Origin of the sequence: Neisseria sp. P0013.S005 (assembly GCF_051958425.1) — a bacterium.
Lineage (GTDB): Bacteria > Pseudomonadota > Gammaproteobacteria > Burkholderiales > Neisseriaceae > Neisseria > Neisseria subflava.
Genome location: NZ_JBQCVL010000005.1, coordinates 1 through 57,671, shown reverse-complemented (window position 1 = coordinate 57,671; position 57,671 = coordinate 1). Strand labels below are relative to the sequence as shown.

The 57,671-nt window shown below is 49.0% G+C and carries 50 protein-coding genes and 2 pseudogenes (1 of these 52 running past the window's edge); 41 read left to right on the top strand and 11 right to left on the bottom strand.

What is annotated here, in order from left to right:
* The 3 genes from gmk to ACTHTA_RS06485 all read left to right on the top strand — a co-directional run.
* On the top strand, nt 1–482 hold the 3' portion of the coding sequence (gmk, locus tag ACTHTA_RS06495) for a guanylate kinase (protein ID WP_308887715.1). 136 nt of this gene lie to the left of the window's left edge; the window shows 482 of its 618 coding nt (coding positions 137–618); its start codon lies beyond the left edge, outside the window; the stop codon is at nt 480–482.
* 53 nt (nt 483–535) lie between these two features.
* Nucleotides 536–742 carry a DNA-directed RNA polymerase subunit omega gene (gene rpoZ, locus ACTHTA_RS06490; protein ID WP_003682294.1) on the top strand — a complete coding sequence of 69 codons (207 nt, stop codon included), beginning with the start codon at nt 536–538 and terminating at the stop codon, nt 740–742.
* A 106-nt stretch (nt 743–848) separates the two neighbouring features.
* Nucleotides 849–3,005: a RelA/SpoT family protein gene (locus tag ACTHTA_RS06485; protein ID WP_440364442.1), complete on the top strand. Its 2,157-nt coding sequence runs from the start codon at nt 849–851 to the stop codon at nt 3,003–3,005.
* A gap of 119 nt (nt 3,006–3,124) precedes the next feature.
* On the opposite strand, the gene ACTHTA_RS06480 is transcribed toward ACTHTA_RS06485, so the two are convergent.
* The 3 genes from ACTHTA_RS06480 to ACTHTA_RS06470 all read right to left on the bottom strand — a co-directional run bounded on the left by ACTHTA_RS06480 (nt 3,125) and on the right by ACTHTA_RS06470 (nt 4,637).
* Nucleotides 3,125–3,286, bottom strand: a complete 162-nt coding sequence (locus ACTHTA_RS06480) for a hypothetical protein (RefSeq protein WP_003686014.1) — start codon at nt 3,284–3,286, stop codon at nt 3,125–3,127.
* A gap of 75 nt (nt 3,287–3,361) precedes the next feature.
* Nucleotides 3,362–3,823 carry a recombination regulator RecX gene (gene recX / locus ACTHTA_RS06475; protein WP_308887718.1) on the bottom strand — a complete coding sequence of 154 codons (462 nt, stop codon included), beginning with the start codon at nt 3,821–3,823 and terminating at the stop codon, nt 3,362–3,364.
* A 100-nt stretch (nt 3,824–3,923) separates the two neighbouring features.
* Nucleotides 3,924–4,637, bottom strand: coding sequence for a phosphoglycolate phosphatase (locus ACTHTA_RS06470; protein WP_308887719.1), 714 nt, complete (start codon nt 4,635–4,637; stop codon nt 3,924–3,926).
* Nucleotides 4,638–5,057: 420 nt separating this feature from the next.
* Here ACTHTA_RS06470 and ACTHTA_RS06465 point away from each other — a divergent pair, with 420 nt between their 5' ends.
* The 4 genes from ACTHTA_RS06465 to ACTHTA_RS06450 all read left to right on the top strand — a co-directional run bounded on the left by ACTHTA_RS06465 (nt 5,058) and on the right by ACTHTA_RS06450 (nt 8,721).
* Entirely contained in the window at nt 5,058–6,323 is a 1,266-nt protein-coding gene (locus tag ACTHTA_RS06465) for a Glu/Leu/Phe/Val family dehydrogenase (protein WP_063076015.1), read from the top strand.
* Nucleotides 6,324–6,483: 160 nt separating this feature from the next.
* Nucleotides 6,484–7,299, top strand: coding sequence for an FKBP-type peptidyl-prolyl cis-trans isomerase (locus tag ACTHTA_RS06460; protein WP_250590313.1), 816 nt, complete (start codon nt 6,484–6,486; stop codon nt 7,297–7,299).
* A gap of 96 nt (nt 7,300–7,395) precedes the next feature.
* Complete coding sequence (gene purN / locus ACTHTA_RS06455) at nt 7,396–8,022, top strand: phosphoribosylglycinamide formyltransferase (RefSeq protein ID WP_070749076.1); 627 nt, start codon at nt 7,396–7,398, stop codon at nt 8,020–8,022.
* A gap of 30 nt (nt 8,023–8,052) precedes the next feature.
* Nucleotides 8,053–8,721, top strand: a complete 669-nt coding sequence (locus tag ACTHTA_RS06450) for a DUF3108 domain-containing protein (protein ID WP_440364443.1) — start codon at nt 8,053–8,055, stop codon at nt 8,719–8,721.
* A 57-nt stretch (nt 8,722–8,778) separates the two neighbouring features.
* Here ACTHTA_RS06450 and rng read toward each other — a convergent pair whose 3' ends face one another.
* Nucleotides 8,779–10,272 (bottom strand): ribonuclease G, encoded by a 1,494-nt coding sequence (gene rng / locus ACTHTA_RS06445; RefSeq protein ID WP_308887722.1) that lies wholly within the window; start codon nt 10,270–10,272, stop codon nt 8,779–8,781.
* A gap of 237 nt (nt 10,273–10,509) precedes the next feature.
* Between rng and grxC the strand changes: the two genes are divergently transcribed.
* From grxC to recG, 3 genes are all read left to right on the top strand, one after another.
* Nucleotides 10,510–10,767, top strand: coding sequence for a glutaredoxin 3 (grxC, locus tag ACTHTA_RS06440; RefSeq protein WP_003684090.1), 258 nt, complete (start codon nt 10,510–10,512; stop codon nt 10,765–10,767).
* A gap of 21 nt (nt 10,768–10,788) precedes the next feature.
* Nucleotides 10,789–11,223 (top strand): protein-export chaperone SecB, encoded by a 435-nt coding sequence (gene secB, locus ACTHTA_RS06435; protein ID WP_003684095.1) that lies wholly within the window; start codon nt 10,789–10,791, stop codon nt 11,221–11,223.
* Between the two features lie 101 nt (nt 11,224–11,324).
* Nucleotides 11,325–13,364, top strand: a complete 2,040-nt coding sequence (gene recG, locus ACTHTA_RS06430; protein WP_440364444.1) for an ATP-dependent DNA helicase RecG — start codon at nt 11,325–11,327, stop codon at nt 13,362–13,364.
* A 70-nt stretch (nt 13,365–13,434) separates the two neighbouring features.
* On the opposite strand, the gene gdhA is transcribed toward recG, so the two are convergent.
* Complete coding sequence (gene gdhA / locus ACTHTA_RS06425; protein ID WP_308887724.1) at nt 13,435–14,769, bottom strand: NADP-specific glutamate dehydrogenase; 1,335 nt, start codon at nt 14,767–14,769, stop codon at nt 13,435–13,437.
* A 415-nt stretch (nt 14,770–15,184) separates the two neighbouring features.
* Between gdhA and ACTHTA_RS06420 the strand changes: the two genes are divergently transcribed.
* The 4 genes and pseudogenes from ACTHTA_RS06420 to smc all read left to right on the top strand — a co-directional run bounded on the left by ACTHTA_RS06420 (nt 15,185) and on the right by smc (nt 23,631).
* Nucleotides 15,185–15,979, top strand: a complete 795-nt coding sequence (locus ACTHTA_RS06420) for a thymidylate synthase (RefSeq protein WP_440364242.1) — start codon at nt 15,185–15,187, stop codon at nt 15,977–15,979.
* 133 nt (nt 15,980–16,112) lie between these two features.
* Nucleotides 16,113–16,487 (top strand): annotated as a pseudogene (locus ACTHTA_RS06415) (AAA family ATPase); the annotation flags it as partial.
* A gap of 554 nt (nt 16,488–17,041) precedes the next feature.
* Entirely contained in the window at nt 17,042–19,768 is a 2,727-nt protein-coding gene (locus ACTHTA_RS06410) for an autotransporter domain-containing protein (RefSeq protein ID WP_440364241.1), read from the top strand.
* Between the two features lie 377 nt (nt 19,769–20,145).
* Complete coding sequence (gene smc, locus ACTHTA_RS06405) at nt 20,146–23,631, top strand: chromosome segregation protein SMC (protein WP_440364240.1); 3,486 nt, start codon at nt 20,146–20,148, stop codon at nt 23,629–23,631.
* Between the two features lie 93 nt (nt 23,632–23,724).
* Here smc and ACTHTA_RS06400 read toward each other — a convergent pair whose 3' ends face one another.
* From ACTHTA_RS06400 to pmbA, 3 genes are all read right to left on the bottom strand, one after another.
* On the bottom strand, nt 23,725–24,234 hold the full coding sequence (locus ACTHTA_RS06400; protein ID WP_070631351.1) for a cold-shock protein: 510 nt from the start codon (nt 24,232–24,234) through the stop codon (nt 23,725–23,727).
* 154 nt (nt 24,235–24,388) lie between these two features.
* Complete coding sequence (locus ACTHTA_RS06395) at nt 24,389–25,558, bottom strand: glycosyltransferase (RefSeq protein ID WP_308887727.1); 1,170 nt, start codon at nt 25,556–25,558, stop codon at nt 24,389–24,391.
* Nucleotides 25,559–25,645: 87 nt separating this feature from the next.
* Entirely contained in the window at nt 25,646–26,977 is a 1,332-nt protein-coding gene (gene pmbA / locus ACTHTA_RS06390; RefSeq protein WP_440364239.1) for a metalloprotease PmbA, read from the bottom strand.
* A gap of 124 nt (nt 26,978–27,101) precedes the next feature.
* On the opposite strand from pmbA, the gene yjgA reads away from it, so the two are divergent.
* From yjgA to ACTHTA_RS06375, 3 genes are all read left to right on the top strand, one after another.
* Nucleotides 27,102–27,635: a ribosome biogenesis factor YjgA gene (gene yjgA, locus ACTHTA_RS06385; RefSeq protein ID WP_137040466.1), complete on the top strand. Its 534-nt coding sequence runs from the start codon at nt 27,102–27,104 to the stop codon at nt 27,633–27,635.
* 102 nt (nt 27,636–27,737) lie between these two features.
* A complete protein-coding gene (gene recJ / locus ACTHTA_RS06380) occupies nt 27,738–29,438 on the top strand; it encodes a single-stranded-DNA-specific exonuclease RecJ (protein WP_440364238.1) in 1,701 nt (566 codons plus the stop codon).
* An 18-nt stretch (nt 29,439–29,456) separates the two neighbouring features.
* Nucleotides 29,457–30,392, top strand: a complete 936-nt coding sequence (locus ACTHTA_RS06375) for a DMT family transporter (RefSeq protein ID WP_308887730.1) — start codon at nt 29,457–29,459, stop codon at nt 30,390–30,392.
* A 95-nt stretch (nt 30,393–30,487) separates the two neighbouring features.
* Here the strand turns inward: ACTHTA_RS06375 and ACTHTA_RS06370 are convergent, their stop codons facing one another.
* On the bottom strand, nt 30,488–31,969 hold the full coding sequence (locus ACTHTA_RS06370; RefSeq protein ID WP_308887732.1) for an aldehyde dehydrogenase family protein: 1,482 nt from the start codon (nt 31,967–31,969) through the stop codon (nt 30,488–30,490).
* 339 nt (nt 31,970–32,308) lie between these two features.
* Between ACTHTA_RS06370 and adhP the strand changes: the two genes are divergently transcribed.
* Nucleotides 32,309–33,352: an alcohol dehydrogenase AdhP gene (adhP, locus tag ACTHTA_RS06365; RefSeq protein ID WP_191620679.1), complete on the top strand. Its 1,044-nt coding sequence runs from the start codon at nt 32,309–32,311 to the stop codon at nt 33,350–33,352.
* A gap of 70 nt (nt 33,353–33,422) precedes the next feature.
* On the opposite strand, the gene ACTHTA_RS06360 is transcribed toward adhP, so the two are convergent.
* Nucleotides 33,423–34,346 (bottom strand): RluA family pseudouridine synthase, encoded by a 924-nt coding sequence (locus ACTHTA_RS06360; RefSeq protein ID WP_440364237.1) that lies wholly within the window; start codon nt 34,344–34,346, stop codon nt 33,423–33,425.
* A gap of 342 nt (nt 34,347–34,688) precedes the next feature.
* On the opposite strand from ACTHTA_RS06360, the gene ACTHTA_RS06355 reads away from it, so the two are divergent.
* The 23 genes and pseudogenes from ACTHTA_RS06355 (at nt 34,689) to ACTHTA_RS06245 (ending at nt 56,485) form a co-directional block, all read left to right on the top strand.
* Nucleotides 34,689–36,749, top strand: a complete 2,061-nt coding sequence (locus ACTHTA_RS06355) for an HsdM family class I SAM-dependent methyltransferase (protein WP_440364236.1) — start codon at nt 34,689–34,691, stop codon at nt 36,747–36,749.
* A gap of 17 nt (nt 36,750–36,766) precedes the next feature.
* Nucleotides 36,767–37,903 (top strand): restriction endonuclease subunit S, encoded by a 1,137-nt coding sequence (locus ACTHTA_RS06350; RefSeq protein ID WP_440375744.1) that lies wholly within the window; start codon nt 36,767–36,769, stop codon nt 37,901–37,903.
* A 136-nt stretch (nt 37,904–38,039) separates the two neighbouring features.
* Entirely contained in the window at nt 38,040–39,335 is a 1,296-nt protein-coding gene (gene hisS, locus ACTHTA_RS06345; RefSeq protein ID WP_440364235.1) for a histidine--tRNA ligase, read from the top strand.
* Nucleotides 39,336–39,965, top strand: a complete 630-nt coding sequence (locus ACTHTA_RS06340) for a YfgM family protein (protein ID WP_440364234.1) — start codon at nt 39,336–39,338, stop codon at nt 39,963–39,965.
* A 141-nt stretch (nt 39,966–40,106) separates the two neighbouring features.
* On the top strand, nt 40,107–41,564 hold the full coding sequence (gene der / locus ACTHTA_RS06335; protein ID WP_049331367.1) for a ribosome biogenesis GTPase Der: 1,458 nt from the start codon (nt 40,107–40,109) through the stop codon (nt 41,562–41,564).
* A gap of 298 nt (nt 41,565–41,862) precedes the next feature.
* Entirely contained in the window at nt 41,863–42,159 is a 297-nt protein-coding gene (hfq, locus tag ACTHTA_RS06330) for an RNA chaperone Hfq (RefSeq protein ID WP_036493792.1), read from the top strand.
* A 78-nt stretch (nt 42,160–42,237) separates the two neighbouring features.
* Nucleotides 42,238–42,807, top strand: a complete 570-nt coding sequence (locus ACTHTA_RS06325; protein WP_440364233.1) for a tRNA (mnm(5)s(2)U34)-methyltransferase — start codon at nt 42,238–42,240, stop codon at nt 42,805–42,807.
* Nucleotides 42,808–42,862: 55 nt separating this feature from the next.
* A complete protein-coding gene (locus ACTHTA_RS06320) occupies nt 42,863–43,237 on the top strand; it encodes a SirB2 family protein (protein ID WP_313971638.1) in 375 nt (124 codons plus the stop codon).
* Between the two features lie 15 nt (nt 43,238–43,252).
* Nucleotides 43,253–43,741 carry a 2-amino-4-hydroxy-6-hydroxymethyldihydropteridine diphosphokinase gene (folK, locus tag ACTHTA_RS06315; protein ID WP_313971637.1) on the top strand — a complete coding sequence of 163 codons (489 nt, stop codon included), beginning with the start codon at nt 43,253–43,255 and terminating at the stop codon, nt 43,739–43,741.
* 96 nt (nt 43,742–43,837) lie between these two features.
* Complete coding sequence (locus ACTHTA_RS06310) at nt 43,838–44,473, top strand: deoxynucleoside kinase (protein ID WP_070590983.1); 636 nt, start codon at nt 43,838–43,840, stop codon at nt 44,471–44,473.
* Nucleotides 44,474–44,509: 36 nt separating this feature from the next.
* Nucleotides 44,510–44,953, top strand: a complete 444-nt coding sequence (locus ACTHTA_RS06305; protein ID WP_003683206.1) for a peroxiredoxin — start codon at nt 44,510–44,512, stop codon at nt 44,951–44,953.
* A 76-nt stretch (nt 44,954–45,029) separates the two neighbouring features.
* The gene (xerD, locus tag ACTHTA_RS06300) at nt 45,030–45,908 is read left to right on the top strand and encodes a site-specific tyrosine recombinase XerD (protein ID WP_440364232.1); all 879 of its coding nucleotides are present in this window, start codon (nt 45,030–45,032) and stop codon (nt 45,906–45,908) included.
* A 227-nt stretch (nt 45,909–46,135) separates the two neighbouring features.
* Entirely contained in the window at nt 46,136–46,336 is a 201-nt protein-coding gene (locus tag ACTHTA_RS06295; protein ID WP_003681978.1) for a (2Fe-2S)-binding protein, read from the top strand.
* A 149-nt stretch (nt 46,337–46,485) separates the two neighbouring features.
* A complete protein-coding gene (locus ACTHTA_RS06290; protein WP_308887750.1) occupies nt 46,486–46,719 on the top strand; it encodes a glutaredoxin family protein in 234 nt (77 codons plus the stop codon).
* A 69-nt stretch (nt 46,720–46,788) separates the two neighbouring features.
* Nucleotides 46,789–47,397, top strand: coding sequence for an SMC-Scp complex subunit ScpB (scpB, locus tag ACTHTA_RS06285; RefSeq protein WP_308887742.1), 609 nt, complete (start codon nt 46,789–46,791; stop codon nt 47,395–47,397).
* A 45-nt stretch (nt 47,398–47,442) separates the two neighbouring features.
* Nucleotides 47,443–47,754, top strand: a pseudogene (locus ACTHTA_RS06280) (BCCT family transporter); the annotation flags it as partial.
* 199 nt (nt 47,755–47,953) lie between these two features.
* Nucleotides 47,954–49,615 (top strand): DNA repair protein RecN, encoded by a 1,662-nt coding sequence (recN, locus tag ACTHTA_RS06275; protein WP_440364231.1) that lies wholly within the window; start codon nt 47,954–47,956, stop codon nt 49,613–49,615.
* Between the two features lie 115 nt (nt 49,616–49,730).
* Nucleotides 49,731–50,687, top strand: a complete 957-nt coding sequence (gene gshB / locus ACTHTA_RS06270) for a glutathione synthase (RefSeq protein ID WP_308887745.1) — start codon at nt 49,731–49,733, stop codon at nt 50,685–50,687.
* Between the two features lie 67 nt (nt 50,688–50,754).
* Nucleotides 50,755–51,138: a diacylglycerol kinase gene (locus tag ACTHTA_RS06265; protein WP_440364243.1), complete on the top strand. Its 384-nt coding sequence runs from the start codon at nt 50,755–50,757 to the stop codon at nt 51,136–51,138.
* 131 nt (nt 51,139–51,269) lie between these two features.
* Nucleotides 51,270–51,746, top strand: coding sequence for a copper chaperone PCu(A)C (locus ACTHTA_RS06260; RefSeq protein ID WP_003745926.1), 477 nt, complete (start codon nt 51,270–51,272; stop codon nt 51,744–51,746).
* A 126-nt stretch (nt 51,747–51,872) separates the two neighbouring features.
* Nucleotides 51,873–52,976 (top strand): tRNA 2-thiouridine(34) synthase MnmA, encoded by a 1,104-nt coding sequence (gene mnmA, locus ACTHTA_RS06255; protein WP_440364230.1) that lies wholly within the window; start codon nt 51,873–51,875, stop codon nt 52,974–52,976.
* A gap of 94 nt (nt 52,977–53,070) precedes the next feature.
* Nucleotides 53,071–54,726: an AMP-binding protein gene (locus tag ACTHTA_RS06250; protein ID WP_308887747.1), complete on the top strand. Its 1,656-nt coding sequence runs from the start codon at nt 53,071–53,073 to the stop codon at nt 54,724–54,726.
* 124 nt (nt 54,727–54,850) lie between these two features.
* Entirely contained in the window at nt 54,851–56,485 is a 1,635-nt protein-coding gene (locus ACTHTA_RS06245) for a CTP synthase (protein ID WP_308887748.1), read from the top strand.
* 62 nt (nt 56,486–56,547) lie between these two features.
* Here the strand turns inward: ACTHTA_RS06245 and ACTHTA_RS06240 are convergent, their stop codons facing one another.
* Nucleotides 56,548–57,294, bottom strand: coding sequence for a carbonic anhydrase (locus ACTHTA_RS06240; protein ID WP_308111446.1), 747 nt, complete (start codon nt 57,292–57,294; stop codon nt 56,548–56,550).
* Nucleotides 57,295–57,671: the final 377 nt, after the last annotated feature.

Genomic DNA, 57,671 nt, shown 5'->3' with positions numbered 1-57,671 from the left:
GAGAGGGTGAGGCACATGGTGTGCATTACCACTTTGTTCCCAAAGAGGAATTTGAATCGCTGATTGAGCAAAGAGCCTTTTTGGAACACGCCAATGTGTTCGGTAATTATTACGGCACCAGCATCGCCGGCGTAAATTCGCTGAGCGAAGAGGGCTATGACGTAATTTTGGAAATTGATGTGCAAGGTGCGGCGCAAGTGCGTAAATCGTTGCCTGAAGCCAGCAGCATTTTTATTCTGCCGCCTTCCTTTGAAGTATTGGCGCAACGTTTGATCGGCCGTGGTACAGACAGCGAAGAAATTATTCAAACACGCCTTTCAAAAGCCCGTCATGAGATTGAGCAATCCGTTTTGTTCGATTACGTCGTTGTGAATGACGATTTGGATCGTGCCGAAGCCGATTTGTTCCACATTATTAAAGCAGGCCGTCTGAAAAAATCCTCTCAACAGGGATTTATCTCAAACCTGTTGGAAAATTCGTAAAAAACAGCGAAAATAACCGTTTTATTTGAAACATAGAAAGAAAGCAAGCAAACATGGCCCGTATTACTACTGAAGATTGCACAGGTAAAATCCCTAACCACTTTGACCTTACCCTCGTTGCCGCCCGTCGCGCACGCCAGCTCGAAAACGGCAACACGCCATTGGTTGACGACATCCGTAACAACAAACCAACCGTAACCGCCCTGCGCGAAATCGCAGCCGGACAAATCGGAACCGAGCTGCTGACCCGCAACAAATAAACCAACCGGCAAACCGATAAAACCGCCGTGCGGACTGTATCGGTGCAATATAACAACCGATACAGTCTGACGGCTTAAAAAAATAGCCATAAAAGGCCGTCTGAAAATGCCAGCCCCACTGCCTACCGCTCCTTATGACCCGTTGACAGCAGAAGCGCGCGATCTTCTGTTTCGCACCGCATCCTATCTCAATGAGAATGAACAGGCCGAGCTTGAAAAAGCCATTGCCTACGCTTTTCACGCCCATGACGGACAAACCCGTAAGAGCGGCGAACCCTACATCACCCATCCCCTTGCCGTTGCCACGCAGCTTGCGATTTGGCACATGGATGTTCAAGGCCTCTGCGCGGGCGTTATGCATGATGTATTGGAAGATACGGGCGTAACCAAAGTCGAAATGGCGGCAGAATTCGGCGATACCATTGCCGAAATGGTAGACGGCCTCTCCAAACTGGAAAAACTCAAATTTGAAGATCATGCCGAGCATCAGGCGGAAAGTTTCCGCAAGCTTATCCTCGCCATGACTAAAGACGTGCGCGTCATCGTCGTCAAACTTGCCGACCGATTGCACAATATGCGCACCCTTGGCTCTATGCGTCCGGAAAAACGCCGCCGCATCGCCAAAGAAACCCTCGAAATCTATGCTCAAATCGCCAACCGCATTGGCCTGAACAATGCGTATCAAGAGCTTCAAGACTTATCGTTCCAAAACCTCCACCCAAGACGCTACGAAACCCTGAAAAAAGCCATGGACAACAGCCGCAAAAATCGCCGCGATGTTGTCGGCAAAGTGTTGCGTGCATTCGGTCAGCGTTTGGTCGGTGTCAATATTGAAGCCAAAATCAAAGGCCGCGAGAAAAACTTATACAGCATCCATCAAAAAATGTTGGCTAAAAAACTGCGTTTTGCCGAAGTGATGGATATTTACGGCTTTCGTGTCATCGTAAACAACATTCCTGCCTGTTATGCCGCGTTGGGCGCATTACATAATTTATACCACCCCAAGCCCGGCCGTTTTAAAGACTATATCGCCATTCCGAAAAGCAACGGTTATCAAAGCCTGCACACAACCTTGGTCGGTCCTTACGGTTTGCCTATCGAAGTGCAAATCCGTACGCGTGAAATGGATGCTGTGGCTGAGGGCGGTATTGCCGGACATTGGATTTACAAATCCGGTGAAAACACTCCGGATCAAGCCGTCCTCCATATGAACCGATGGATGAAAAATATTCTCGACCTGCAGGCCAGCAGCTCAAATGCCATCGAGTTTCTAGAGCATGTCAAAGTCGATTTGTTCCCCAACGAAGTCTATATCGTTACCCCGAAAGGCGATATCCTTACCTTGCCTAAAGGTGCGACGCCGATTGACTTTGCCTATGCCGTACACACCAATATCGGTCATAAAACCGTTGCCGCGCGTATCAATAACGTCATGATGCCGTTGCGCACCAAGCTGAAAACCGGCGATACGGTAGAAATCATTACTTCCGAGCATGCCAAGCCTAATGTAGCATGGCTGAACTTTACCGTTTCCAGTCGTGCGCGCAGCGCCATCCGCCAATACATTAAAAATCTGAATCGTCACGATGCCGTTGTTTTGGGTGAGAACCTACTGCAAAAAGCTTTATCCAGCCTGTTGCCGAAAGACGTCCTGCTTTCAGACGACCTCAAAGAAAAATACCTTGCCGATTTGAATACCAAACAAACATCGTTTGAAGAGGTTCTTTATAATGTCGGTATGGGGCATACTTTGCCGGTACACGTTGCCATGCACATTGCCGAGTTGGCAGGCCAACATTTTGGCAGCACGGTCAAACTCAGTCCGATCAAAGTCAACGATCAGGAAACCGGCCGGATTCATTTTGCCGAATGTTGCCATCCGATTCCCGGCGATGCGATCCGCGCCTTATTGGTTAAAGACAAGGGCATGATTATCCACCGTGATACCTGTCAAACTTTGGTCAAAGCCGATCCGGAAGAGCAACTGGATGCGGGTTGGGACAGTTTGCGCAATCAAACGTACCGCACTATCCTCAACGTCAAATCCGAAGATGCGCATGGTTTGTTGGCCTCAATGGCACAAGCGATTTCTAATTCCGGTGCGGATATCGAATCTGTCGATACGCCAACCAAAGCGCAAGCAGGAACGGAAGGTTTTGTAGAATTTAAATTCACAATTAAAGTCAAAGACTTGGAGCAGGTTAATCAGATTATTCATGCAATGCATGCCAATCCGAATATCCGCAAAGTAATTCGAGGATAATCTCGTTATAAACAAAGGCCGTCTGAAAGTGTTTTCAGACGGCCTTTTTGATGCTTACAAATAAAAGCTGTTTGCTTTTTTATAAGAGGGTTTATGGCTTTTTTGTAATTAGATTGGGTTTAACTCAACCAAAAACGGAAAACCAAAAAGAAAACTAAGGCCAAAACGCCGGCCCAAACCAGCAGCATGAATCCGGCTACTGCCTGACCCAAGCGGTAAACAGGATTTTTGCGTTCGTCTTCGATTAGGGGATTAGGTGTATCGTGCGGTTTGTCGGACATGATGAAGCTCTGATTGAATTATTGAATAAAAGCGTAAGGGTACGCCGATAGAAGCAAAGATTCAAGTGGGAATGATTATTGATAGAAGTCTTCGTCTTCATTCCACGCGGTTTTTAAGGCCGTCTGAATGGTGTCGGAGCCAAAGCCGCGATAGGCAAGGAAACACGCTTGTTTTTGTTTTTCTTTCAAATCTTGAGCTTCTTGCTTGAATTTTTTACGCAAGACGGAAATGGCGGTTTGCAGCTCGTCTTCCCTATCGGGTAAGAACTCCCGACAGTCGTCTGCATTGATACCTTGTTGCGCCAAGGCTTGCTTGAGGCGGAGCGTGCCATAACGGTTGCTCTTGCTGTGAATATAGGCTTCTGCGTAACGTTGGTCGGATTGCCAATTTCGTTCGGCGAATTCGTCCAAAACCTTTTCCAATTCTTCTTCACTTTCAGCGTGTGGGGCCAGTTTGCGTTTCAATCCAACACGGCTGACTTCCTGACGGGAAAGAATATCCAAGGCGCGGGCGCGTAAGGTTTTGGGAGGTTTCATGGGGATATGGAGGGGGAGGGATTTTAACTACATTGAATTACATTTAAGACGGCCTGATTGGGTGAAAGCACCGAAAAGGCCGTCTGAAAATAAAGCCGAATTATTCTTCGTCTTTGTTTTTTTGCGGTTGCAGATTTTCGTAGATTTCAGGCAGGGCGCGAATCAACAAATCAGGTTTGGTCGCTTTGTCTTGAGAGAGCAAGGTCATGTCGCCGTAGCCGAATGTTACGCCGACGCTGAAGCAACCGGCCGCTTTGGCGGCAATAATGTCATTTTTAGAGTCGCCCACCATCAGCATATTGGCAACGTCGATGCCCAAAACTTCGGCCGCATGTTGAAGTGGCAATGGACTGGGTTTTTTCTCGGTCAGGCTGTCGCCGCCAAGAACCAGGCTGAAGTAGCCATCGAGATTAAGCTGTTTCAGCAACTCGGCAGCCAGAATTTCATTTTTGTTGGTAATGACAACCAGAGGAATACCCAAGGACTTGAGCAGGCCGAGGCCGGCTTCGGTTTCAGGGTAGGGGCGGGTAAAGTCGCTCAAGTGCTCGCGATAATATTGCATAAAGAACACAAAACCTTTTTCCCAGATTTCATGATCGGCTTCTTTTTCACGATCATTGGTAATGACGCGATGAACCAACTTGCTGATGCCGTCGCCGACATAAATTTCAACCGTTTGGGTAGGTAAAACAGGTAAATCCAAGTGTGCGCACATGGCTTGGGCTGCTGCGGCCAAATCAGGAACGGAATCACATAAGGTACCGTCCAAATCAAAAGCAACGGCTTGAACGTGTTCTAAAGCAGCAGTGGTCATTGAGTAACTTTCTGTCATATTATTTAAGCGGTTATTCTAACATTATTTGCCTGATTTGCCGATGTTTTGCTGATTCTTTAAGGGATATTTGGTTAAATTGTTAACAATTTTTGCTGGTGTAAGTCTGTCAACCTGTTTGTAATATGGCAAGAATTTTGTCAACAAAAAGGGTGGTTTGGTAGGCATTAAAAAACAAAGGGTTTGTGTGTGTTTTTGAATGATTTGATGAGCATTTATACTAGGCCGTCTGAAAAATTTCCGGCTAGTGTGCCGATATTTTCAGACGGCCTCAAACTAAATTCATATATAAATGAATAGATTTGCTTTTTATCGACTACATGCTATTACATTTTTGTCCGTTTTTGTATATAGTAACGGGTATGGCTCTCGTCTAATCATATGTATGAAAAGGAAAAATACATGTCCGCATCTGCTGTAAAAGAAACGCTGAATCCGTTTGAAATTGCGCAAAAACAAGTGAAAACTGCCTGCGACCGTCTGAATGCCGATCCAGCAGTATTTGAAATCTTGAAAAAGCCGCAACGTGTTTTGGAAGTCAACTTCCCTGTCAAACTCGACAACGGTACAGTAGAAAACTTCACCGGCTACCGTTCACAACACAATAATGCCGTCGGCCCTTACAAAGGCGGCGTGCGTTTCCATCCCAATGTGAATATGGACGAGGTTAAAGCCCTGTCTATCTGGATGACCATCAAATGCTGCGTGGCAGGTATTCCTTATGGCGGCGGTAAAGGCGGTATTACTTTGGATCCGCGTAACTATTCTGAAGCGGAATTGGAACGTATCGCCCGCGCTTATTCCGAAGCTATTTCTCCGCTGATCGGCGAGAAAATCGATATTCCTGCCCCTGACGTGAACACCAACGGCAAAATCATGTCTTGGATGGTTGATGCCTATGAAAACATAGTGAAACATTCTGCACCAGGCGTGTTTACCGGCAAACCGGTTGAGTTTGGCGGCTCCTTGGCGCGTACCGAAGCTACCGGTTACGGCGTAAACTTCGCCGCCGTCCAAGCTTTGGAAAAACTGGGCAAAGACGTGAAGGGTGCTACTTACGCTATTCAAGGTTTCGGTAACGTGGGCTACCACACCGGTTACTATGCACACAAAGCCGGTGCGAAAATCGTTGCCGTATCTACTGTTGACGTTGCCATCTACAACGAAAACGGCTTGGATATGGAAGCAATCATCAAAGAATTCCAAACCAAAGGTTTCATCACCAACGAAGCCGGCTACGGCAAAGAAATCAGCAATGCCGAACTTTTGGCTCTGGAAGTGGACGTACTCGCCCCTTGCGCTCTGGAAAACCAACTGACTTCTGAAAACGCCGGTAAAGTCCGCGCGAAAATCGTGGTTGAAGGCGCAAACGGTCCGACTACTCCAGAGGCAGACGTTATCCTGCGTCAAAACGGCGTATTGGTTGTTCCTGATATTTTGGCAAACTGCGGCGGCGTGGTTGTATCCTATTTCGAATGGGTACAAAACCTGCAAGGCTACTACTGGGAGTTTGATGAAGTTCAAGAGAAAGAAACCGTTGTCCTACGCCGTGCGTTCCGCGATATTTGGAACTTGGCTCAAGAATACGATGTCGATCTGCGTACAGCTTCCTACATGATGAGTATCCGTCGTGTTGAAAAAGCAATGAAACTGCGCGGCTGGTATTAATCATTTGACCGATAGCTAAGAGTAGGCCGTCTGAAACCTGTTTTCAGACGGCCTTAATGTTTTTGATAAGAGCCTTTACAAATTTTAATCCACCTTGATTCCATTTCATTCAAACTCAGCTATAATCCCCTTTTTTGACCTTTCCGGAAAAGACATAATCATGAACAAAACTTTCAAATTCAGCGCATTGGCTTTGTCTGCTTTGTTGGCACTGACTGCTTGCAACCAAAAAGACACTGCCGCTAAAGACGCCCCTGCTGCTTCCGCAGCTTCAAATGCGGCTGCAGATGCTTCTGCCATCGGTTCTACTGCCCAACAAGCCAGCTACGCGATGGGTGTGGACATCGGCCGTTCATTGAAACAAATGAAAGACCAAGGTACGGAAATCGATTTGAAAGTCTTCACCGAAGCCATGGAAGCCATGTTTGAAGGTAAAGAAGTCAAAATGACTGAAGCCCAAGCTCAGGAAGTGATGATGAAATTCCTGCAAGAGCAACAAGAAAAAGCCACTGCCAAACGTGCTGAAGATGCCAAAGTAAACTTGGAAAAAGGCGAAGCGTTCTTGAAAGAAAACGCGACTAAAGAAGGCGTGAAAACCAGCGCTTCCGGTCTGCAATACAAAATCATCAAAGAAGGCGAAGGCAAAAAACCGACTAAAGACGACATCGTTACCGTTGAATACGAAGGCCGTCTGATTGATGGTACTGTATTTGACAGCAGCAAAAACAGCGGCGAACCTGTAAGCTTCCCTGTAAGCCAAGTGATTCCAGGTTGGACTGAAGGTATCCAGCTCTTGAAAGAAGGCGGCGAAGCAACATTCTACATCCCTGCCAAATTGGCATATCGTGAAGTTGGTGCCGGCGATAAAATCGGCCCGAACGCTACTTTGGTATTCGACGTGAAACTGGTTAAAGTCGGCGCGCCTGATGCCGCTGCACAACAACCTGTACAAGTTGACGTACAAAAAGTTCAATAATCCGAATCAAGGCTTACGCCCTTAAACAACGGATAAAAGGCCGTCTGAAAAATTCCGTTTCAGACGGCCTTTGTTCCAAACAAGCAAGGAATTATGATGAAAAATATCGTCATCCTTATTTCCGGACGCGGCAGCAATATGCAGGCGATTGTGAATGCCAATATTCCTGATGCTAACATTGCAGCCGTATTGAGCAACAGCGAAACCGCAGCCGGATTGGCATGGGCGGCAGAGCGCGGTATTGCCACCGACAGTTTGAACCATAAAAACTTCGACTCGCGTCTGGCATTTGATCAGGCCATGATGGAAAAAATCGATGCCTATCAGCCGGATTTGGTTGTATTGGCGGGCTTTATGCGTATTTTGACTCCGGAATTCTGCGCACATTATGAAAACCGCCTGATAAACATCCATCCGTCCATCCTGCCTTCTTTCACCGGTTTGCATACCCACGAACGCGCATTGGAAGCAGGTTGCCGAGTGGCAGGCTGCACCATCCATTTCGTGACGCCCGAGCTGGATTGCGGCCCAATTATTTCACAAGGCATTGTTCCTATTTTGGACGGCGATACCGCTGACGATGTTGCCGCACGCGTGCTGACGGTTGAACACCAGCTTTTCCCGCAAGCCGTTGCCGACTTTGTTGCAGGCCGTCTGAAAATCGAAGGCAACCGCGTTTTGAATGCACAACGCAATGCCGCCGGTCAAAGCCTGTTGGCTTAATTAAAACACCATACACACAAGGAAAACATCATGAATCCGATTAAAACAACCCTGCTGACACTTTCCCTGCTCACTGCCTCTATCGGCGCACAAGCCGCTGAATTGCCGCAATCTGCCGTTTTGCAATACTCAGGCAGCTACGGTATTCCTGCGACCATGACCTTCACACGTAGCGGCAACCAATACAAAATCGTCTCTACCATTAAAGTACCGCTTTACAATATCCGCTTTGAATCCGGCGGCAGCATCAACGGCACGACCTTGCATCCGTCTTACTACAAAGATGTACGCGGCGGCAAAGTGTATGCCGAGGCCAAATTCTCCAGCGGCAATATCACTTATGGCAAAGCCGGTGATTTGAAAACCGAAAAATCCGGCCCGGCCATGGACTTGTTCACTTTGGCATGGCAACTGGCCGCCAATGACGTGCGCCTGCCGTCAGGTTTGAAAATTACCAACGGTAAAAAACTGTACACCGTCGGCAGCATGAACAAAATCGGTAGCGAAAGCTATAAACTGAACGGTGGTACAACGCCTGTGAGCAAATATCGCGTCCGCCGTGGCGATGATACCGTTACTTACTCTTTTGCTTCCGATATCGACAATATCCCTGCGCAAATCAGCTATACCGATGACGGCAAAACCTACAACCTGAAACTGACCTCTGTTAAAATCAACGGTAAAGTAGTGAAACCGTAATCTTTATTTGCTCAAACAAGAAGGCCGTCTGAAAAGTTTTCAGACGGCCTTTTATCTTTACAGTAACACAATATCGTATTGTTCCTGCGTGTAGGCGGTTTCTACTGCCAGCGAAATCGGCTTGCCGATAAAGTCTATCAACATTGCCAGCGATTGCGATTCTTCGTCTAGGAACAAGTCGATGACATTCGGAGCGGCTAAAATACGGAAGGCTTGGACATCGTAGCGGCGCGCTTCGCGGACGATTTCGCGTTGGATTTCGTAGCACACGGTTTGTGGCGTTTTCAGACGGCCCCGACCTTGGCAGGAAGGGCAGGGTTCACAGAGGATTTGGTTTAAGTTTTCACGCGAGCGTTTACGGGTCAGTTCGACAAGGCCAAGACTGGTAAAGCCGTTGAGGGTGACGCGGGTGCGGTCGAAACTGAGTGCCTTGGCAAGTTCTTGCAGGACGGCTTCACGGTGGACTTCCTGCGCCATATCGATGAAGTCGATGATGATGATGCCGCCGAGATTGCGCAGGCGAAGCTCGCGGGCAATGGTGTGGCAGGCTTCGAGGTTGGTGCGGAAGATGGTTTCATCAAAATTGCGCGCGCCGACAAAGCCGCCGGTGTTGACATCAATGGTGGTCATGGCTTCGGTGGACTCGATGATGAGGTAGCTGCCGAAGTTGAGGTTGACGCGCGGTTGCAGGGCGCGGGCGATTTCCTGCTCGATGTTGTGGGTTTCAAATAAGGGGCGTTCGCCTTTGAACAGCTCGATTTTGCCCAATGCACCTTGAACGTATTGTTCGGCAAACTGGGTCATGCGGCGGTGGTTTTCGGTGGAATCGACCAGGATTTTGTGCGTATCGAGGCTGAACATATCTCGCAAAACGCGTAGGCTCAAAGGCAAATCTTGATAGAGCAGGGTTTCAGGTGGTTGGATTTTCGCTTGTTTTTGAATGTGTTCCCACACTTTGGTCAGGTAGTTGATGTCTGATTGCAGTTGGGCATCGGAGGCGTTTTCAGCGTTGGTGCGGATGATGTAGCCGTGGCAGGCATTTTCGGGCAGCAGGTTGTTGAGGCGCTCCCTCAAACTGCTGCGTTCGGCATCGTCTTCAATGCGTTGAGAAATGCCGATGTGGTCTTCTTGCGGAAGATGGACGAGGAAACGGCCGGCCAGTGAGATTTGGGTGGACAGGCGCGCACCTTTGGTATTGATGGGGTCTTTGATGACCTGAACCAAGACGGACTGGCCTTCAAAGAGCATGTGTTCGATGCGTTGGGTTTCGTCCGGATTGCGGCGTTGTTCGAGGACATCGACGATATGTAAAAACGCGGCACGTTCCAAGCCGATATCGATGAATGCGCTTTGCATGCCGGGAAGGACGCGTTTGACAACGCCCAAATAAATATTGCCGACCAAGCTGTGGCCGCTGTTGCGCTCGATGTGCAGTTCGCAGATATTGTTCTCTTCTAAAACGGCTACACGCGTTTCTTGCGGCGTAATATTGACGAGGACGGTTTCGGATGGACGCACGGCGTCCTTGGGGATGGGAATTCCTGAAAGCATGGGGATACCTGATTTTGAATAGAAAAACTTTTGCGATGTGTTCTTCTCCACAAAACAAATGGCAAAAGTCATTCTGCGAAAGCGCTTATCATACTTTAATTATGGTTTTTCCGCATCTGCACAAATGTTTATGGCCAAGAGGCCGTCTGAATGTTTTTTACGACCGTACGGCGGGAATACTTGTAAAATAGCACCTATGCCCATATAGTCATGAACATTGGTATTTTGGAAGAAATCATGCAAACCGTTACTGTTTATACCGGTCCATATTGCCCGTACTGCACCATGGCGAAAAGGCTGTTGCAGGCGGTGGGTGTGAAAGAAATCAACGAAATCCGCATCGACGGCAATCCGGAAGTTTTTGCCGAAATGCAGCAGCTTTCCGGCCAGCGCAGCGTGCCGCAGATTTTTATCGGCGACACCCATGTCGGTGGCTTTACCGATTTGTACCGCTTGCAGCAGGAAGGCAAGTTGGACGAATTACTGAATCCTTAACCCTTAACTTAGGAAAATAAAATGAGCGAAGAATTGCAACCCGTATTCAGCGTTGAGCGTCTGTATGTAAAAGACTTGTCTTTGGAAGTGCCTCACGCACCACAAATCTTCTTGGAACAAGGCGAGCCTGAAGTGGATATGCGCGTTTCTACCGGCAGCACCAAACTGGAAGACGGCTTCTACAGCGTTGACGTTACCGTGACCGTGACTGCCAAACTGAACGAAGAGCGCACCATGTTCTTGAACGAAGTAACCCAAAGCGGCATCTTCCGTCTGGAAAACATTCCTGAAGAAGACGTACAACTGCTGCTGGGCGTTGCTTGTCCAAACATCCTGTTCCCTTACGCACGCGAAGCCATTTCCAACAGCGTAACCCGCGCCGGCTTCCCACCTGTACTGCTTGCTCCGATCAACTTCGAAGCAATCTACGAAGAACAACAGGGAGCTAACGCTTAATCGCGTTATACCTAAATTAAGGCCGTCTGAAACATTACGTTCAGACGGCCTTTTTGTTTTCGGATAAAATACAGCAAACTTTCAATCAGCTGCCTTTTAAGATGACGCCCGAAACCCAAAAACAGCTCAAAATTACCGATGTTTCCGCCAAGAAACTCGACAAACTCAACATCCATACCGCATGGGATTTGGTGTTGCACCTGCCGTTGCGTTACGAGGATGAGACGCACATCATGCCGATTAAGGATGCGCCGATCGGCGTGCCGTGTCAGGTCGAGGGCGAAGTCATCCATCAGGAAGTAACGTTCAAACCGCGCAAGCAGCTGATTGTCCAAATCGCCGACGGTTCCGGCAGCGTCCTTTTTCTGCGCTTTATCCACTTTTACGCCAGCCATCAGAAACAGATGGCGGCCGGCAAACGCATCCGCGCCGTGGGCGAAATCAAACACGGGTTTTACGGCGACGAGATGATTCATCCCAAAATCCGCGATGCCGAGAGCAGCGGTTTGGCGGAAAACCTCACGCCGATTTATCCGACCGTAAACGGCTTGAACCAGCCCACTTTGCGCCGCATCATTCAGACGGCGTTGGACGTTACGCCGCTGCATGACACGCTGCCCGATGCCTTATTGGGTCGTCTGAAACTGCCGCACCTCGCCGAAAGCCTGCGCCTTTTGCATTCGCCGCCACCGAGTTTCACCATCCACCAGCTTTCCGATGGCGCGCTTCCTGCATGGCAGCGGCTCAAATTCGACGAACTTTTGGCGCAACAGTTGTCCATGCGGCTGGCGCGGCAGAAGCGTGTCAGCGGTACGGCGGCGGCATTGGGCGGCGACGGTACGTTGACTAATGCACTGCGCCACGCCTTGCCGTTTGCCCTGACCGATGCGCAAGAAAAAGTTGTTTCCGAAATCTGCCGCGATATGGTGCAAACCCATCCCATGCACCGACTGCTGCAAGGCGATGTCGGCAGCGGCAAAACCATTGTGGCTGCCTTGTCTGCTTTGACCGCCATTGAATCCGGAGCGCAGGCGGCTGTGATGGCGCCGACCGAAATCCTTGCCGAACAGCATTTCATCAAGTTCAAACAATGGCTTGAGCCGTTAGGACTCGAAGTCGTCTGGCTTTCCGGCAGCCAGCGCAAAAAAGCCAAAGACGAAGCCAAAGCCAAACTCGCCGACGGCACCGTCAAAATCGCCGTCGGCACGCACGCCCTGTTTTCAGACGACGTCGAGTTCCAAAATCTGGGCTTGGTGATTGTGGACGAACAACACCGCTTCGGCGTCGCCCAACGCCTCGCCCTCAAAAATAAAGGGCGCGACGTCCACCAGCTGATGATGTCCGCCACGCCCATCCCACGCACGCTCGCCATGAGTTTCTTCGCCGACTTGGACGTATCCGTTATCGACGAATTGCCGCCCGGGCGCACCCCGATTAAAACCCGCCTCGTCAACAACGTCCGCCGCGCCGAAGTCGAAGGCTTCGTCCTCAACATCTGCCGCAAAGGGCAGCAGGCATACTGGGTCTGTCCGCTGATTGAAGAAAGCGAAACCCTGCAACTGCAAACCGCTACCGAAACCCTCGAGCAGCTTCAGGCGGCATTGCCCGAACTCAACATCGGCTTGGTACACGGGCGCATGAAGGCCGCCGAAAAAGCCGAAGTCATGGCTCAGTTTGCCGCAGGCCGTCTGAACGTCTTGGTCGCCACCACCGTCATCGAAGTCGGCGTAGATGTGCCCAACGCCGCCCTGATGGTGATTGAACACGCCGAGCGCATGGGCTTGGCGCAGCTGCACCAATTACGCGGACGGGTAGGGCGCGGCGCGGCAGAAAGCGTGTGCGTCCTTCTGTTTGCCGAACCCTTGAGCGAACTCGCCAAAGCGCGGCTGAAAGTCATCTACGAACACACCGACGGCTTCGAAATCGCCCGCCAAGATCTCAACATCCGCGGCCCCGGCGAATTTCTCGGCGCGCGCCAAAGCGGCGTCCCCATGCTGCGCTTCGCCAACCTCGAAGAAGACCTGCACCTCTTGGAACAAGCACGTGAAATCGCCCCGATGCTGATTGAACAAAACCCCGAAATCGTCGAAGCGCATCTGGCAAGATGGCTTTCCAGCAGGGAAGGTTATTTAGGCGTATAAAATTTGCATGAAAAGAAAAAGGCCGTCTGAAATATTTCAGACGGCCTTATGATTTGCGTTGATGCAGCTTTTAGAAACCTTGCGCCAACATGGCATCGGCAACTTTGACGAAACCGGCAATGTTCGCACCATTGACGTAGTTCACTTTGTCGCCGACTTTGCCGTATTTCAGGCAGGACTCATGGATGCTGTGCATGATGTCAAACAGGCGGCTGTCCACTTCTTCGCGTGTCCAAGACAAGCGGATGGCGTTTTGACTCATTTCCAAACCTGAAGTCGCTACGCCGCCGGCGTTGGAGGCTTTACCCGGAGCGTAGAGGATGCCGGCTTTGATAAATTGTTCGACTGCGCCCAAAGTTGACGGCATGTTCGCACCTTCGGCAACCACATAGCAACCGTTGGCCAGCAGGATTTTGGCAGCGTCTGCGTCCAATTCGTTTTGGGTGGCGCAAGGCAGGGCGACTTCGGCCGCGATGTTCCACGGTTTTTGGTTTTCAAAGTATTGCAGGCCTTGTTCTTTGGCGTAAGTGGCCACGCGTTCGCGGCGTACTTCTTTCAGCTCGATCAAATCGGCCAGTTGCGCTTCGGTCATACCGCTGTCAGGGAAGAGGACAAAGCCGTTGGAGTCGGAAACAGTCAATACTTTTGCACCCAGTTGGATGGCTTTTTCGGCAGCGTATTGCGCCACGTTGCCGGAGCCGGAAATCAACACGCGTTTGCCTTCGATGCTGTCGTTGTGGGTTTCCAACATGGCTTGGGCAAAATACACGCAGCCGTAGCCGGTGGCTTCAGGGCGAATCAGGCTGCCGCCCCATTCGAGGCCTTTGCCGGTCAGGACGGAAGCAAATTCGTTGCGGATTTTTTTGTATTGGCCGAACAGATAGCCGATTTCGCGGCCGCCTACGCCGATGTCGCCGGCAGGAACGTCGGTGTCGGCGCCGATGTGGCGGTAGAGTTCGGTCATAAAGGCTTGGCAGAAGCGCATTACTTCGGCATCGGATTTGCCTTTAGGATCAAAGTCGGAACCGCCTTTACCGCCGCCCATAGGCAGGGTGGTCAGCGCGTTTTTGAAGACTTGTTCAAAAGCGAGGAATTTCAACACGCCCAAATCGACGGTAGGGTGGAAGCGCAAGCCGCCTTTGTAAGGGCCGATGGCGGAATTCATTTGGATGCGGTAGCCGCGGTTGACTTGGACTTGGCCTTTGTCGTCCATCCAAGTGACGCGGAACATAATCACGCGCTCCGGCTCAACAATGCGCTCAAGCAGGCTTTGTTGGGTGTATTTCGGGTTTTTCGCCAAAAACGGATCCAAACTCATAAACACTTCTTCAACGGCTTGATGAAAGGGTTCTTGGTTGGGGTTGCGTTGTTTGAGATTGGTAAATAGAGTGTTCAGGTCGGTCATTTTTCTACTCCTATTGAGTGAGATATTTCAATATTTATGTTTTGAAATATAGCCGTAAAAATTTTACTTGCCAAGAAAAATTTTGCCTAGATTGTTGACATTATTTTTTCACTAATTTGTAAAAATGGAATTATATTTTAAATTTAACTAAAAATATTCAAATATATTTTGTAAAATAGATTTTATAAAAAATAAAATTCTAATCATTTAAATTGGAGAATACTGAAAAATTTTTTTGTAAAAATTTAATTCAGCTCAAAAATTTATGTAAATTAGTGCGGAATTGTCAAAATTGTTAATGAGTGTACTACGCGAATATAGGGAAGATTGCCTCATTGAAGACAGAGAGGCAGGCCGTCTGAAAATTCGGTACAATACACACGAAATTCCCACAACACATACATTAAGGAAACACATGAAAGCCTATCACGACCTTATGCGCCATGTTCTCGACAATGGTATCGATAAATCCGACCGTACCGGCACCGGCACGCGTTCCGTGTTCGGTTACCAAATGCGTTTTGATTTGAGTGAAGGCTTTCCGCTGTTGACTACCAAAAAACTGCATCTGCGCTCGATTATTCATGAGCTGCTTTGGTTTCTCAAAGGCGATACCAATATCAAATACCTGAAAGACAACAACGTTTCCATTTGGGACGAATGGGCGGACGAAAACGGCGATTTGGGCCCGGTTTACGGCTACCAATGGCGCAGCTGGCCTGCACCTGACGGCCGCCATATCGACCAAATTGCCAATGTGGTGGAACAAATCAAGAAAAACCCCGACTCGCGCCGCCTGATTGTATCGGCATGGAATCCGGCTTTGGTCGACGAAATGGCCTTGCCGCCTTGCCACGCGCTGTTTCAGTTTTACGTTGCCAACGGCAAACTGTCCTGCCAGCTTTACCAACGCAGCGCCGATATTTTCCTTGGCGTACCGTTTAACATCGCCAGCTACGCATTGTTGACCATGATGATGGCGCAAGTATGCGGCTTGGAAGCCGGTGAGTTTATCTATACGTTTGGCGATGCGCATTTGTACAGCAACCATATCGAGCAGGCTCAACTGCAATTAAGCCGCGATTTCCGAAGCCTGCCGACCATGAAAATCAACCCTGAAGTCAAAGACTTATTTGCCTTCAAATTTGAAGACTTCGAGTTGGAAGGCTATGATCCGCATCCGCACATCAAAGCAGCCGTATCGGTGTAATTCAAATTAAAAATAAAAGGCCGTCTGAAACTTCAGACGGCCTTTTTATTTGATTTGAGTTGTCAGATTTTCTCTCAACGGATAAGCGTATTTCCGTTAAAATACGCCTTCTTTTCCGATTCGAAACATTGCCATGAGTCTTACTCACATCAAACTCTCCGGCTTCAAATCTTTTACCGACCCGACCACGATTCATGTTCCGGGGCAGCTTGTTGCGGTTATTGGGCCGAACGGCTGCTGCAAGTCGAATGTGATTGACGCGGTGCGCTGGGTGTTGGGCGAGGCTTCGGCGAAGCAGCTTCGCGGCGAGAGTATGCAGGACGTGATTTTTAATGGTGCGGCAACGCGCCGTCCTGCACCGAGGGCTTCGGTGGAGCTGGTGTTTGACAACAGCGACCACAGTTTGCAGGGTGCGTGGGGGCAGTATGCCGAGGTGAGCATCAAGCGGCAACTGACGCGTCAGGGCGAATCGACTTATTTCATCAACAATCAGACCGTGCGCTGCCGCGTATAGAAACAAAGTAGTACAAAATTAATCAATAATAATATCATTGCTTTGAAACTTAGTCAAAATGAGGCAACGCTACAAATATCATAAGATTGTATAACTCTTTGAATTTTAAGTGAAGTGTAAGCAGTAGATTTCCATAGAATTTTCAAAGAAAGCAGGATTTGTTGTAGTTAAAGAATACTTCTAAAAACCACTGAAGATAATAAATGTACCGATAATCTAAAAAATTACACTGCTTGATAAATTGTTATAAACTTATTATGATAAACTAGTAATTTGAAATAAAAATAGCAAAGCGATACGCTTTGGTATAGCACAAAGATTTATTATTAAGGTGGTAATCAATTTGCTGTGGATATTTCAGAGATCTTTCCCCTTAGGCTTACGGTAACGCAGTAATTTTTTATTTAAGTCGTATTTTTCACATTTGCCATCGATTTCTAAAGGAACAAAACATGCGTATTAAAAAAACTAGCTCGATTATGACAAAAAATAATAATCATCAATTGAGTACAGCATTAACTACTCTTACTTGAAAAACTAGCTCGATTATGACAAAAAATAATAATCATCAATTGAGTACAGCATTAACTACTCTTACTTGTATGTTGGCAGGTATGTTTCCGATATATACCCAGGCAGCATCGATTTATGGATGTGATAGAAGCTTTTTTAGCAATGAAAATGCCGACGGTTGCTCTGTATCAGTGGGATTAGGTCAGAAAGTAGATGGCTCCGTTACTGGTGGCAGTGCCCACAAAGGCTCGGCTAATAATAATCGTGTCAATGTTGCACACAGCGCACATGTTTCGGGCGCTATTCGTGGTGGAAGATCGACTAAAAAAGAAACTAATCATAATGAAGTGGTGATAGGAAATAATGTCCAAATTGGTACGGAAAAAGATAATGGATTTGTTTTGGGCGGTTCATCGAGCGAATCCAGTGCTATTTTCAATGCTGTGCGTATTGGAGCTAATGCAATAATAAATGGTTTTGTTGAAGGTGGTTCTGCTAGTGGCGTAAAGACAGATGAGGCCAGCCGCAAAAATATTGAAATAGATTCCTCCAGCAACAGTGTTCATATTGGAGATAATTCGGTTGTAACAGGAAGTGTCTCTGGCGGTTCGGATGGGATGCTATCTTCCTTCAACGAAGTCTTAATCGGTAACAATGTCAGGGTAGGTCCGAAACTTCCCGATGAAGAGTTGGTCCGTGGTGGAATTGTTACAGGCGGCAGCGCAGGACATCAAACTAATTATGTTCCTGTTGTCACTAACTCCAATGTTGTTCGTATCGGAGATGATTTTTATGCCGGACAAGTATTAGGTGGTAGTTCAGGCAAAGAGTCCAGTGTCATCCCTGATAATACAGAAAACGAAAACCGCGTGACTATCGGAGACCGTAGCAGAATATTTAATGTTGTTGCGGGTAGTGGCACAGAAAAAGCTATTGTAAACAAAAATGAACTCAGAATCGGTAAAGATGCAAATATTAATAGGATACGTGGCGGTGATGCTTGGAATGGCAGCAATGTTTCTGAAAATTTGGTAACGATAGGTGCAAACCTGACTGCTGATGAGGTTATAGGCGGTCAAGCTGGCTTGGAGAGCGAGGCAAACAACAATACTGTCATGCTCGGCCGTAATGCGACAGTGAGAGATAAGCTTGTCGGAGGGGTGGCAGTCACACGTGCAAATGGCAATAAAGTTCTGCTTAATAGAGATTTCAAGATTGCCAACCTCTCAGGAGGGGGGGCAACAGAAGAAGCTAATAATAATATCGTTACGCTTTTGGGCAGAGGCGAAGTTTCCGGTGTGCTCTATGGTGGTGTCAGCAGTAATAAAAGTGCCGGTAATACGTTAAATTTGGGTAACATCAACGAACCGATAGAAATGAACAGCATATCTGCTGGTAAAGTTGGATATTTCAATACCTACAATTTTTATCTGCCCAACAATACCCGTAATCAAGATATCGCATTGAAACTGTTAGGTATTGAAGGGGATTTTGATTCAGTTATAGATTTGGGTAATGCTACCGTTAACAGCTATGTGCCGGGAGATACTGCTTTGAAAGCAGGAGATATTGTACATTTGATACAGGTAGATCCCACCAGGGAAATCGCATGGAAAGGGCAAGGAAAGGTATATCAAGGCGTTACTCTGACTCATGATTTGGCAGATATTAGAGTGGATGATCAGTCAAAAAACCTAGATTTAGTATTCCAAAAAAATAACATTAAGGACAGCATAAACGTTCCAGCTAACAACAATGGCTCTGTGAATAATACTGGTACAGGGAATAAGAACAATGCCTCCAACAATACTGACACCACAATGCCATCTGCTAATGTAAACCCAAAAACTAAATCTTTGTTGCAAGGTCGTTTGGTTGCGCCAGCGTTGATTAATGGTGGTTCAGCTTACCTTTTGGAAGGCGGTTTGGAATCATTCTATCAAAATACCAATGTAGATAAAAACAAAGCAAATATCGGCTCTAACGGCTTTGCCAATGTCCGTGCCGATAACCGTGAAGTAACGACAGGCAGTCATGTAAAACTGAAAGGTATGACATTTGATGCAGGTTATGCATGGAATAAACCTTTAGGCTTGGGTAATCTAACATATGGTATTGCTGCTGAATACGGTTATACTCGTTATACATCACATTTGGACGACGGCACCAGAGGTAAAGGTAAGGCTTGGTACTTAGGTGCAAATACATTTGGGAATTATTTGTGGAACAATGGCTTGTATATGCAAGGCAGCCTTCGTGCCGGTCGTGTTTCAGGAGACTACCGCAGTAACGATTTCGTGCATGCTAATGGCAACCAGGTCAACTATGACAGTAAATCCAATTACATAGCGGGCCATATCGGTGCAGGTAAGATTTGGCAGCTAGGCAGTCTAAATTCATTAGACACTTATATTAAATACTTTGACTCCCATACATCTAGTGATAAAGCTAAGTTGAATTCAGGTGAAACATATCATTTTTCTTCAGTTCGTTCTCAAAGAGGCCGTATTGGTGTGCAATATAACCATCAGTTAGCCAAAACAAAATTGCATTTTGGTTTAGCTCATGAACGAGAATGGAATGGTCATGTACGTGCTCAATATCAAGGCTTATCCTTACCTAGTCCGACTATGAAAGGAGGGACCACTTTGGGTGAAGCAGGAGTAAATTACCAATTGGGCGGTAAACAATTGAATACGGCCTTGCAGGTTTACGGCGGTCGCCAACGAGGTGCAGGTCTTCATTTGGGCGTTAAATTCTGATTAACTCATGGAATTGATACTTATTTGAAACAATCTGCAACGGTTTCGTCAACGACGTTCTACGCAGATAATCTTCAAACTATATCTTTCCAGATGACATTAAAACCTGAATCCAGTGAAAACTGGACTCAGGTTTTTTCATTTTTGATTTTTAAATTTCCATCTTCATATCTCTCATCAATAAAATAAGAATATAATATTTATGCATTAAATAAACTCAAGATGCAAAAATCAAAATGCAAAGCGTACTAAGCATGCACTTCGTAAGCTAGAGCGTAATTTCGTTTTACAGGCATAATACTTCCATGATTGAATTGTCGGTTTCTTCTACTGTTTTAGTATAAAATCCCACTTTATTTTTTTCCCGTCCTTATCTCATGCGCCTGACCCACATCAAACTCTCCGGCTTCAAATCTTTTACCGACCCGACCACGATTCATGTGCCGGGGCAGCTTGTTGCGGTTATCGGGCCGAACGGCTGCGGCAAGTCGAATGTGATTGATGCGGTGCGTTGGGTGTTGGGCGAGGCTTCGGCGAAGCAGCTTCGCGGCGAGAGTATGCAGGACGTGATTTTTAACGGTGCGGCGACGCGCCGTCCTGCACCGAGGGCTTCGGTGGAACTGGTGTTTGACAACAGCGACCACAGTTTGCAAGGCGCGTGGGGGCAGTATGCCGAGGTGAGCATCAAGCGGCAGCTGACGCGTCAGGGCGAATCGACGTATTTCATCAATAATCAGACCGTGCGCCGCCGCGACATTACCGATTTGTTTCTGGGTACGGGCGTGGGTGCGCGCGGTTATGCCGTTATCGAGCAGGGGATGATTTCGCGCATCATCGAAGCGCGGCCGGAGGAGTTGCGCGCCTATATCGAGGAAGCGGCGGGCGTGTCCAAATATAAGGAACGCCGCAAGGAGACGGAAGGTCGTCTGAAAGACACGCGCGAGCATTTGCAACGCTTGGGCGATTTGCAGAACGAGTTGGCGCGTCAGGTGGAAAAGCTGGAGAAACAAGCCGAAACCGCCGAACGCTACAAATCCCTGACCGCGCAGTTGAACCAACAACAGGATTTGCTCGATTACGCCCAATGGCAGCAATCGCTTGCCACCGCCGACAAAGCGACCGCGCAGCATCAGTCTTTGCAGGCGCAGCAGGACGAAACCGCCGCTCAGGTTCAGGCGTTAAATGACGAAGTACATGCCTTGCAGACCGCAGAACAGTCGCAGCAGCAGGCGGTGCATGAATTGAGCAACAAACGCGGTGTGTTGCGCGAGCAGATTGCCCGTTTGGAAGAACAAATCCGCCATCAGCAAAACCTGCACCAACGCATCGAACGCGACAAGCAGGCGGCGCAGGCGCAGATGCAGCGCATCCATCAGGAGCAGCAGCAAATCCGCGTGCAGCTTGAAGAAAACGAGTTGCAGGCGGAAGAAAAGCAAACCGAATTGGCGGAATGGGCGATGCAGGTTGCCGAACATGAAGAGCGTCTGCCCGAATTGGAAGAAGCCCAAGCCACGCTCAACGCCGCCTTCCAAACCCAGCAGGACGAGGCGAACCGCATCCGCCGCGAACTGGCGTTGAAGCAACAGCAGCTTGCCCATGCCGAACAAACCGTTGCCAAACACGAAGAGCGCAAAGGTCGTCTGAAACAGGAAAACCAAGCCCTGAACCTGCCCGACGAAGCCGAAACCGCCGCCGCGCAGGAAGCTGCCGCCTTGTTGCAAAGCCAGCAAGAGCATTACGAAGAACAAATCATTGCCGCCGAAGAAGCCTTACACGCCGCCCGCGAAGCGTTTCAGACGGCTTCAAGCCGCTTCCAAAGCCTGAAGCAGCGACACATCACCTTGCAGGCGCAGCAGCAGGCGTTGTCGCAAATCCTGTCGCAACAGCAGGAAGCCGCCGACTTCTGGCAAGCAACCGACCACGCCGCCGCGCCGCAACTGTGGCAACACATCACCGCGCCCGCCGAGTGGCAGCACGCCTTGTCCGTCATCCTTGCCGAACGCCTGCACGCCCGCAGCGTACCGCACGGTTTCGTTCCGCCCGCGCCTTTGCCGCAAGGGCGGGCGGCATGGCTTTCAGACGACCTCTCCGGCGGCATCAAAAAATCCCTGCCCGTACAGGCATTGCTGAACCAAATCCAAGCGCAGCCGCCGTTTCAGACGGCATTGCACCACTGGCTCGACGGCGTATTATGCGCGCCCGATTTGAGTTACGCCCTCGCGCATCAAAGCGATTTGGGCGCACACCAAATCTGGCTTACGCCCGAAGGCCATCAGGTCGACAAAGTCAGCGTCCTGCTTTATGCCAAACCAGCGCAGGAAAGTCTGATTGCCCAAAAAGCCCGTCTCGACGGCATCGCGTCCGAACTGGAAAACCTCGCCCCCGAACTCTCCGCCGCCGAAGCCGCGTTCAAACAGGCAGAAGCCGCCGTGCGCTCGTCCGAAGTGCAGCACAAAAATCTGATGCAGCAGCAACAGCAGCACACGCGCCAATACAGCCAGGCGCAGCAACGCGCCGCCGAGCTTCTGGCGCGCACCAACCAAGGGCAAATCCGCCGCGAACACATCGAGCGCGAACTAGCGCAGTTGGCGGAAGAACAGACCGTGTTGCAACACACGTCCGACGGGCTTTCAGACGACATCGTTACTTTGCAGGAAGCCGCCGCCGAACTCGAACACCAGCAGCAAACCACCGCGCACAGCCGCCAAGAGCAGCAAGGTCGTCTGAAACAGGCGCAGCTTGCCCTGTTGGAAGCCAACCGCCAATACGGGCTGGCCGAAGTCGCCGTCCACAAACTCAACCAGCAAAAACAAAACTACCAGCAGCAAATCGCCCGGCTCGAGCAGCAAACCCTAGACTGGCAGGAACGCCAGCAAGAGCTTGCCCTCGCCTATGAAACCGAGTTCCAAAACGACGAGCAGCACATCAAGCTCGACGAGCTGACCGAAGCCGTACACACGCTGGACGAAGAATACATCGCCGTACAGGAAAAACTCGCGCAGATTCAGGAGCAGGGCAGGGAGCAATACGCCCGCGTACAAACCCTGCAAACCAAGCTGCCGCAGCTTCAGGCTGCCACCCAAACCGCCCTGTTGCAGCAGCAGGAAGCCCTGATTAACGCCAAACGCTACCATCAAAACCTGACCGAACGCGCCGCCGATTTGGACGCGCTCGAAGCGTTGGCGAAAGAATCGCCGAAAGTATTGAACAGCAGCATCGGCAGCCTCACCCAGCAAATCGAAGCCCTCGGCGCCGTCAACCTCGCCGCCCTGCAAGAACTCGAAGAAGCGCGCGAACGCGACGGCTACTACCGCAGCCAGAGCGAAGACGTGCAGGCCGCCATCACCCTTTTGGAAGAAGCCATCGCCCAAATCGACGACAAAACCAAAGCGCGTTTCAAAGAAACCTTCGATGCTGTCAACGGCAAAGTCCAAACCTTCTTCCCGACCCTGTTCGGAGGCGGCGAAGCCACCCTCAAAATGATAGGCGACGACCTCCTGACCGCCGGCGTGTCCATCATGGCGCGCCCGCCCGGCAAGAAAAACAGCACCATCCACCTCCTCTCCGGCGGCGAAAAAGCCCTCACCGCCATGAGCCTCGTGTTCGCCCTGTTCAGCCTCAACCCCGCCCCCTTCTGCCTTCTGGACGAAGTCGACGCCCCGCTGGACGACGCCAATACCTCGCGTTTCTGCAACCTGGTCAAAGAAATGTCGGCGCAAACCCAGTTCCTCTACATCTCCCACAACCGCCTAACCATGGAAATGGCGGAGCAGCTGGTCGGTGTAACCATGCAGGAAAAAGGCGTCTCGCGCGTCGTTGCCGTAGACATCAAACAAGCGTTGGAAATGGCGGAGCCGAATTGAGGTAAGAACAAAGGCCGTCTGAAAGAATGAGGAAGAAATCTATAATTTCATCTTCCCATTTTTTCAGACGGCCTTTTTGTATTGGATAAAGTGTTATTGTTTTGAAGTATTATCTTTGGCGCGTTGAGGCTGCCCCGAGCGTTGGTTGCTGCGGTTGACGGCATCACGCCATGCTTTGCGTTCCGCTTCGATTTTCGCGGCTACTTCGTGAACCATGGTTTCTTGTTTTTTGATGGCCGGCTCTTCCGGTGTGTTATCGGAAAAGTGGAGGCCGTACCACAAGGTGGCGAAAATGCCGCAGACGAAGATAACGGCAATCAGGCCGATGATGGCTTGTTTGCCGGCGAGGGGTTTTTCAGGGGGCGGGACGAGGATATCAAAGCAGTCGGCGCAATCGAGGGCGAAGCAGACGTTTTCGGCTTCTTTGCGGCCGCGTCGGCCTTCTGTGATGTTGAAGGAGATGTGTTGCCCTTCGGCCGGAAGGCGGGTAAGGGTGGTGAAGGCGGCAAGGGCAAGAAAGATTTCTTGGCCTGTGTCTTCTATGGTAGCGGCGCCGAAGCCGCGCTTGTTGTTCCAGCGAGTAATCGTTCCGTAATAGCGCATAATGTATGTGGGGATATTATTATAGGTAACAGTTTTTCTTTGGACTGATTTTAAATCAAAAAGTTTAGTTATTGTCTTAATTTTACACTAGATTTGTCTTGTTGGAAGCAGGTAGGCCGTCTGAAGGATTCCAGACGGCATGTATGGTTTATGCCTACTTATTAAGCACTTTTTGGAAGGTGTCGATCAGGTGTTGCGCAATGGCACGGCTGCCGAATTGTTGCAGGCAATCTTGGCGCAAACGGACGGGTTCGTATTGTGCATGGTTTTCGTAGAGGGTGAGCAATGCTTTGGTCAGCTCCGGGATGTTTTCGATTGGCACCAGCAGGCCGTTGTCGGAAGTGACGATGGACTCGGGGCCGCCGCAGCGTGTTGCGATAATGGGTAAACCTTGTGACAGTGCTTCGATATAGACGACGCCGAAGGTCTCGGTACGGCTGGCGAGGACGAAGGCGTTGCTGTGGCGCATGAGGTCTAGGGTTTGGTCGGTGGTCAATGCGCCGGTAAAGGTAACGGCGTGGTTGATACCTAAGTCGCTAGCCAGTTGTTTCAGACGGCCTTCTTCTGCGCCGCCGCCGCCGATTTTGAGTTTGAGCTGCGGATAGGTTTTGAGTGCTTCGGCAAAAGCAGGTAGGAGCAGGTCGTGGCCTTTGAGGTGGCGCAAGTGGGAGACGCTGCAGAAGGTGAAGTCTTGATTGTTTTTTTCGGGGAACTCGAAATCCTCTTCAAAATTGCCGCCCAGCATATTGGGCAGGTATTGCCAGTCTGTACCGGCGTAGGTTTTTTCGAGAATGCGGCAGAAATCACGGCTGACGGCGAACCGGGCTGCGCTGTGGCGCACGGCTTCGTGCATGGACGGCCATTGGTTTTTGCGGACAAGACCGCGTGAAATGGCGCTGCTGTGTTCGGTAATCACATAGGGAATGCCGTATTTTTTGAAGATGGCACAGGCCAAAATGGCGGCGTAGTTGACGCAATGGGCGTGAATTACGTCGGGTTTGCCGTTGTCGGCGATATAGGCTTCAAAAGCCTTCATGCCTGCGTTGACCCAGCGGATGCGGTCGATATCGACAACCGGACAGCGCGGGAAGAAATACATGCTGTCGTAGGCGTAAGTGTTGAGTCCGCCTTGCTGATGGCGGCGTAGGCCGTAGAAGCGCGAGAAGATGGTTTTCGGCTGGCTTCTCAAGTAGCGGAACATGGGTACGACCATGCCGATTTTCATGCCTTCGCGTTGCAGGGCTTGGGCTTGGAGGCGGAAAAAGATTCCGTCCACGTCAGTTTCGGAAGAAGGATACCAAGAGGGGATAACGACAATATGCATGATGTGTTTTTTATGGAAGTAGGTAACGGCGAGGCCGTCTGAAAAGAAAAGATATCTTTCAGACGGCCTTTTGTATGTTTAGTTCAATCAGTTGCCGGCAACCGTCATTTTGGAAACCAAGATGGAGCCGATTTGGTTGGACGAACGGCGTAATGCGTCGTCTGCCACGCCGATGATGTCGCGGTACATATCCTGCAAACGTCCGGCAATGGTGATTTCCTGAACCGGATAGGCAATGACGCCGTTTTCCACCCAAAAACCGGCCGCGCCGCGCGAGTAGTCGCCGGTAATGCCGTTGACGCCTTGTCCCATCAATTCGGTAACCAGCAAACCTGTTCCCATTTCTTTCAACAGGTCGGCCTGCGTGGCGTGGGTGTGGTTCAGATACAGATTGTGCGCGCCGCCGGCGTTGCCCGTTGTCTGCATGCCGAGTTTTTTCGCGCTGTAACTGCTGAGGAAATAGCCTTCGATGATGCCGTCTTTCACCACAAAACGCGGCTGCGTGGCCACGCCTTCGGCATCGAAATAAGTGCTGCGGAACGAGCGCAGGATATGCGGTTCTTCACGCAGGCTGAGAAACTCGGGCAGCACCTGTTTGCCGATGCTGTCAATCAGGAAGCTGCTTTGACGGTAAAGCGCGCCGCCGCTGAGTGCGCCGATAAGGTGGCCGATTAAGCCGACGGCGACAGTGGTGTCAAACAGTACGGGATAGCTGCCGGTTGGGACGCTGTGGCTGTTCAGACGGCGTAAAGTCCGTTCGGCTGCGGTTTTACCGCTGAGCTCGGGCGCGTCCATGTCTTCGTGACGGCAGGAAGAATCGTACCAATAGTCGCGCTGCATGCCGTGTTCGTCGCTGGCGACCACGCTGCAAGAAATGCTGTGGTGCGTGCTTTGCTGGTGTGCGGCAAAGCCGTGGGTGTTGCCGTAGACGTATTGGTAATGGCCGGTATGAACCGATGCGCCTTCGGAATTTTCAATGCGTTCGTCCGTTGACAGAGCGGCCTGTTCGCATTGTTTGGCCAAATCAATGGCGGATTCGGTACTCAAATCCCATTCGTGGTAGCGGTCGAGGTCGCCGATATGGGTTGCCATCAAGGCAGCATCGGCAAGGCCGGCGCAATCGTCTTCGGCGGTATAGCGTGCAATATCGATGGCGGCTTTGACCGTATCTTGCAGGGCGCGTTCGGAGAAGTCGGCAGTGCTGGCGCGGCCTTTGCGTTGGCCGACATAGACCGTAATGTCTAACGATTTATCTTGTTGGAACTCGATTTGTTCGATTCCGCCCAAGCGCACGCTGACGCTTTGGCCGAGCGACTCGCTGAAATCGGCTTCGGCCGAGGTGGCGCCGGATTGTTTGGCCAAATCCAGCGTGTGTCCGCACAAGCGCAACAGCTCGTCCGGTGTGTGGTTAAACAGCATAAAAAGGTTTCCTGACAGGGTTTTGCGGCATTTTAACCGTTTCAGACGGCCTCTGCAAAAATCGCACGGAAAGGCCGTCTGAAAACTGATAAAATAGGCAGATTCAGAAAATCAGGGAAACACAATGTTTGAACAAGAAGACGAATGGGTCAGCAAAACCCAAATGAAAAAGCAGATGAACGATTTGCAGGCTTTGGGTATGGAATTGACCAAGCTCTCCAGCGATACATTGAAAAAAATCGGCTTGGACGAAGACCTGTTCGAGGCAATTGCCACCTATAAAAAAATCACGTCTAACAGCGCACTCAAACGCCAAGCCCAATTTATCGGCCGCCTGATGCGCGATACCGACCCTGCACCCATCGAAGCCTTCTTGGCCAAACTGCGCGGCGACAATACGGCGCACAATGCCTTTTTGCAACGCGTCGAGCAGGCGCGTACCCGACTATTGGCAGACGATGGCGCGATTACCCAATTTATGGCCGATTTTCCGCAAGCCGACGCCGGCAAATTGCGTACCTTGATCCGCAACACCAAAAAAGAGCAGGAACAAAACAAACCGCCGAAAAACTTCCGCGCGCTGTTCCAAGAAATTAAAGCAGTGATGGAGGCCGGTCAATCCGATGCTTCAGAAGAAGGGCAGGATTGGGAGGAATAAACCTTAAGGCCGTCTGAAAACGGATTGCAGGTTTCAGACGGCCTCCTCCTTAAAATAAACGCTTCAAAAATATTAATTTTTCTCTATTTAATCCCACACACCATGTCCGTCAAAATCCAAACACGTTCTATTAATCCGACTGTTTTTAACGACTTGCTCACTGCCGGTACCGATCCTTTGATTGCGCGGCTGTGTGCTGCGCGTGATGTGCAAAGTCCGGCCGAGTTGGACGACAAACTTGCTGCGCTGTTGCCGTATCAAACGCTGACAAACTGCGAAGCCGCCGCCGGCCGTCTGGCGGATGCGATTGAGCGTCAGGAAAAAATCTTGATTGTCGCCGACTACGATGCCGACGGTGCGACGGCGTGTTCCGTCGGTATGAGCGGTTTGGCGGCGATGGGGGCGAAAGTGGATTTCCTTGTGCCCAACCGTTTTGAACACGGCTACGGCTTAACACCCGAGCTGGCTGAAATCGCGGCAGAGCAAGGTGTGGATTTGTTGGTGACGGTGGATAACGGTATCGCCAGCATTGCAGGCGTGGCGCGTGCGCAGGAATTGGGTTTGGATGTAATTGTGACCGACCACCATCTGCCTGCCGAAACCGTACCCGACTGCATCATCGTCAATCCGAACCAAAAAGGCTGCGGTTTCCAAAGTAAAAGCTTGGCGGGCGTGGGCGTGATTTTTTATGTATTGATGGCTTTGCGCGCCGAACTGCGCCGCCGCAATTATTTTTCAGACGGCCTGAAAGAGCCGAATCTGGGCGACCTTTTGGATTTGGTCGCACTCGGTACCGTCGCCGATGTCGTTACTCTAGACCACAACAACCGTATCCTCGTGTCTCAAGGTTTGAAACGGATGCGTTTGGGCAAAATGCGCCCCGGTATCCGTGCCTTGTTTGAAGTGGCGCGACGGGATTGGCGCAAGGCTCAGCCGTTTGATATGGGCTTTGCGTTGGGACCGCGCATCAATGCGGCCGGACGGCTGGACGATATGTCGGTCGGTATTGCCTGTCTGTTGGCGCGAGATGATGCCGAGGCGCAGGAACTGGCGGCGCAGTTAAACGACCTCAATATCGAGCGCCGCGAAATCGAGCAATCCATGCTACAAGACGTGCTGAATGATTTCCCTGAAACCCTGCCTTCAGGTCAGACGACTTTGGTGGCGTATCGCGACGACTTCCATCAAGGCGTGGTCGGTATTGTTGCCAGCCGCCTCAAAGACCGTTTTTATCGTCCTACCATTGTGTTTGCGCCTGCCGACAACGGCGAAGTGCGCGGTTCGGGACGCTCCATTCCCAATTTGCACCTGCGTGATGCTTTGGATTTGGTGTCAAAACGCCATCCCGATTTGATTTTGAAATTTGGCGGACACGCAATGGCGGCAGGTTTGAGCATACTTGAACACAATATTCGCGCGTTTCAGACGGCCTTTGAAGAAGCCGTGCGTGAGATGGTGTGCGAAGACGATTTGTCGCAAACCTTCATCACCGACGGCAGCCTGCCTGCCCGCGACATTACGCTGGAACAGGCGCAGAACCTTGCCCGACACGTTTGGGGGCAGGGCTTCGCGCCGCCGAGTTTTACCGACGAATTTCACGTCATCCGCCAGCAGCCTTTGGGCGCGGAAGGCAAACACAAAAAAGTCTGGCTGCAAAAAGACGGCTACGAATTTGAAGCCATGTTCTGGCGTTGCAGCGAAGACATTCCCGAATATATCCGCACGGTGTACCGCCCCGTTGCCAACGAATGGCGGAATAATCTCGAATTGCAGCTTTATATCGACTACTGGGAAGCCGCGTAAGCAAAGGCCGTCTGAATAATGAAGAAACAAAAACCTTGGCTCGGCTTTTCATTGGCGCTGCTTGCCACCATGACTTGGGGCTCGCTGCCAGTTATCGCCCAACAGGCATTAAAAGCCGTCGATGCACCCACTTTAGTGTGGGTGCGCTTTTTAGTGGCTTCGCTGGTGTTGTTTGCGTTGTTGGGGCTGACCGGCAAGTTGCCGAGACCGTCTGAATTTTCCAGGCAGACCTTGTTTTTATTGGTGCTGGGCATTATCGGCATTTCCGCCAACTTCGTTCTCGTTGCCCTGGGTTTGCACTATATTTCGCCGACCACCACGCAGGTGTTGTGGCAGCTCTCACCCTTTACCATGATTTTGGTCGGCGTAGGCGTGTTTAAAGAAGCCTTTACGCACTGGCAAAAAATCGGCTTGATGCTTTTGCTGACGGGTTTGGTCATGTTTTTCAACGACAAATTCGGTGAACTTTTCAGCTTGGGCAGCTACGCGGTCGGCGTGATGATAGCGGCTTCTGGCAGCATGATTTGGGTGTGCTACGGCGTGGCGCAAAAACTTTTGTCCAAACATTTCAATTCGCAACAAATCCTGCTCATGATTTATTTTTGCAGTAGCTTTGTTTTCCTGCCGTTTGCCGAACCGTCGCAAATCGCCCATATCGGCAATCCGTTTTTATGGGGCTGCTTTATCTATTGCTGCCTGAACACGCTGATCGGCTATGGTTCATTCGGTGAAGCGCTCAATCATTGGGACGCTTCAAAAGTCAGTATCGTCACCACGTTGATACCGATATTTACCATGATATTTTCCACCATAGGCCATCATCTCGCCCCCGATTATTTTGCCGCTTCGGATATGAATATTGTCAGCTATGTGGGTGCCATGGTGGTTGTGGCCGGAGCCTTGCTGGCTGTGGCCGGAGAGAAAGTAATGGGGCTTTTTTTGAGAAAGATATGAAGCATTTATTGCGAAACAGAATAAAGCAAGGCCGTCTGAAACAGGTTTCAGACGGCCTTTATATTTTCTAAATCAGATTACTGTGAAACGGCGAATCAATAGAAGCCTTCGCGTTCTTCACGGGTGCTGATGTAGATGTTTTTCACTTGGGTGTAGGCGGCGAGCATCATTTTGTGGGTTTCGCGGCCGATACCCGAAGTTTTGTAGCCGCCAAACGGCGCGCCGGCAGGCAGGCGGTTGTAGCAGTTTACCCAAACGCGGCCGGTTTCCAATGCGTTGGAAACACGCAGGCAGCGGTTGATGTCGGTACTCCACACTGCGCCGCCCAAGCCGTATTCGCTGTTGTTGGCCATTTTGATGACTTCTTCTTCGGTTTTGAATTTAATCACGGTGGCAACCGGGCCGAAGATTTCTTCTTGGGCAACACGGGCTTCGTTGCTGCTGGCTTCAATCAAAGTAGGCTCGACAAATTCGCCTTTGCCCAATTCGCCTTCGATTTTTTTACCGCCGGTGATGATGCGGCAGCCTTCCTGTTCGCCGATTTTGACGTATTTCAAAATGGTCTCAAGCTGACCGGCGTTGACTTGCGAACCCATTTGGGTATCGTCTTCCCAAGGCAGGCCGACTTTGATTTTTTTGAACTCTTCCGCCAAGGCGTTGACGAATTTGTCGTAAATGCCTTCTTGTACAAAAATGCGCGAACCGGCGCAGCATACTTGGCCTTGGTTGAACAAAATACCTTTTTGCGCGCCTTCGAGGGCTTTGTCGAAAGGCATATCGTCGAAGAAGATGTTGGCAGATTTGCCGCCCAATTCCAAAGTGGACGGAATCAGCAATTCGGCGGCGGCGATGCCGACGCGGCGGCCGACTTCGGTTGAACCGGTAAAGGCCAGTTTGTTGAAGCCTTTGTGGTGCAGCATGTATTCGCCGGATTTGGAACCGCGGCCGGTAATCACGTTCAACACGCCTTTAGGCAGCAAGTGGTTGATTTTTTGAGCAAGGGACAACAGGCTCAATGAAGTGCTGGAAGAAGGGTGGATGACGATGGTACAACCTGCGGCCAATGCCGGAGCGATTTTCCATGCGGCCATCAAGAATGGGAAGTTCCAAGGAATGATTTGGCCGACTACGCCGATCGGTTCGCGCAGAACGATGGATAAGTCTTCGGCATCAAGTTGGGTCGCAGTGCCTTCTTCGCCGCGGATCACGCTGGCGAAATAGCGGAAATGGTCGGAGGCCAAAGGCACGTCGGCAGCGCGGGTTTCGCGGATGGGTTTGCCGTTGTCCAAGGTTTCTTGCAGGGCGAACAATTCGGCGTTTTCATCAATCACATCGGCGATTTTGTTCAAAATGGCCGCGCGTTCGGCAGTCGTGGTTTTACGCCATGTTTTGAACGCTTCTTGCGCAGTGGCTACAGCAGCATCGACATCGGCATCGGTTGCGTCTGTGAACTTGGCCAACTCATCGCCATTGGCAGGGTTGTAAGAGGATAAAAGTTTGCCTTCGCTACCTTTTGTCCATTCGCCGTTGATCAAAAGGCCGTATTCTTTATCAAACACATTTAAATCTTTTGCCATAATGCTGTCTCCTTAATGAATGGGAATAGGTGTTTCACACCATGAAAAACAGCTTATGCTTTTTTCTTTTTAAGTTCAAGTACTAAAAATGAGAATATTCTCAAAATTTACATTTGCAATGTTGTCTTATGTAGCAGGCCGTCTGAAAATAAAGGATTTTATTGAAATGAAAGTGCATTTGTTAATATATTTAAAGATTTATACGGGTTAAATAGATTTTGTTATGGTATAACATCATAACCTATTGTTTTAAAAAAGATTATGGGTTGACGTCTTCGGATATGGGGAGTATTCTCATTCACAGCTAAACAGTTTTTCAACACCCTAGGAGACTTTCTCATGAAAATGCATGCTGTGGTAGTAAATAAAGATGTAGCAGGTGATGTAGAAGTTGTTGAACGCGAACTGCGTCCGCTGGAATACGGTGAGGCGTTGGTGGAAGTCGAGTATTGCGGCGTGTGCCACACCGACTTGCACGTTGCGGCAGGCGATTACGGCGACAAACCGGGTCGCGTGTTGGGACACGAAGGCATCGGTTTGGTTAAAGAAGTTGCCGACGGTGTGAAAAATCTGAAAGTTGGCGACCGTGTCAGCATTGCATGGCTGTTCCAAAGCTGCGGTTCTTGCGAATACTGTAATACCGGCCGCGAAACCTTGTGCCGTTCCGTATTGAACGCAGGCTATACTGCCGACGGCGGTATGGCGACCCACTGTATCGTGAGTGCCGATTACGCGGTCAAAGTCCCTGAAGGCTTGGATCCTGCGCAAGCTTCGAGCATTACTTGTGCCGGTGTGACCACTTATAAAGCGATTAAAGTTTCCGGTGTTCGTCCGGGTCAATGGATTGCGATTTACGGTGCAGGCGGTTTGGGCAACTTGGGTGTCCAATACGCGAAAAAAGTATTCGGCGCACACGTTGTCGCCATCGACATCAACGATGAAAAACTGGCATTCGCTAAAGAAAGCGGCGCTGATTTAGTCATCAACGCCGCCAAAGAAGACGCTGCCAAAGTGATCCAAGAAAAAACCGGCGGCGCACACGCAGCCGTTGTTACCGCCGTATCCGCCGCCGCGTTCAACTCCGCTGTGGACTGCGTCCGTGCAGGCGGCCGCGTCGTTGCCATCGGTCTGCCGCCCGAATCTATGGACCTGTCCATCCCGCGTCTGGTCTTGGACGGCATCGAAGTGGTCGGCTCGCTGGTCGGTACGCGCAAAGACTTGGAAGAAGCCTTCCAATTCGGCGCAGAAGGTTTGGTTGTGCCTAAAGTTGAATTGCGTGCTTTGGATGAAGCGCCTGCCATCTTCCAAGAAATGCGCGAAGGTAAAATTACCGGTCGTATGGTGATTGATATGAACAAAGAGTGCAGCTGCATTCATCACTAATCAAATGATTCCGTGATAAAAAGGCCGTCTGAACAATTTCAGACGGCCTTTTTTTATTGGATTGGATAACTTAAAGCGTAAAGTCGCTTTCAAATACGCGGATTTCTCCGCTGATAGGATCGGTAAACTCTATTCTTTTGGCCAGAAGTTTTAAAGGTTTATCGTAGTCTTCATCACCGGCTGCCAATGGGGTAGGGTAAAGCGCATCGTTCATCAGCGGCATGTTCAAACTCATCATATGCACGCGGAGCTGGTGTTTTTTTCCGGTATGCGGCGTGAGGCGGTAGAGGCTGAATGCGCCGCGGTTTTCGATAAGTTCGATGGTTGTGTGGGCGTTGGGTTCGCCTTCCGTTTCCCGCGTGAGAAAGAATTTTTCGCCTCGTTCCATTCGTGACGAAATATCCAGCGGATAGTCCAAATCCGTCCGCGTCGGCGCCACCGCTTCATAGGTTTTTTGTACGGTTTTTTCTTGGAACATGGTCTGATAATCACGACGCGTGGCAGGGTTGAGCGAAAGCAGCATAACGCCTGCCGTATCTTTGTCCAAGCGATGAATCGGCGTAATGTCTTCAACATTCAAATGCTGCAATTCAGGCCGCAAACGCAGGTGCGTGAGCAGGGTTTCCCGCAAAAACCTGCCGCTGGGGATGACGGGCAGAAAATGCGGTTTGTCCACCACAATCAAATGCTCGTCAATATGCAAAATCTTTTCTTCAAACGGAATACGCGGCTCGCTCTCACGGCTGGTTTCACGGTAATAAAACATCGTCTTGCCGGGTTCGAACAAGGTATTCTCATCAAACGGTACGCCATCCGCGCCCACCACAAAACCGCTGTTCAGTCGCCGCCGCCAGTTTTCTTCGCCGACAAAGGGAAAATGGGAGCATAGAAAATGCAGCAGCGGCAAGTCGTAAAACTGCTTTTCATGCGGCAAAACCAAGTAGCTGGGTTTGACACCGTCTAAAAGGGGTAGGGGATTGGTACGTTTTTTCATGCGGCGGATTGTACTCGGTTTTTAGGATTTTTTCAGACGGCCTTTTGATTGCTATTGACGCGATATTGCACTTTTTATCATGATTTTCGTTGTAGATGGAAATCTATCTTTTATAAAGGACAACCTGTTGTAAAGTAGGAAAACTGTATTTTTTCAGGAAGAATAGGAACGACATCTTTTCCGGATTTGATATTGCAAACAGATTAACTATTCAAGTTAAAGGTTGTTTGAAAATTTTGAGGATGGTTTTCAAACGACTTTAGTAGGAATAAATCAAGCATGAAAGGGGCGAGTATATTATCATAGCGGTTGTTTACACATTTCATATGTCGGATAAAACCAATGACCCAAGCAAGCAAAAAATCCAACAAATCCATTGAACCCAATATCGCTGACCTTGCCAACGGCTGGCTGAAATCCTATAAGCTCGATTACAGACTTGAACAAGCAAGTCTCAATACTGAAATCGACAAAGCCTTAGACGATTATTATTCCAAAAACGGCGGCATTGGCGGAAACCGTCCCGATGTGAAGCTATTGCTACAAAGCAGTAAAAACGGGCGTTACTACCCCGTGCTTATCGAATATAAAGGTCATAAAGACAAACTGGAAAAACTCGATAAGGATGGTAATGTCGAAAACCGCAACGCCAAAAATGAGCCAATTTTCAAAAACATCAACGGCTATGCCGTAAACGGCGCGGTACATTACGCCAATGCCGTACTGCACCATACCAGTTACACCGACATCATCGCCGTCGGCATGACGGGCTACAAAGACGAGCATGGAGAAATTCGTTATGAAATCGGCGTGTATTATGTGTCTAAAAGCAATTTAGGCGTAGGGCAACGTGTCGGCGATTTTAATGACTTTTCATTTCTAGCAGCAGAACACTTTGAAGATTTCATCAGCCAAGTCGAAGAACTCTCACTAACGCCCGAAGAATTGGACAGGCTCAAAGAAAAGCGTGAAAAAGAAATCGATGCCAGCCTGACCAAGCTCAACAACGACATCTACCAAAACGAAAAAGGCTTAGGCGAAAACGACCGCGTCTATCTCGTCGCTGCCGCCATCATCGCTACCATCGGCATACCCGGAAAAGTTGCGCCGCTGGAAAAATCCGACCTCAAATCATCAAACGAACGCGGCTGGCGCGACGGCGACATTCTTGTGCGTAAAATCGAGTCTTTCTTGGAAGAAAAAGCACTACCCAAAGAAAAGAAAGAGATGATTTTACGCACATTATCCAATACCCTTCTGACCGAAAACATCAACAAAGTTCACAGCGGCGAAACCCAATTAAAACGTGTCTTTACCAAAATTGTCGATGACTTGGGCATCTACTACAAAATCGGGCTGACTACCGATTTTACCGGTAAGCTCTTTAACGAAATGTACTCATGGCTGGGCTTTACTCAAGATAAGCTCAACGACGTGGTGCTGACCCCGTCTTATGTCGCCACATTACTTGCCAAACTTGCACGCGTTAATAAAGATTCCTATGTTTGGGACTTCGCCACAGGTTCAGCCGGGCTGTTGGTTGCTGCCATGAATGAAATGCTGATAGATGCTAAAAACAGCATAGATTCCCCACAAGAACTACGAGAAAAAGAAGCCCAAATCAAAGCTGAACAGCTTTTGGGTTTGGAGTTGCTTTCCAGCGTCTATATGCTTGCCATTTTGAATATGATTCTGATGGGCGACGGCAGCTCCAATATCTTAAACAAAGACTCACTGACCGATTTTGACGGCAAATACGGCTTCGGTAAAACCGACCATAAATTCCCCGCTGATGCCTTTATCCTTAATCCTCCGTATTCTGCCAACGGCAACGGCATGAACTTTGTTGAACGTGCATTGAACATGATGGAAAAAGGCTACGCCGCCATCATTATCCAAAATTCCGCAGGTTCAGGAAAAGCCCGAGAAATTAACAGGCGGATTCTGCAAAACAATACTCTGCTTGCTAGCATAAAAATGCCTCTTGATTTATTTATTGGTAAATCCAGCGTGCAAACCAATATTTATGTTTTCAAAGTAGGTGAACCGCATGAGAAAGACGAAACTGTTAAATTTATCGACTTTTCAGACGACGGCTACACCCGCACCAACCGCAAAAAAGCCAGCAACAATTTGAAAGACACGGGCAATGCGCGCGGACGCTATGAAGAACTGGTGCAACTGGTGCGTTTCGGCAAAAAGAAACTTAACATATTCAGCGAAAAAGAATACTACGAAGGCACCATCGACCCAAAAAACGGCGCAGACTGGAACCAAACCGCTCCGATAGACACCAAACCGACGCTAGACGACTTCAAAAAAACCGTCAGCGATTATTTGGCTTGGGAAGTTTCCAACTTGTTAAAACGTGGAAGCGGACAGAACAACACGCTGGGAAAGTAGATACCCGCTTGACCGAGATGTTGGAAGCGGTCGAGTGGGGGGAATTTTTGATTGGGGATTTGTTTGAATTTCATACGTCTAAAAAACGCTTTGATGCTAACAAAGTCCAAGTATTGGAGGCAGGGCAGTATCCGTATGTTGTTCGAACAGCTTTGAATAACGGTATAAAAGGATTTATCGACGAATCGCCTGAATTTTTAAACGATGGGAATACAATTTCTTTCGGACAAGATACGGCAACTATGTTTTATCAAAAGAAACCGTATTTTACGGGTGATAAAATCAAAATTATGAAAGCCAAATTCAGGAAATTCAACGGAAGAAATGCCCAATTTATCCTGCCTGTAATGTCTAAGGCGTTCAGTTCGTTTTCATGGGGAAGCTCAAGTTTCAAAGTATCCGAACTAAAAAATGTCAAATGCCAACTCCCAGTTCAAAATGGCAATTTACACCTTGACTTTATGGAAAATTTCGTGGCCGAGCTGGAAGCTCGGCGTTCCGCCGAGCTGGAAGCTCGGCGTTCCGCCGAGCTGGAAGCCTACCTTTCAGCCGCAGGGCTGAAAGACTACACGCTGACGACGGAAGAAGAGCGAGCATTAGCAGCGTTGGAAAATAGAGAAATCACGTTCATCGAATATAAGGTTGTGGATTTATTTACGGTGAAAAATACAAACAATATCCTTTCTCGCGATGTAACACCAAACAGTGGTAATACGCCTTATTTGTCAGCAAGCCGAGAAAATAACGCAGTTAGCTCTTATATTTCCCACAGAGAAAATCTGATAGATAAGGGTAACTGTATTTTTATTGGTGGAAAGACATTTGTTGTTACCTATCAGGCAGAAGATTTTTATTCTAACGACAGTCATAATTTATGTTTATATTTGAAGGAAAAGGAAGAAGCCAGCAAGCTAAATCAATTGTGCATCATTTCCTGTATTGAACGGAATTTAGGTCATAAATATTCTTGGGGAGACAGTATCAGCAATAAGAAAATTCAAACAGATACTGTTTTCCTGCCATCTAAAAACGGCAAGCCCGACTATGGCTATATGCAAACCCTGATTTCCGCCGTACAAAAACAAGTCATCAAAGATGTGGTGCACTATGCCGATGAAAAAATCGCCGCCACCAAAACGGTAACAGCAAGGTAAACCTGTTTAAAACCGAAGGCCGTCTGAATGCGAAAACCGATTTTCAGACGGCCTTTTGATTTGTTCCCAACCTCACAAACCCTTAAAAATCAGCTATAATGCCCAACTATTTGATTTTCGCTTATCCCATATTGAAATGGCACAAAAAATTCAATCTGTAAAAGGTATGAACGACCTTTTACCTGTCGAACAAAAAGATTTCAAACTGACGGCTGCGTTTTGGCAGGCGTTTGAAGATACGGTCGGCCGTTGGACACGCGCTTACGGCTATCAGCAAATCCGTACGCCGATTGTCGAGCAAACCGGTTTGTTTGTCCGTTCCATCGGCGAGGAAACCGATGTGGTCGGCAAGGAAATGTACACCTTCTCCGATTCAAACGATTCTTTGAGTTTGAGCCTGCGTCCTGAAGGTACGGCTTCTTGTCTGCGTGCGGTGGTCGAACACAATCTTCTGTACAATAGCCCGCAAAAGCTGTGGTATATGGGGCCGATGTTCCGCCGCGAGCGTCCGCAAAAAGGCCGTTATCGTCAGTTCCATCAGGTCGGTATCGAGGCTTTGGGTTTTGAAGGGCCGGATACCGATGCGGAAATCATCGCGATGTCTGCGGACTTATGGGAAAAATTGGGTATTCGCGAATACCTGACTTTGGAAATCAACAGCTTGGGCAACCGTGAGGAACGCGCGGCACACCGTGCAGCATTGGTTGAATATTTGACCCGCTATGAGGCGCAACTGGATGAAGACAGCAAACGCCGTCTGAAAACCAATCCTTTGCGCGTTTTGGATACGAAAAACCCTGATTTGCAGGAAATCTGCAATGCGGCGCCGCGTTTGGTGGATTACTTGGGCGAGGCTTCGCAAAACCACTATGCACGCTTCAAGGCGATGTTGGACGGTTTGGGTATTCAATACATTGAAAATCCGCGCTTGGTCCGTGGTTTGGATTACTACAATCAGACGGTTTTTGAGTGGACGACCGACAAACTCGGTGCGCAGGCGACTGTGTGCGGTGGCGGCCGTTACGATGGTTTGATTGAAGAGCTTGGCGGCAAACCTGCGCCGTCTATCGGTTTTGCAATGGGTATTGAGCGACTGCTGCTTTTGGTGAGCGAATACGGCTCGCTGGAAGTGAACGCTGCGCCTGATGTCTATGCAATGCACCAAGGCGAAGGTGCGGATTTGCAGGTGATGAAATACGCGCAAGCCTTGCGCGCTCAAGGTTTCAATGTGATGCAGCATTCCGGCTATCAGAGCCTGAAAGCGCAAATGAAAAAAGCAGACAACAGTGGCGCACGCTTTGCCCTGATTGTGGCTCAGGATGAGCTGGCAAACGGTACGGTTACCCTGAAAGATATGCAGGGCAAACACGAACAACAAACCGTTGCCGCCGCTGATTTGACAGACACTTTACAACAATGGAAGAACGCATAAATGGCAGCCCATTTGGAAGAACAACAAGAGTTAGACAACTTTAAATATTTTTGGAAAAGCATCGGCCGTTGGATTTTTACCTTGCTGATCGTGGCGTCTTTGGGGTATTTGGGTTACACCATTTACCAAGGCCAAAAAGCTTCAAAAGATCAGGAAGCTGCCGCCGTATTGGCGCAAATGGTGGAAAAGGCACAGCAAAAAACCGACCCCAAAGCCATCAACGCCGATTTGGCCGAATTGCAAAAAAACTATCCTGATTCCATTTCGACAGCCCAAGCTACGTTGATGGTGGCGGCGACCGAGTTTGATGCCGGCCGTTATGATGTGGCGGAAGGTCATTTGAATTGGGTGCTGAAAAATCAAAACGCACCGCTGGTTCAAGCTTTGGCGGCGCAGCGTTTGGGCGTTGTCCTGTTGCAGCAAAAAAAATACGATGCCGCCATCAATGCCCTGAATACTCAGGTTGAGGCTGATTTCGAGCCTTTGATGTTGGAAACCAAAGGCGATGTTTACGTTGCTCAAAATAAAACCAAAGAAGCCGTACAAAGTTACGAAACTGCTTTGAGCAAAATGCCGCAAACCGCAGTAGGCCGCGAATTGCTGCAAATGAAAATCGACAGCTTGAAATAAGTTTGTTTGAAATCAAGGCCGTCTGAAGTTGCAATGACTTTTCAGACGGCCTAGACTTATCCTTATCAACCGTGTTTTTAAAACACCTGCTTGTGTTCCGCTCCCGTTTTTAGGCGACACTTGACACAGAAAGACTCAATTATGAAACCAACCATCGCGCTTGTCGGCCGCCCCAATGTCGGCAAATCTACTTTATTCAACCGTTTGACGCGCACCAAAGACGCGCTCGTGCATGACTTGCCCGGCCTGACGCGTGACCGACATTACGGTCATGGCAAAGTCGGCAGCAAACCTTATTTGGTTATCGATACCGGCGGTTTTGAGCCGGTTGTGGACAGCGGCATTTTGCACGAAATGGCAAAACAAACCTTGCAGGCTGTCGATGAAGCCGATGCAGTTGTGTTTTTGGTGGACGGCCGTACCGGTTTGACGCCGCAAGACAAAATCATTGCCGACCGTTTGCGCCAAAGCCCGCGTCCCGTTTATTTGGCCGTGAATAAAGGCGAGGGAGGCAATAGAGCCGTGCTTGCTGCCGAGTTCTACGAACTTGCACTGGGTGATCCTTATGTGATTTCAGGTGCGCACGGCGATGGCGTGTATTATCTGATTGAAGATATTTTGGAAACCTTCCCTGAGCCTGAAAAGGAAGAGGAAGAAGCGAAACATCCTGTTTTTGCTGTAATCGGCCGTCCAAATGTCGGTAAATCGACCTTGGTAAACGCCATTCTCGGCGAAGAGCGCGTGATTGCCTTCGATATGGCAGGCACGACACGCGACAGTATCCATATTGATTTTGAACGTGAAGGCAAACCGTTTACCATCATCGATACCGCAGGTGTGCGCCGTCGCGGCAAAGTAGATGAAGCAGTAGAAAAATTCTCTGTTATCAAAGCCATGCAGGCGGTTGAAGCGGCAAACGTTGCTGTTTTGGTGTTGGATGCTCAACAAGATATCGCCGATCAAGATGCAACGATTGCAGGTTTTGCCTTGGAAGCAGGCCGTGCCTTGGTGGTAGCGGTCAACAAATGGGACGGCATCAGCGAAGAGCGGCGCGAGCAAGTGAAACGCGATATCAACCGCAAACTGTATTTCCTTGATTTTGCTAAGTTCCACTTTATTTCTGCGTTGAAAGAGCGCGGTATAGACGGTTTGTTTGAAAGCATTCAGGCTGCCTACAACGCGGCGATGATTAAGATGCCGACGCCGAAAATCACGCGCGTATTGCAAAGCGCGATTGAGCGGCAACAACCGCCGCGTGCTGGCTTGGTGCGCCCGAAAATGCGTTATGCCCACCAAGGCGGCATGAATCCGCCGGTGATTGTGGTTCACGGTAATTCGCTGCACGCGATTTCAGACAGCTACACACGCTATTTGACCCAAACGTTCCGCAAAGCCTTCAATCTGCAAGGTACGCCGCTCAGAATTCAATACAATGTTTCGGAAAACCCGTATGAAAATGCGGAAGATAAACCGAAGAAAAAACCACTGCGCCGTGTCAGCTTGAGCAACCGTATTGAGAAACGCGAAGGCCGCAAGGAAGAGAAAAACCGCTTCAAGAAGAAAACCAAAGTCAGCGTGAAAAAACAATTCAGCAAATAAGCACAAAGGCCGTCTGAACAATTTCAGACGGCTTTTTTATAATGAAAAACAGCTCATTAGAACTTCATGGCATATTTTCGATAGGGTTTGCCGAATTTAAAAAAACATCAAATTTAGATTTGGGATTGTTGTGAATATGGAAATGAAACAGTCGGTTTGACTGGAAAGTTCCCTTATTGCTGGATTCCTAAACGGTGTGATAGAAAAAAATAGTTGGTAATTTATCCTATTCGGGGCTACAATCCCATCAAACGCCAATTTTGGCGTCTTTACAATCATAATAATGGAGCTCAAGAATATGACAGCTAAAGGACAAATGTTACAAGATCCTTTTTTGAATGCGTTGCGTAAAGAGCACGTTCCGGTTTCAATCTACTTGGTAAACGGCATCAAGCTGCAAGGCCAAGTGGAATCATTCGACCAGTACGTTGTTCTGTTGCGTAATACTTCCGTCACTCAAATGGTTTACAAACACGCTATCTCAACAATCGTTCCTGCACGCGCAGTCAGCCTGCAACACGAAAACAAACAACCTCAAGCCGCTGCCGCAGCTGCTCCGGTTCAAGTTGAGACTGTGCAACAACCTGCCGAATAAATGATGTAACGCATTCCTGTTTTTCAATACCTTACCGCTTTTGCGGTAGGGTATTTTTATTTTCAGACGACCTTTATCATGCTGCTTGAAAACATTCTTCCCTTTGCCCACTCCCTTTTACGACAAGCTTTAAAAGCAGGCGGCCGCGCTTTGGATGCAACGGCCGGAAACGGGCATGATACTTTGCTGTTGGCGCAGTCGGTTGGCGAGACGGGTAGGGTGTGGGCGTTTGATGTGCAATCTAAAGCATTAATGCAGACTCAAGGCCGTCTGAAAGAAAATGACGTAGATGGCCGAGTTGTCCTGATACATGACGGCCATGAAACCCTTTTATCTTATATCGACGAGCCTTTAGATGCCGCAGTATTTAATTTCGGTTGGCTGCCGGGTGGCGATAAAAGCTGTACAACTGAAGCGGCAAGCAGTATCCGTGCGCTGACGGATACTTTGGGTTTGTTGAAAGAGGGCGGGCTTGCCGTGGCGGTATTGTATCCGGGACATGAAGCCGGCCGAATAGAGGCTGAAGCGATTGTGCAATGGGCGGAAACTTTGCCGCAGGAAGCTTTTGCCGTGTTACGCTATGGCTTTGTCAACCGCCGTAATGCGCCGCCCTATCTGCTGGCAATTGAAAAGTTGCGTCAGAAATAGATGTTTGCGGTAAAATAGCTGCTTTGTTTTTCAACTCTCAACATAAGAAACTGCCATGCAATATCTGTTTGTAAAATACAGCCATCAGATTTTCGTTGCCATCACCATCCTGTTGTTCAACATTCGTTTTTTCCTGCTCTGGCGTCATCCTGAGAAGCCGTTGGCAGGCATTTGGAAAGCCATGCCGCATTTGAACGACACCATGTTGCTGTTTACCGGCTTGTGGCTGATGAAGATTACCCATTTTTCACCGTTCAATGCGCCGTGGCTCGGCATGAAAATCCTGCTGTTGCTGGTTTATATTGTGTTGGGCATGATTATGATGCGTTCGCATCCGCGTTCGCCGAAATTCTATATTGTCTACGTTTTGGCCATGTCGTGTGTTGCCACGATTGTTTTCCTAGCCAAAACCAAAACGCTGCCGTTTTAAAAGAGGCCGTCTGAAATGTATCCGCATTTTGCCGTTATCGCTTTGGGCAGCAATCTTGCCAATCCGGCCGAACAGGTTCGCGCCGCTTTGGCCGAATTGGACGCGCATCCGCATATCCGGCTCGAAAAGGCTTCTTCCCTGTATCTGACTGCACCAGTCGGCTATGACGATCAGCCCGATTTTGTGAACGCCGTTTGTACCGTGAAAACTTCATTGGACGGCGTGGCGCTGTTGGCGGAGTTAAACCGCATCGAGGCCGAATTTGGGCGCGAACGTACCTTCCGTAATGCGCCGCGTACTTTGGATTTAGACATCATCGATTTTGACGGTATCCGTAGCGATGACCCGCATCTGACTTTGCCGCATCCGCGCGCGCATGAGCGCAGTTTCGTGATGTTGCCGCTGGCTGAAATTCTGCCGGATTTTGAGTTGGGCGAGCATGGCCGTGCGGCTGATTTGGCTCAGGCTTTGGGCGGGCAGGGGATTCGCCTGTTGAAAGAATAAAGGCCGTCTGAAAACGGACTAAAACAAGAAAGGGCGTGTTGGACACGCCTTTTTTGCTATAAAATATTGTTGGGAAACACATTACAAAGAGTTACTATGAATCCTCGTTATATTGTTGTCGAAGGCGCCATCGGTAGCGGCAAAACCGCTTTGAGCCGCCGTTTGGCAGAGCATTTCAGCGCGTTGCTGTTGTCGGAGAATCCGGATCACAATCCGTTTCTCATGAAGTTTTACAGCAATGTTTCCAATAATGGCTTGGCTGCCGAGCTTTTCTTCCTAACGCGCCGCGCTGAAAGCGTGAATATTATTGAAGACCAATGCGCGCAAGGCGGAATGGTTGTGGCTGATTTTCTGCCGGAAAAAGACCGTATTTTTACACCTATCGTTTTGAATGATGACGAGCAGCAGCTTTTTGCCGATATGAAGCAACGCATTCTGCCGCAATACGCGGAGCCCGATGTGGTGATTTATCTGCAAACCGCCGTCGAAAACAACCGCAAACGCCTGCAAAAACGTCACGAAGGCATCATCAGCTTGTTTCCCGAAGGTTATTTGGGACGGGTGCATGACGAATACAGCCATTTCTTCCATTTGTATCAAAGTGCGCCTTTGCTGACCGTCAATGCCGATGAGTTAGATTTAGCCGGCAATGACGATCATTTCCAGCTTTTGTTGCGCGCATTAGAAGATTTTCAAGGTACGCGAAGTTATTTGAATTTAAGCGAAAAATAAATGCAGGCTAGGTTTAGGCCGTCTGAAAGGAATAATATGTCAAAATATCAATTCACACTCCCATCTTCTTCCGGTAGTGATTTTAACTCCGCCGAACATTTGCCGTTGGTTGTCTATTTTTATCCTAAAGACAGCACGCCCGGCTGTACCACCGAAGGCTTGGATTTCAATGCCCGATTGGAGCAATTCAAAGCATTGGGCTATACCGTTGTCGGCATTTCGCGCGACGGTGTCAAATCGCATCAGAATTTCTGCGCCAAACAAGGCTTTCAGTTTGAATTGTTGAGCGACAAAGAAGAAACCGTCTGCAAACTGTTTGACGTGATCAAGCTGAAAAAGCTTTACGGCAAAGAATCCCTCGGCATCGAGCGCAGTACGTTTGTGTTGGATGAAAACGGCGAAATCGCCCATGAATGGCGCAAAGTCAAAGTGGCCGGACACGCGCAGGAAGTTTTGGATACAATTTCTCAAGCCTCTTAAATAGGGCTTTGAAAACCTAAGGCCGTCTGAATGGATGTAAAGTCATGCCGTTCAGACGGCCTTTCAATACAGTTTGATGAATATGGACGATTTAATAGACAAGCTGCTTGAATCCCTTTGGCTGCAAGACAGGCTCAGCCACAATACGCTGCAAAGTTACCGCCGTGATTTGGTCAAAGTTGTCGCGCGTTTGGCCGAGGGCGGGCAGGATTGGTTGAGTGCCGATGAATTTGCCCTGTCTGATGCCGTGTATGCGGAGGGGGAAAAAAACACGTCCCAAGCGCGGGCATTGTCGGCTTGCAAGCGCATGTACGGCTGGTTGGAAGAAACAGGCCAAAGAGCAGACAATCCCACCCGTTTTCTCAAAGCGCCGAAATCGGAACGCAAACTGCCTACGCTGATTACTGAATCCCAAATCGACGCGCTGCTGGCTGCACCGGACGTAGAAACGCCGCACGGACTGCGCGACAAAGCCTTGCTCGAAGTCATGTATGCAACAGGCTTGCGCGTGACCGAAGCCATCAAATTGACGCTCAGCGATATCGATTTACATCGCGGCAGTATCCGTACCATAGGCAAGGGCGACAAATTGCGCCTGGTTCCGCTGGGGCAGGAGGCGGCATATTGGGTAGAACGCTATTGCAACGAATCGCGCCCGTTGTTGCTAAAAAACAAAATCTGCGACGAAGTGTTTGTCAGCCAAAAACGCAGCGGCATCAGCCGTCAGCTTGCATGGATGATAGTCAAAGAATATGCCGAAGCGGCTGGGATTGCTTCGCTCAGTCCGCACGGCTTGCGTCATGCTTTTGCCACGCATTTGGTCAATCACGGCGTCGATTTGCGCTCAGTCCAGATGATGTTGGGACATTCCGATATCAATACCACGCAGATTTATACCCATGTTGCCAATATCCGTTTGAAAAACATGGTCGATGAACACCATTCCCGTTCATAAATAAAGGCGGCATCTCGAAAATGCCGCTTTTTGTTATTAAGGCCGTCTGAAAGGTTATCAAACTTCAGAATTATAAAATATCAATCAAAATATAAAATTTCATAGAAAAATTTCAAAGTAAAAGGGCTGTGTCAATATTGCAATGCAAACCGTTTTTATTTATATTTACGTTTAAGAATAAATCCTACTCTCAATTACAGAGAGTAACAAAATAATTGGAGCACATCATGTTCGTATGCATCTGCAATGCCATTACTGACCACGACATCAAAGAGACCATCGCCGCCGGTGCAACTACTATGAGCGATTTGCAGGCTCAATTAGGCGTGGCGACTTGTTGCGGTTGCTGCGGCGAATTGGCAGCGTCATTTTTGACTGCAAGCAGTGCCCAAAATACCGTGACTGCCGGTATCAACGTTCAGTCTTAATTTTAGAATACACATAAAGGCCGTCTGAAGGCGTGACAGAAATCCTTGATTTCGTTTCGCGCCTGTTCAGACGGCCTTTGTCATGCCTGTATGGTTTGGAAGCATTTTGCTATACAATGGCCGCTTTTGTCCCTCCGAGAGTAACCGCCATGAAACTGACCTTGATGTTTCGGGAATATTGCAGCCTATGCCACAAAATGCGCGAACAATTAAATCCTTATCAGGATCAGTTTGGATTTGAGCTGGATATTGTCGATGTTGATGCCGATCCGGTTTTAGAAGAAAAGTACAATGAGCTGGTGCCTGTTTTACTGGATGGCGATACCGAAATCTGCCATTGGTTTTTGGACGAAGAAAAACTGAAAGCGCATTTGAGCGCGTAACAAACCGTTGACCATATTATCTTTCAGACGGCCTTTGGCTGTTTAGGCCGTCTGAACATTGATTTTATTATGACTGAAAAACTTTCTCCCGATGCGCTGATTGAAGCGGCGCTGTTGACGCAAATCGAACCCTTAAACGAAAAAGCCATGCGCGAATTGTGCGTGCCGCCGTTGTCGCAAGACAAACTGATTGACGTATTGGCGCAACTGAAAGCACGTTGGCAGGGCAGGGCTTTGCAACTGGTGCATACTCATGAGGGTTGGCGCTTCCAAATCGCCCAAGCCGCATTTGAACGACTGGGCAGCCTGCAAGAGCAACGTGCGCCGCGTTATTCCCGCGCCGTGATGGAAACACTGGCGATTATTGCCTATCAGCAACCGGTAACGCGTGGCGATATCGAAGGTATACGCGGCGTAGCGGTGTCGCAAAATGTCATGCAAACCTTGCAGGATAGAGGCTGGATTGAAGTCATCGGCCACCGTGATTCTGTCGGCCGTCCGGCTTTGTGGGCGACGACGGCAACATTCTTAAGCGATTTGCGTTTGGAAAGTTTGGAAGAATTGCCGCCGCTGACTGAATTGGGCGAGCTGGTGTTGCCTGATTTGATGGAAACGCCGCCGACAGGCGATGAGGAGGTTGAAGAAGCAGTTGAATCAGGAAACAGACTGATTAACTGATTTGAATGTAAAGGCCGTCTGAAACAATCGTGTTTCAGATTGCAACAAGATGAGCCGTCGGTGGAGCTAGTGGTGCATAAAGGGACGGTAAGGGACTTTGTCTATGGGATTAAATCCGTAAAGCGGGAAATTACCGACCAGTTGATTCGCGAAGACGGCCTGCCTCATTTCAAATATGCGGCAACGTTCATACCGTTGACGTATTTCTCGGATGGGCGCGATGGATACGATGTGCAATATATGATGCAAAAAGAATTGATTGCCGATATGCTCAAGCAGTATGAGCGTTATCTGAACCTGCTTGCCGGAGTGGGGCAGGAATTGATGAGGCATGAACAAGTAGAACTGGCAGAGTAAAATAAATTTAGGCCGTCTGAACATGTAGCAATATTCAGACGGCCTTTTTATTGACTGCTTTAAAAATAATTTGTTTAAAATAAATATCTTAGATAAATTATAAGAAAAATCTGATTCAAACTATAAAAAATCTTAGTTATAATCAGCTTATCTAAAGATATTCCGCATAGGTGCGGGTAATTTACTAAGGAATACTACAATGCTGTTGGCACTTTCTTTGCGTGATTTTGTCATTGTTGAAAACCTAAATCTTGATTTTCAAAACGGCTTTACCGTATTGACGGGCGAGACCGGTGCAGGCAAATCGATTACTCTGGATGCGATTGGCCTGTTGTTGGGCGATAAAGCCGATTACAGCCAAGTGCGCAGCGGCGCCAAAGAAGCGCAGTTGTCGGCTTTATTCGACATCAGCGGTTTGCTCGAACTGAAAGCGCAGCTGCAGGAGCAAGGCCTTTTGGAAGAAGATGCCGAAGAGCTCAGCATCCGCCGTATTATCGACGCCAAGGGTAAAAGCCGCAGTTATATCAATAATCAGGCAGCAACATTGGCGCAACTGAAAGCCATCGGCGAGCAGTTAATCGATATTCACGGCCAAAATGCCCATCACTCATTGAATCAAGAATCTGCGCAACGCGAGTTATTGGATGCGTTTGCCGGCAGCAAAGAGCAGGCAGAAACGGTCAAACAGCTTTATCAAAATTGGGTCAATGCGAAAAAGGCACTGCAAGAAGCACAAAAGCAGGCAGAAACCATGGCCATCGAACGCGAGCGTTTGGAATGGCAGTTTAATGAATTGAACCAATTGGAGCTCAAGCCCAACGAATGGGAAACCTTAAGCCAAAGCCACGACAGCCTGGCGCATTCGGCCGAGTTGCTGCAAACCGCCGAACAAGTAGGTGACAGCATAGACGGAGACAACGGCATCCAACGTCAAATCTATCAATGCCAAAAATTATTGGGCAATCTGCAAAACATTGAGCCGCGCTTCGCCGAGAGTCTGAATATGTTGGCAAGTATTGAGGCAGAATTGGGTGAAATCAGTGCCAATATGCGCGATGTGGCCGGTCGCAGTGATATCGATCCTAATGAATTGGCCGCACAAGAAAGCCGTATGGGCGAATTGATGAGCATGGCGCGCAAATACCGCATTGAGCCGGAAGAGTTGCCGCAAAAGTTGGTAGAAATTGACGAGCGCCTGCAAAACCTGCAAGCGGCTGCCGATTTGGAAGCCTTGGAAAATACAGTCGCACGCAATCTTGCCGAATACCATGAAGCCGCGCATATTCTCTCCGCCATGCGCCATCAGGCAGCCGGCCGTTTGGGCAAAGAGACCACCGAGCATATGCAGCATTTGGCCATGAAAGGCGCACGTTTTGATATCGTCTTGTTGCCGTCTTCGCCGACCGCACATGGTCTGGAGCAGGTGCAATTCCAAGTGGCGGCGAATAAAGGCAATCCGTCCCGTCCTTTGAACAAAGTGGCTTCCGGCGGCGAATTGGCGCGTATCAGCTTGGCTTTGCAAGTGGTTGCCAGCCAATACACGCAAGTGCCGACATTAATTTTTGATGAAGTGGATACCGGTATTGGTGGCGGCGTCGCTGAAATGGTCGGTAAAGCTTTGCGTGCCTTAGGTAAAAAACATCAAGTCTTGGCGGTAACCCATCTTCCTCAAGTTGCCTCTTGCGGTGAAAACCATTGGCAGGTGCGCAAGCATAGCGAAGGAGAACAAACCGTCAGCGAAATCAGCGTCTTGAACCATCATCAGCGCATTGAGGAAATCGCGCGTATGTTGGGTGGCGAAATCATTACCGATACCACACGCAGCCATGCCGCCGAACTCTTGCATTTGGCAGCCGCCTAAAAGCCTCAAGGCCGTCTGAAAATAGAATTCAGACGGCCTTTTCTATATTTTGCCACCTTTTCAGGCAGGCAGAATACAAGGTATGATTATATTGTCTGTTTACAAGGAAATTTTGATGAAAGTCCTGTTTATCGCCGATCCGATGGCAAGTTTTAAAACCTATAAAGACACTACTTACGCCATGATGCGTGAAATGGCAAAGCGCGGTTGGCAGCTTTTTCATACCTTGAGCGGAGAATTGTCCGTCCGTGAAGGCTTGGTGGTGGCTCAGGCAGCGGCATTTGAGTTTGTCGGCGCGAAGAACGATGACGATCATGAATGGTTTAAAGCAGAGGCAAAAGTTCAGACGGCCTTAAAAGATTTCGATGCGGTCATTATGCGCACTGATCCGCCGTTTGATATGCAATATCTGTATGCGACCCAGTTTTTGACGTTGGCGCAGCAGCAGGGCGCAAAAGTGTTTAACAGCGGGCAGGCAATGCGCGATTTCAATGAGAAATTGGCTATTTTGAACTTCAACCAGTTTACCGCGCCAACCTTGGTTACCACACGTTCCGCCGATGTCCGTGCCTTTTTGAAAGAACACGGCGACATCATCATCAAACCTTTGGACGGCATGGGCGGTATGGGCATTTTCCGCCTGAGCGAATCCGACCCCAATATCGGCAGTATTTTGGAAACCCTGATGCAGCTTGATTCACGCACCATCATGGCGCAACGTTATATTCCTGAAATCGTACATGGCGACAAGCGCATTCTGATTATCGGCGGGGAAGTTGTTCCGTATGCTTTGGCGCGCATTCCGCAAAATGGCGAAACACGCGGCAACTTGGCTGCCGGTGGCCGCGGCGTGGCGCAGGAGTTGAGCGAGCGCGACCGTGAGATTGCAGAAACCCTTGCGCCTGAATTGAAGCACCGCGGTATTTTGCTTGCTGGTTTGGATGTCATCGGCAGCAACCTGACCGAAGTCAACGTAACCAGCCCGACCGGCTTCCAAGAAATCATGAAGCAAAAAGATTTCGACGTTGCCGCCATGTTCGCAGATGCCGTGGCATCTTGGGCAAAACAATAAATCCAAAGGCCGTCTGAAAATTGATCCGACCGTTTTTTTCAGACGGCCTTTTTATGTTGAGTATATGATGAAACCATCTTCCTACGCTTCCGAGAAAAAAGGAAAAAACGGTATCAAGCGCATTATCAATGCGTTTGGTTATTCCAAAGACGGACTGGCTGCCGCGTATCGTTATGAAAGCGCATTTCGCCAAGTTTTTTGGCTGAACCTGATTTTAATTGTCTTGGCCTTATTCCTTGATTTCGGACCGGCCATTAAAATGGTGCTTATTGCCGCATCGTTTATTTCATTGATTACCGAATTGTTTAATACCGCCGTCGAAGCAGCCGTTGACCATACCTCTACTGAAAAACACGAGCTGGCCAAGCGTGCCAAAGATGCCGGCTCGGCCGCGCAATTGATGGCTTTGTTCATGTTATTTATTGTTTGGGTTATTGCATTAACTGCTTAAAAATGTGGTAATATAGTAATTCGTTAGGATTAGATAGTATTAATTAATCTATATCAAAGTTTTCAGACGGCCTTTGGTTGTAAGATGAAGGCTGTATATCCCAGCCATTTGGCAAACACAAGGAGCAAAACATGAAAAAATTAATGGCAACCCTGATTCTGGCAGGCTTGGCAACTTCCGTATCTGCAGCCGGTATCCATATCGAAGACGGTTGGGCGCGTGCCACTGTCGAAGGTATGAAAATGGGTGGCGCATTCATGAAAATCCAAAACGATGAAGCCAAACAAGACTTCTTGGTAGGCGGCAGCAGCCCTGTTGCAGAACGCGTTGAAGTACATACCCATATTAACGACAACGGCGTTATGCGTATGCGCGAAGTTAAAGGCGGCGTGCCTTTGGCGGCAAAAGGCGTAACCGAGCTGAAACCGGGCAGCTACCACGTTATGTTCATGGGTCTGAAAAAACAATTGAAAGAAGGCGAAAAAGTGCCTGTAACCCTGAAATTCAAAAACGCCAAACCTCAAACTGTCGAGCTGGAAGTGAAAACCGCGCCTAAAACCGAAATGCAGCACGACCACGGCGCACACGGTGGCGCACATCAGCACTAATTGCTTAAATTTGCATATAAAGGCCGTCTGAAAGTCATTGGGCTTGCAGACGGCCTTTTCTGTCGTCAAATCAAAATGTGCTAAAATCCCACTTTAAAAAATGTATTTGAAACCCACATTCCGCTCATGAATACTCACAACACACCAGCAAACATCATCGTCGGCCTCTCCGGCGGCGTCGATTCATCCGTTACCGCGGCCCTGCTCAAACAGCAAGGCCATCAAATCAGCGGCGTGTTCATGCAGAACTGGGAAGATGACGACAACGACGAATATTGCAGCATCAAACAAGATTCCTTCGATGCCATTGCCGTCGCCGACATCATCGGCATCGACATCGACATCGTCAATTTCGCCGCACAATACAAAGACAACGTATTTGCCTATTTCCTCAAAGAATACAGCGCAGGCCGCACGCCGAATCCGGATGTCTTGTGCAATGCCGAAATCAAATTCAAATGCTTTTTGGACTACGCCATAGAGCAGGGCGCCGATACTATTGCCACCGGACACTATGCCCGAAAAGAAGTTCGCAACGGCGTGCATTACCTGCTCAAAGGCTTGGATCAAAATAAAGACCAAAGCTATTTCCTGTACCGTCTCAAACCTTTCCAACTCGAGCGTGCGATTTTCCCGTTGGGCGATTTGGAGAAGCCTGAAGTCCGCCGTCTTGCCGAAGAATTCAAATTACCGACCGCAACCAAAAAAGACAGTACCGGCATATGCTTTATCGGCGAGCGCCCGTTCCGCGAGTTTTTGCAAAAATACCTGCCGACCAATAATGGCAAAATGGTGACCCCTGAAGGCAAAGTAGTCGGCGAACACGTCGGCTTGATGTTTTACACGCTGGGCCAACGCAAAGGCTTGGGTATAGGTGGCGCAGGTGAGCCATGGTTTGTGGCGGCCAAGGATTTGACCAAAAACGAACTGATTGTCGTCCAAGGCCATGACCATCCTTTGCTTTATACGCAAAGCCTGATCATGAACGATTTGAGTTTCACATTGCCCGAACGCCCGAAAGAAGGACGCTATACCTGCAAAACGCGCTACCGTATGGCTGACGCACCTTGTACGTTGCGTTACTTGGATGATGAAACCGTCGAGCTTGTCTTTGACGAGCCGCAATGGGCGGTAACCCCCGGACAATCTGCGGTACTGTATGACGGCGATGTGTGCTTGGGCGGCGGTATCATCATGTCCACCGACAAGCCTGTCATTATTACTGCTTAATAAAAGGGCCATCTGAAAACGAAGCGGCGGATTGAAATAAAGCCTTTCAGACGGCCTCGATTTCAAAAAACGACTAAATAAAAGACTGATCAATATGGAAAAACTCTGGCTCAAAAGCTATGAACAAGGCGTAAACTCTGAAATCGATATTTCTCAATACAGCTCCATCAGCGACGTATTCCGTCAAAGTGTCGAGAAATTCGCGGATAAACCTGCTTTTCAAAACATGGGCAAAACGCTGACTTATGCCGAAGTGGGCAAGTTGGCGACTGATTTTGCGTCTTACCTGCAAAACGTATTGAAACTGCCGCGCGGCGAGCGTGTGGCGATTATGATGCCGAACGTTTTGCAATATCCGATTGCGCTTTTCGGTATTTTGCAGGCAGGTTTGGTGGCAGTGAATACGAATCCGCTTTATACGCCGCGCGAGTTGGAGCATCAGTTGAAAGACAGCGGCGCGACAACGATTGTCGTGTTGGAGAACTTTGCCAATACATTGGAGTTGGTGTTGCCGCGTACGCAAATTAAACATGTGATTGTCGCGTCGGTCGGCGAGATGTTCGGCATGATTAAAGGCGCGTTGATGAATTTCGTCATCCGCAAAGTGAAAAAAATGGTGCCGGAATACCGCATTCCCAATACCGTGACTTTTCAGACGGCCTTGAAGCAAGGTGCGGCCAATTCGTTCAAACCAGTCGAGTTGACGCGCGACGATACTGCTTTGCTGCAATATACGGGCGGTACGACCGGTTTGGCGAAAGGCGCCGTCCTCAGTCACGGCAATATCTGCGCCAATATGTTGCAGGCAAAAGAATGGATTAAAAACAGCCTGCACGAAGGCAAAGAAACGGTCATTGCCGCGTTGCCGCTTTATCATATCTTTGCCTTGACGGTAAACCTGATGATTTTCGCCAATACCGGTTCTAAAATCATCTTGATTACCAATCCGCGCGACATGAAAGGATTTGTCGGTGAATTGAAAAAAGAGCCGATTAGCGTATTCATCGGTGTGAATACCCTGTTTAATGCGATGGTCAACCGTCCAGATTTTGCCGAAGTCGATTTTTCCCGTTTGAAGCTGACTTTGGGCGGCGGTATGGCAACGCAAAGAGCCGTGGCGGAAAAATGGAAAAAAATCACCGGTACGCCGATTGTGGAGGCCTACGGCTTGACCGAAGCCAGCCCGGGCGTATGTTGTAATCCTTTGAATATTGAAGCTTACAGCGGTGGTATCGGCCTGCCTGTTCCTTCGACCGAGGTCGAATTGCGTGATGCGGACGGTAAGGAAGTACCGATCGGACAACCGGGTGAATTGTGGGTGCGTGGCCCGCAAGTGATGAAAGGCTATTGGAACCGTCCTGAAGAAACCGCTAAAGCAATCGATGCACGCGGCTTTTTAGAGACCGGTGACATTGCTGTGATGGATGAAAAAGGCTGGCTGAAGCTGGTGGACCGCAAAAAAGATTTGATTGTGGTATCCGGTTTCAATGTGTATCCGAACGAAATCGAAGAAGTGGTGGCCGGCAACGACAAAGTCTTGGAAGTCGCCTGTATCGGCGTGAAAAGTGAGAAAACCGGTGAAGCGATTAAGGTCTTCGTTGTACGCAAAGATCCATCTTTAACTAAGGAAGAGTTGATCGATTTCTGCCGCAAAGAACTGACCGCTTATAAAGTGCCGAAAGACATCGAATTCCGCGACGAGTTGCCAAAATCCAACGTTGGCAAAATCCTGCGCCGCGAGCTGCGCTGATATATAGAAACAGTATGATAAGGCCGTCTGAAAACGTTATTTTCAGACGGCCTGAAGCTTTTGCCGTTTGCCAGAATATGCTGCTTCAAGTTAAAATCACACATTCCAACATGGGTATCACATCATGACTAAATTTATTTTCGTAACCGGCGGCGTTGTATCTTCTTTGGGTAAAGGTATCGCCGCCGCTTCTATTGCTACTATTCTCGAGTCGCGTGGCTTGAACGTGACCATGCTTAAGCTCGACCCGTATATCAACGTTGACCCGGGTACCATGAGCCCGTTTCAACACGGAGAAGTATTCGTGACCGATGACGGCGCGGAAACCGACCTCGACCTCGGTCACTACGAGCGTTTCATCAACGCCACCATGACCCGCCGCAACAGCTTCAGTACCGGCCAAGTCTATGAAAACGTGATTGCCAAAGAGCGTCGCGGCGATTATTTGGGCGGTACCGTACAAGTGATTCCGCACATTACCGATGAAATCAAACGCCGTATCCACGAAGGCGCGGCCGGTTATGATGTGGCGATTGTCGAAATCGGCGGTACAGTTGGCGATATCGAATCGTTGCCTTTCTTGGAAGCCATCCGCCAAATGCGCAGCCAGCTCGGCCGCAACAATACATTGTTTGCCCACCTGAGCTATGTTCCTTACATTGCCGCCGCCGGTGAAATCAAAACCAAACCGACCCAGCATACCGTTAAAGAAATGTTGAGCATCGGTTTGCAACCGGACATCCTGATCTGCCGTATGGACAGAGAAATGCCTGCGGACGAGCGCCGTAAGATTGCTTTGTTCTGTAACGTTGAAGAACGTGCCATCGTGGGCAGCTACGATGTGGACAGTATTTACGAATGCCCTGAAATGCTGCACAACCAAGGCATCGACAACATTATTACCGAGCAGCTCCAACTGAATGTCAAACAAGCCGATTTGACCGAATGGAAGAAAATCGTTCACGCGATTCAAAATCCGAAACACACCGTCAAAATTGCGATGGTCGGCAAATACGTTGATTTGACCGAGTCCTACAAATCATTGATCGAAGCCCTGAAACACGCGGGTATTCACACTGAAACCGACGTACAAATTACCTTTGTCGACAGTGAAAGCATCGAGAAGGGCAATGGCGACGTTTCCATGCTCAAAGATATGGACGCGATTTTGGTGCCGGGCGGCTTCGGTTCACGCGGCGTAGAAGGCAAAATTGCCGCCGTACGCTATGCGCGTGAAAACAACGTACCATACTTGGGCATCTGCTTGGGTATGCAAATCGCCCTGATCGAATACGCCCGCGATGTTGCAGGCTTGAAGGGTGCGAACTCTACCGAGTTTGACTTGAAATGCGCCGCGCCTGTCGTTGCCCTGATTGACGAATGGCAAACTGCCGACGGCAGCGTAGAAACCCGTGACGAATCTGCCGATTTGGGCGGCACCATGCGTTTGGGTGCGCAAGAAGTTGATCTCAAACCGGGCAGCCTTGCCGCAAAAATCTACGGCAGCGAACATATCCGCGAGCGCCATCGCCACCGCTACGAAGTTAACAACAACTATGTTCCTCAGTTGGAAAAAGCCGGTTTGGTCATCGGCGGCGTATCCGCAGGCCGCGAGCGTTTGGTTGAAACCATCGAATTGCCAAATCATCCTTGGTTCTTTGCGTGTCAGTTCCATCCGGAATTTACTTCCAATCCGCGCAAAGGCCATCCTTTGTTCAGCGCGTTTGTGAAAGCCGCGTTGGGTAACAAAAAATCCTGATTGATGTGATTGAAAAAGCACCCGTTTCCGGGTGCTTTTTTGTTTTCAGACGGCCTTAGAAGTTATTTGTCTTCATTGACTTCACGGTCATTTAAAGGTTGTACGGGACGGTTGTTTTCGCCGCCGATAATGTCGCGCATGGCTTTAAACTGCGCCGCATCTGCCTGAACCGGAGTTTTTAAGACAACCCAAGTAACGTTTTCGCTGCAAGGCGGCGTTGTCAGCGAGCCTTTCAGTTGGAAGGACTTGCTATCTTTAGGCAGCAGGGCTTGGATATTTAAGTTTTTCAATGTTACGGATTCGCCTGCTTTCAGTTTTTTGGCTGTGAGTGCGGACAGGGCAGGATTGTTTTTGCCCGGTTTAAATACAGAGCCGATGACTGCCAAAGTACCGTCTTCGGCTTGATGGACGAAATGCGCTTCCATTGGGAAATGTCTGCCTTTGAAAGTATGTTCGCTCGGCGTATGGAAGTGGAATTGTTTGAAGGTATAGGTTTTACCGTTAATCACGATGGTTTGGGCCTTGCCTTGCGGCGTGGCTTGAAGGGTGTGGCCGTTATTTTCTACTTTGTAGTCGGCGACGTTGTAACGGTATGCCAGTTGTTTGCCTTTTACTGCTTTTGTTGTGGAGAAGTCCACTGGAGATTGCTGTTTGCCTGTTTTGCAGACAGCAAAGTCTTCGCTCAAGTCGCCCCAGTGTGCAGCATCGTTTTCACCTGTGTAAGACCAATGTGCATGATGGGTTTCGGCGGATACCGTTGCAGTAGAGACAGCCATTAGCAAAGATAAAAAGAGATGTTTGTTCAACATAAGGGATCCTGTTTATTTATATTAGGTAAAAGGAAAAATTTATACCAAATAAATTATTGATATAAAAAATCTTCTTCATAAGAAGAAAGTTAATGATAGTGGCAATTTGGGAATATTAGGTTGATATATGGCAAACATTTATCAAGCAATCATTTTTGATTAAATGATTACAATAATAGGGATGATTGTCTTTGTCGCAACTTTAAATAGGAAAGGCCGTCTGAAAATTGAACTGCACCCCAAAAGTTGGACATCCCCCCCTCCAACTCACAAGGTGCAGTTTTTTTATGAGCAAATATGCATTACACTTCAAATACCAAGCCGTACTCCACTACCTGCACATACGCAGCCAACAGCGTACTGCAGACCACTACGGC

Excerpts from the sequence above, each read along its gene's own strand:
- rpoZ (WP_003682294.1), top strand. The coding sequence starts at position 536 with ATGGCCCGTATTACTACTGAAGATTGCACAGGTAAAATCCCTAACCAC.
- ACTHTA_RS06485 (WP_440364442.1), top strand. The coding sequence starts at position 849 with ATGCCAGCCCCACTGCCTACCGCTCCTTATGACCCGTTGACAGCAGAA.
- ACTHTA_RS06480 (WP_003686014.1), bottom strand. The coding sequence starts at position 3,286 with ATGTCCGACAAACCGCACGATACACCTAATCCCCTAATCGAAGACGAA.
- recX (WP_308887718.1), bottom strand. The coding sequence starts at position 3,823 with ATGAAACCTCCCAAAACCTTACGCGCCCGCGCCTTGGATATTCTTTCC.
- ACTHTA_RS06470 (WP_308887719.1), bottom strand. The coding sequence starts at position 4,637 with ATGACCACTGCTGCTTTAGAACACGTTCAAGCCGTTGCTTTTGATTTG.
- ACTHTA_RS06465 (WP_063076015.1), top strand. The coding sequence starts at position 5,058 with ATGTCCGCATCTGCTGTAAAAGAAACGCTGAATCCGTTTGAAATTGCG.
- ACTHTA_RS06460 (WP_250590313.1), top strand. The coding sequence starts at position 6,484 with ATGAACAAAACTTTCAAATTCAGCGCATTGGCTTTGTCTGCTTTGTTG.
- purN (WP_070749076.1), top strand. The coding sequence starts at position 7,396 with ATGAAAAATATCGTCATCCTTATTTCCGGACGCGGCAGCAATATGCAG.
- ACTHTA_RS06450 (WP_440364443.1), top strand. The coding sequence starts at position 8,053 with ATGAATCCGATTAAAACAACCCTGCTGACACTTTCCCTGCTCACTGCC.
- rng (WP_308887722.1), bottom strand. The coding sequence starts at position 10,272 with ATGCTTTCAGGAATTCCCATCCCCAAGGACGCCGTGCGTCCATCCGAA.
- grxC (WP_003684090.1), top strand. The coding sequence starts at position 10,510 with ATGCAAACCGTTACTGTTTATACCGGTCCATATTGCCCGTACTGCACC.
- secB (WP_003684095.1), top strand. The coding sequence starts at position 10,789 with ATGAGCGAAGAATTGCAACCCGTATTCAGCGTTGAGCGTCTGTATGTA.
- recG (WP_440364444.1), top strand. The coding sequence starts at position 11,325 with ATGACGCCCGAAACCCAAAAACAGCTCAAAATTACCGATGTTTCCGCC.
- gdhA (WP_308887724.1), bottom strand. The coding sequence starts at position 14,769 with ATGACCGACCTGAACACTCTATTTACCAATCTCAAACAACGCAACCCC.
- ACTHTA_RS06420 (WP_440364242.1), top strand. The coding sequence starts at position 15,185 with ATGAAAGCCTATCACGACCTTATGCGCCATGTTCTCGACAATGGTATC.
- ACTHTA_RS06410 (WP_440364241.1), top strand. The coding sequence starts at position 17,042 with ATGACAAAAAATAATAATCATCAATTGAGTACAGCATTAACTACTCTT.
- smc (WP_440364240.1), top strand. The coding sequence starts at position 20,146 with ATGCGCCTGACCCACATCAAACTCTCCGGCTTCAAATCTTTTACCGAC.
- ACTHTA_RS06400 (WP_070631351.1), bottom strand. The coding sequence starts at position 24,234 with ATGCGCTATTACGGAACGATTACTCGCTGGAACAACAAGCGCGGCTTC.
- ACTHTA_RS06395 (WP_308887727.1), bottom strand. The coding sequence starts at position 25,558 with ATGCATATTGTCGTTATCCCCTCTTGGTATCCTTCTTCCGAAACTGAC.
- pmbA (WP_440364239.1), bottom strand. The coding sequence starts at position 26,977 with ATGCTGTTTAACCACACACCGGACGAGCTGTTGCGCTTGTGCGGACAC.
- yjgA (WP_137040466.1), top strand. The coding sequence starts at position 27,102 with ATGTTTGAACAAGAAGACGAATGGGTCAGCAAAACCCAAATGAAAAAG.
- recJ (WP_440364238.1), top strand. The coding sequence starts at position 27,738 with ATGTCCGTCAAAATCCAAACACGTTCTATTAATCCGACTGTTTTTAAC.
- ACTHTA_RS06375 (WP_308887730.1), top strand. The coding sequence starts at position 29,457 with ATGAAGAAACAAAAACCTTGGCTCGGCTTTTCATTGGCGCTGCTTGCC.
- ACTHTA_RS06370 (WP_308887732.1), bottom strand. The coding sequence starts at position 31,969 with ATGGCAAAAGATTTAAATGTGTTTGATAAAGAATACGGCCTTTTGATC.
- adhP (WP_191620679.1), top strand. The coding sequence starts at position 32,309 with ATGAAAATGCATGCTGTGGTAGTAAATAAAGATGTAGCAGGTGATGTA.
- ACTHTA_RS06360 (WP_440364237.1), bottom strand. The coding sequence starts at position 34,346 with ATGAAAAAACGTACCAATCCCCTACCCCTTTTAGACGGTGTCAAACCC.
- ACTHTA_RS06355 (WP_440364236.1), top strand. The coding sequence starts at position 34,689 with ATGACCCAAGCAAGCAAAAAATCCAACAAATCCATTGAACCCAATATC.
- ACTHTA_RS06350 (WP_440375744.1), top strand. The coding sequence starts at position 36,767 with ATGTTGGAAGCGGTCGAGTGGGGGGAATTTTTGATTGGGGATTTGTTT.
- hisS (WP_440364235.1), top strand. The coding sequence starts at position 38,040 with ATGGCACAAAAAATTCAATCTGTAAAAGGTATGAACGACCTTTTACCT.
- ACTHTA_RS06340 (WP_440364234.1), top strand. The coding sequence starts at position 39,336 with ATGGCAGCCCATTTGGAAGAACAACAAGAGTTAGACAACTTTAAATAT.
- der (WP_049331367.1), top strand. The coding sequence starts at position 40,107 with ATGAAACCAACCATCGCGCTTGTCGGCCGCCCCAATGTCGGCAAATCT.
- hfq (WP_036493792.1), top strand. The coding sequence starts at position 41,863 with ATGACAGCTAAAGGACAAATGTTACAAGATCCTTTTTTGAATGCGTTG.
- ACTHTA_RS06325 (WP_440364233.1), top strand. The coding sequence starts at position 42,238 with ATGCTGCTTGAAAACATTCTTCCCTTTGCCCACTCCCTTTTACGACAA.
- ACTHTA_RS06320 (WP_313971638.1), top strand. The coding sequence starts at position 42,863 with ATGCAATATCTGTTTGTAAAATACAGCCATCAGATTTTCGTTGCCATC.
- folK (WP_313971637.1), top strand. The coding sequence starts at position 43,253 with ATGTATCCGCATTTTGCCGTTATCGCTTTGGGCAGCAATCTTGCCAAT.
- ACTHTA_RS06310 (WP_070590983.1), top strand. The coding sequence starts at position 43,838 with ATGAATCCTCGTTATATTGTTGTCGAAGGCGCCATCGGTAGCGGCAAA.
- ACTHTA_RS06305 (WP_003683206.1), top strand. The coding sequence starts at position 44,510 with ATGTCAAAATATCAATTCACACTCCCATCTTCTTCCGGTAGTGATTTT.
- xerD (WP_440364232.1), top strand. The coding sequence starts at position 45,030 with ATGAATATGGACGATTTAATAGACAAGCTGCTTGAATCCCTTTGGCTG.
- ACTHTA_RS06295 (WP_003681978.1), top strand. The coding sequence starts at position 46,136 with ATGTTCGTATGCATCTGCAATGCCATTACTGACCACGACATCAAAGAG.
- ACTHTA_RS06290 (WP_308887750.1), top strand. The coding sequence starts at position 46,486 with ATGAAACTGACCTTGATGTTTCGGGAATATTGCAGCCTATGCCACAAA.
- scpB (WP_308887742.1), top strand. The coding sequence starts at position 46,789 with ATGACTGAAAAACTTTCTCCCGATGCGCTGATTGAAGCGGCGCTGTTG.
- recN (WP_440364231.1), top strand. The coding sequence starts at position 47,954 with ATGCTGTTGGCACTTTCTTTGCGTGATTTTGTCATTGTTGAAAACCTA.
- gshB (WP_308887745.1), top strand. The coding sequence starts at position 49,731 with ATGAAAGTCCTGTTTATCGCCGATCCGATGGCAAGTTTTAAAACCTAT.
- ACTHTA_RS06265 (WP_440364243.1), top strand. The coding sequence starts at position 50,755 with ATGAAACCATCTTCCTACGCTTCCGAGAAAAAAGGAAAAAACGGTATC.
- ACTHTA_RS06260 (WP_003745926.1), top strand. The coding sequence starts at position 51,270 with ATGAAAAAATTAATGGCAACCCTGATTCTGGCAGGCTTGGCAACTTCC.
- mnmA (WP_440364230.1), top strand. The coding sequence starts at position 51,873 with ATGAATACTCACAACACACCAGCAAACATCATCGTCGGCCTCTCCGGC.
- ACTHTA_RS06250 (WP_308887747.1), top strand. The coding sequence starts at position 53,071 with ATGGAAAAACTCTGGCTCAAAAGCTATGAACAAGGCGTAAACTCTGAA.
- ACTHTA_RS06245 (WP_308887748.1), top strand. The coding sequence starts at position 54,851 with ATGACTAAATTTATTTTCGTAACCGGCGGCGTTGTATCTTCTTTGGGT.
- ACTHTA_RS06240 (WP_308111446.1), bottom strand. The coding sequence starts at position 57,294 with ATGTTGAACAAACATCTCTTTTTATCTTTGCTAATGGCTGTCTCTACT.